General features: G+C 72.6%; 48 protein-coding genes and 1 pseudogene (1 of these 49 running past the window's edge). 18 read left to right on the forward strand and 31 right to left on the reverse strand.

The window, feature by feature from the left end:
- The 13 genes from metH to ABZ721_RS04155 all read right to left on the reverse strand — a co-directional run.
- Positions 1–3,188: methionine synthase (gene metH, locus ABZ721_RS04095; protein ID WP_358786999.1), on the reverse strand; the 3,188-nt coding region annotated here is incomplete at its 3' end.
- Complete coding sequence (locus ABZ721_RS04100; RefSeq protein ID WP_358787000.1) at positions 3,185–4,159, reverse strand: carbohydrate kinase family protein; 975 nt, start codon at positions 4,157–4,159, stop codon at positions 3,185–3,187. The genes ABZ721_RS04100 and metH, both read right to left, overlap by 4 nt.
- 127 nt (positions 4,160–4,286) lie before the next feature.
- Positions 4,287–5,495, reverse strand: a complete 1,209-nt coding sequence (gene metK, locus ABZ721_RS04105; protein WP_358787001.1) for a methionine adenosyltransferase — start codon at positions 5,493–5,495, stop codon at positions 4,287–4,289.
- Positions 5,496–5,511: 16 nt separating this feature from the next.
- On the reverse strand, positions 5,512–6,960 hold the full coding sequence (pcaB, locus tag ABZ721_RS04110; protein WP_358787002.1) for a 3-carboxy-cis,cis-muconate cycloisomerase: 1,449 nt from the start codon (positions 6,958–6,960) through the stop codon (positions 5,512–5,514).
- A complete protein-coding gene (locus tag ABZ721_RS04115; RefSeq protein WP_358787003.1) occupies positions 6,957–8,933 on the reverse strand; it encodes an FAD/NAD(P)-binding protein in 1,977 nt (658 codons plus the stop codon). Before ABZ721_RS04115 ends, pcaB begins: the two co-directional genes overlap by 4 nt.
- Positions 8,930–10,624 carry an FAD-dependent monooxygenase gene (locus tag ABZ721_RS04120; RefSeq protein WP_358787004.1) on the reverse strand — a complete coding sequence of 565 codons (1,695 nt, stop codon included), beginning with the start codon at positions 10,622–10,624 and terminating at the stop codon, positions 8,930–8,932. The genes ABZ721_RS04115 and ABZ721_RS04120 overlap by 4 nt, the downstream gene beginning before the upstream one ends.
- Complete coding sequence (locus tag ABZ721_RS04125; RefSeq protein WP_358787005.1) at positions 10,625–12,466, reverse strand: FAD-dependent monooxygenase; 1,842 nt, start codon at positions 12,464–12,466, stop codon at positions 10,625–10,627. It abuts the gene before it with no gap.
- Positions 12,467–12,512: 46 nt separating this feature from the next.
- On the reverse strand, positions 12,513–13,514 hold the full coding sequence (locus ABZ721_RS04130; RefSeq protein ID WP_358787006.1) for a methyltransferase: 1,002 nt from the start codon (positions 13,512–13,514) through the stop codon (positions 12,513–12,515).
- Between the two features lie 84 nt (positions 13,515–13,598).
- Positions 13,599–15,329: a class I adenylate-forming enzyme family protein gene (locus tag ABZ721_RS04135; RefSeq protein ID WP_358787007.1), complete on the reverse strand. Its 1,731-nt coding sequence runs from the start codon at positions 15,327–15,329 to the stop codon at positions 13,599–13,601.
- Positions 15,330–15,368: 39 nt separating this feature from the next.
- Positions 15,369–16,331, reverse strand: a complete 963-nt coding sequence (locus tag ABZ721_RS04140) for an Ada metal-binding domain-containing protein (protein WP_358787008.1) — start codon at positions 16,329–16,331, stop codon at positions 15,369–15,371.
- 3 nt (positions 16,332–16,334) lie between these two features.
- A complete protein-coding gene (locus tag ABZ721_RS04145) occupies positions 16,335–17,438 on the reverse strand; it encodes a 3-dehydroquinate synthase II family protein (RefSeq protein ID WP_358787009.1) in 1,104 nt (367 codons plus the stop codon).
- Positions 17,435–18,244, reverse strand: a complete 810-nt coding sequence (locus tag ABZ721_RS04150; protein ID WP_358787254.1) for a 2-amino-3,7-dideoxy-D-threo-hept-6-ulosonate synthase — start codon at positions 18,242–18,244, stop codon at positions 17,435–17,437. Before ABZ721_RS04150 ends, ABZ721_RS04145 begins: the two co-directional genes overlap by 4 nt.
- A gap of 422 nt (positions 18,245–18,666) precedes the next feature.
- Complete coding sequence (locus ABZ721_RS04155) at positions 18,667–20,121, reverse strand: MFS transporter (RefSeq protein ID WP_358787010.1); 1,455 nt, start codon at positions 20,119–20,121, stop codon at positions 18,667–18,669.
- A 341-nt stretch (positions 20,122–20,462) separates the two neighbouring features.
- On the opposite strand from ABZ721_RS04155, the gene ABZ721_RS04160 reads away from it, so the two are divergent.
- Positions 20,463–22,121: an FAD-dependent monooxygenase gene (locus ABZ721_RS04160; RefSeq protein ID WP_358787011.1), complete on the forward strand. Its 1,659-nt coding sequence runs from the start codon at positions 20,463–20,465 to the stop codon at positions 22,119–22,121.
- A gap of 30 nt (positions 22,122–22,151) precedes the next feature.
- On the opposite strand, the gene ABZ721_RS04165 is transcribed toward ABZ721_RS04160, so the two are convergent.
- Positions 22,152–22,601 (reverse strand): heme-binding protein, encoded by a 450-nt coding sequence (locus ABZ721_RS04165; RefSeq protein ID WP_358787012.1) that lies wholly within the window; start codon positions 22,599–22,601, stop codon positions 22,152–22,154.
- A gap of 207 nt (positions 22,602–22,808) precedes the next feature.
- Between ABZ721_RS04165 and ABZ721_RS04170 the strand changes: the two genes are divergently transcribed.
- Complete coding sequence (locus ABZ721_RS04170) at positions 22,809–24,266, forward strand: MFS transporter (RefSeq protein ID WP_358787013.1); 1,458 nt, start codon at positions 22,809–22,811, stop codon at positions 24,264–24,266.
- A 70-nt stretch (positions 24,267–24,336) separates the two neighbouring features.
- Here the strand turns inward: ABZ721_RS04170 and ABZ721_RS04175 are convergent, their stop codons facing one another.
- Together ABZ721_RS04175 and ABZ721_RS04180 are read right to left on the reverse strand one after the other, a co-directional pair.
- Positions 24,337–24,996, reverse strand: coding sequence for a cupin domain-containing protein (locus ABZ721_RS04175; RefSeq protein ID WP_358787014.1), 660 nt, complete (start codon positions 24,994–24,996; stop codon positions 24,337–24,339).
- Positions 24,997–25,117: 121 nt separating this feature from the next.
- Positions 25,118–26,203, reverse strand: coding sequence for a methyltransferase (locus ABZ721_RS04180; RefSeq protein WP_358787015.1), 1,086 nt, complete (start codon positions 26,201–26,203; stop codon positions 25,118–25,120).
- 244 nt (positions 26,204–26,447) lie between these two features.
- On the opposite strand from ABZ721_RS04180, the gene ABZ721_RS04185 reads away from it, so the two are divergent.
- The 4 genes from ABZ721_RS04185 to ABZ721_RS04200 all read left to right on the forward strand — a co-directional run bounded on the left by ABZ721_RS04185 (position 26,448) and on the right by ABZ721_RS04200 (position 30,084).
- Positions 26,448–27,035: an RNA polymerase sigma factor gene (locus ABZ721_RS04185; protein ID WP_358787016.1), complete on the forward strand. Its 588-nt coding sequence runs from the start codon at positions 26,448–26,450 to the stop codon at positions 27,033–27,035.
- Entirely contained in the window at positions 27,032–27,856 is an 825-nt protein-coding gene (locus ABZ721_RS04190; RefSeq protein ID WP_358787017.1) for an MGMT family protein, read from the forward strand. Before ABZ721_RS04185 ends, ABZ721_RS04190 begins: the two co-directional genes overlap by 4 nt.
- 143 nt (positions 27,857–27,999) lie before the next feature.
- Entirely contained in the window at positions 28,000–29,232 is a 1,233-nt protein-coding gene (locus tag ABZ721_RS04195; RefSeq protein ID WP_358787018.1) for an AMP-binding protein, read from the forward strand.
- Between the two features lie 123 nt (positions 29,233–29,355).
- Positions 29,356–30,084 carry an SDR family oxidoreductase gene (locus ABZ721_RS04200; protein ID WP_358787019.1) on the forward strand — a complete coding sequence of 243 codons (729 nt, stop codon included), beginning with the start codon at positions 29,356–29,358 and terminating at the stop codon, positions 30,082–30,084.
- A 55-nt stretch (positions 30,085–30,139) separates the two neighbouring features.
- Here ABZ721_RS04200 and ABZ721_RS04205 read toward each other — a convergent pair whose 3' ends face one another.
- Positions 30,140–30,847, reverse strand: a complete 708-nt coding sequence (locus ABZ721_RS04205) for an AfsR/SARP family transcriptional regulator (protein WP_358787020.1) — start codon at positions 30,845–30,847, stop codon at positions 30,140–30,142.
- Between the two features lie 681 nt (positions 30,848–31,528).
- On the opposite strand from ABZ721_RS04205, the gene ABZ721_RS04210 reads away from it, so the two are divergent.
- Complete coding sequence (locus tag ABZ721_RS04210) at positions 31,529–32,419, forward strand: aminoglycoside phosphotransferase family protein (RefSeq protein ID WP_358787021.1); 891 nt, start codon at positions 31,529–31,531, stop codon at positions 32,417–32,419.
- Between the two features lie 9 nt (positions 32,420–32,428).
- On the opposite strand, the gene ABZ721_RS04215 is transcribed toward ABZ721_RS04210, so the two are convergent.
- Positions 32,429–32,845, reverse strand: coding sequence for a DUF3224 domain-containing protein (locus ABZ721_RS04215; RefSeq protein WP_358787022.1), 417 nt, complete (start codon positions 32,843–32,845; stop codon positions 32,429–32,431).
- Positions 32,842–33,246: a helix-turn-helix domain-containing protein gene (locus ABZ721_RS04220; protein WP_358787023.1), complete on the reverse strand. Its 405-nt coding sequence runs from the start codon at positions 33,244–33,246 to the stop codon at positions 32,842–32,844. Before ABZ721_RS04220 ends, ABZ721_RS04215 begins: the two co-directional genes overlap by 4 nt.
- Positions 33,247–33,315: 69 nt before the next feature.
- Here ABZ721_RS04220 and ABZ721_RS04225 point away from each other — a divergent pair, with 69 nt between their 5' ends.
- Positions 33,316–33,993: a nitroreductase family protein gene (locus ABZ721_RS04225; protein WP_358787024.1), complete on the forward strand. Its 678-nt coding sequence runs from the start codon at positions 33,316–33,318 to the stop codon at positions 33,991–33,993.
- Here the strand turns inward: ABZ721_RS04225 and ABZ721_RS04230 are convergent.
- Positions 33,977–35,038 carry a hypothetical protein gene (locus ABZ721_RS04230; protein ID WP_358787025.1) on the reverse strand — a complete coding sequence of 354 codons (1,062 nt, stop codon included), beginning with the start codon at positions 35,036–35,038 and terminating at the stop codon, positions 33,977–33,979. The two genes, ABZ721_RS04225 and ABZ721_RS04230, sit on opposite strands and share 17 nt — an antisense overlap.
- Before the next feature lie 177 nt (positions 35,039–35,215).
- Between ABZ721_RS04230 and ABZ721_RS04235 the strand changes: the two genes are divergently transcribed.
- The 3 genes and pseudogenes from ABZ721_RS04235 to ABZ721_RS04245 all read left to right on the forward strand — a co-directional run bounded on the left by ABZ721_RS04235 (position 35,216) and on the right by ABZ721_RS04245 (position 37,264).
- Entirely contained in the window at positions 35,216–35,794 is a 579-nt protein-coding gene (locus ABZ721_RS04235) for a DUF2243 domain-containing protein (protein ID WP_358787026.1), read from the forward strand.
- Positions 35,794–36,633 (forward strand): cytochrome c oxidase assembly protein, encoded by an 840-nt coding sequence (locus ABZ721_RS04240; protein WP_358787027.1) that lies wholly within the window; start codon positions 35,794–35,796, stop codon positions 36,631–36,633. The genes ABZ721_RS04235 and ABZ721_RS04240 overlap by 1 nt, the downstream gene beginning before the upstream one ends.
- A gap of 71 nt (positions 36,634–36,704) precedes the next feature.
- A pseudogene (locus ABZ721_RS04245) lies at positions 36,705–37,264 on the forward strand (GNAT family N-acetyltransferase).
- A gap of 9 nt (positions 37,265–37,273) precedes the next feature.
- Here the strand turns inward: ABZ721_RS04245 and ABZ721_RS04250 are convergent.
- The gene (locus ABZ721_RS04250) at positions 37,274–37,666 is read right to left on the reverse strand and encodes a LacI family DNA-binding transcriptional regulator (protein ID WP_358787028.1); all 393 of its coding nucleotides are present in this window, start codon (positions 37,664–37,666) and stop codon (positions 37,274–37,276) included.
- A 233-nt stretch (positions 37,667–37,899) separates the two neighbouring features.
- Here ABZ721_RS04250 and ABZ721_RS04255 point away from each other — a divergent pair, with 233 nt between their 5' ends.
- Complete coding sequence (locus ABZ721_RS04255; protein WP_358787029.1) at positions 37,900–39,900, forward strand: pentapeptide repeat-containing protein; 2,001 nt, start codon at positions 37,900–37,902, stop codon at positions 39,898–39,900.
- Between the two features lie 199 nt (positions 39,901–40,099).
- On the opposite strand, the gene ABZ721_RS04260 is transcribed toward ABZ721_RS04255, so the two are convergent.
- Genes ABZ721_RS04260 through ABZ721_RS04275 form a run of 4 tightly spaced genes read right to left on the reverse strand, consistent with a single transcriptional unit; the run spans position 40,100 to position 42,812 of the window.
- Complete coding sequence (locus ABZ721_RS04260; RefSeq protein WP_358787030.1) at positions 40,100–40,564, reverse strand: hypothetical protein; 465 nt, start codon at positions 40,562–40,564, stop codon at positions 40,100–40,102.
- A gap of 14 nt (positions 40,565–40,578) precedes the next feature.
- Positions 40,579–41,382 carry an ABC transporter permease subunit gene (locus ABZ721_RS04265; RefSeq protein ID WP_358787031.1) on the reverse strand — a complete coding sequence of 268 codons (804 nt, stop codon included), beginning with the start codon at positions 41,380–41,382 and terminating at the stop codon, positions 40,579–40,581.
- Positions 41,379–42,326 (reverse strand): ABC transporter ATP-binding protein, encoded by a 948-nt coding sequence (locus ABZ721_RS04270; protein WP_358787032.1) that lies wholly within the window; start codon positions 42,324–42,326, stop codon positions 41,379–41,381. The genes ABZ721_RS04265 and ABZ721_RS04270 overlap by 4 nt, the downstream gene beginning before the upstream one ends.
- Before the next feature lie 24 nt (positions 42,327–42,350).
- Positions 42,351–42,812 (reverse strand): hypothetical protein, encoded by a 462-nt coding sequence (locus ABZ721_RS04275; protein ID WP_358787033.1) that lies wholly within the window; start codon positions 42,810–42,812, stop codon positions 42,351–42,353.
- Positions 42,813–42,964: 152 nt separating this feature from the next.
- Between ABZ721_RS04275 and ABZ721_RS04280 the strand changes: the two genes are divergently transcribed.
- Positions 42,965–43,936 (forward strand): ATP-binding cassette domain-containing protein, encoded by a 972-nt coding sequence (locus ABZ721_RS04280; protein WP_358787034.1) that lies wholly within the window; start codon positions 42,965–42,967, stop codon positions 43,934–43,936.
- The gene (locus ABZ721_RS04285; RefSeq protein WP_358787035.1) at positions 43,933–44,718 is read left to right on the forward strand and encodes an ABC transporter permease; all 786 of its coding nucleotides are present in this window, start codon (positions 43,933–43,935) and stop codon (positions 44,716–44,718) included. The genes ABZ721_RS04280 and ABZ721_RS04285 overlap by 4 nt, the downstream gene beginning before the upstream one ends.
- Here the strand turns inward: ABZ721_RS04285 and ABZ721_RS04290 are convergent.
- Both ABZ721_RS04290 and ABZ721_RS04295 read right to left on the reverse strand, forming a co-directional pair.
- A complete protein-coding gene (locus ABZ721_RS04290) occupies positions 44,699–47,833 on the reverse strand; it encodes a BTAD domain-containing putative transcriptional regulator (RefSeq protein ID WP_358787036.1) in 3,135 nt (1,044 codons plus the stop codon). The genes ABZ721_RS04285 and ABZ721_RS04290 overlap by 20 nt on opposite strands.
- Positions 47,834–48,375: 542 nt before the next feature.
- The gene (locus ABZ721_RS04295) at positions 48,376–48,648 is read right to left on the reverse strand and encodes a hypothetical protein (RefSeq protein ID WP_358787037.1); all 273 of its coding nucleotides are present in this window, start codon (positions 48,646–48,648) and stop codon (positions 48,376–48,378) included.
- Positions 48,649–48,807: 159 nt separating this feature from the next.
- On the opposite strand from ABZ721_RS04295, the gene ABZ721_RS04300 reads away from it, so the two are divergent.
- The 4 genes from ABZ721_RS04300 (at position 48,808) to ABZ721_RS04315 (ending at position 55,669) form a co-directional block, all read left to right on the forward strand.
- Positions 48,808–50,079 carry an MFS transporter gene (locus ABZ721_RS04300; protein WP_358787038.1) on the forward strand — a complete coding sequence of 424 codons (1,272 nt, stop codon included), beginning with the start codon at positions 48,808–48,810 and terminating at the stop codon, positions 50,077–50,079.
- Positions 50,076–51,338 (forward strand): aminotransferase class V-fold PLP-dependent enzyme, encoded by a 1,263-nt coding sequence (locus ABZ721_RS04305; RefSeq protein ID WP_358787039.1) that lies wholly within the window; start codon positions 50,076–50,078, stop codon positions 51,336–51,338. The genes ABZ721_RS04300 and ABZ721_RS04305 overlap by 4 nt, the downstream gene beginning before the upstream one ends.
- Positions 51,339–51,632: 294 nt before the next feature.
- Positions 51,633–54,215: a hypothetical protein gene (locus ABZ721_RS04310; RefSeq protein WP_358787040.1), complete on the forward strand. Its 2,583-nt coding sequence runs from the start codon at positions 51,633–51,635 to the stop codon at positions 54,213–54,215.
- On the forward strand, positions 54,212–55,669 hold the full coding sequence (locus ABZ721_RS04315; protein ID WP_358787041.1) for a leucyl aminopeptidase: 1,458 nt from the start codon (positions 54,212–54,214) through the stop codon (positions 55,667–55,669). The genes ABZ721_RS04310 and ABZ721_RS04315 overlap by 4 nt, the downstream gene beginning before the upstream one ends.
- A 39-nt stretch (positions 55,670–55,708) precedes the next feature.
- Here the strand turns inward: ABZ721_RS04315 and ABZ721_RS04320 are convergent, their stop codons facing one another.
- The 4 genes from ABZ721_RS04320 to ABZ721_RS04335 form a co-directional block, all read right to left on the reverse strand.
- Positions 55,709–56,077 carry a S26 family signal peptidase gene (locus ABZ721_RS04320; protein ID WP_358787042.1) on the reverse strand — a complete coding sequence of 123 codons (369 nt, stop codon included), beginning with the start codon at positions 56,075–56,077 and terminating at the stop codon, positions 55,709–55,711.
- An 88-nt stretch (positions 56,078–56,165) separates the two neighbouring features.
- Positions 56,166–56,669 (reverse strand): hypothetical protein, encoded by a 504-nt coding sequence (locus ABZ721_RS04325; protein WP_358787043.1) that lies wholly within the window; start codon positions 56,667–56,669, stop codon positions 56,166–56,168.
- A 55-nt stretch (positions 56,670–56,724) separates the two neighbouring features.
- Positions 56,725–57,165, reverse strand: a complete 441-nt coding sequence (locus ABZ721_RS04330; RefSeq protein ID WP_358787044.1) for a VOC family protein — start codon at positions 57,163–57,165, stop codon at positions 56,725–56,727.
- Positions 57,162–57,167, reverse strand: the final stretch of a protein-coding gene (locus ABZ721_RS04335) for a HEAT repeat domain-containing protein (RefSeq protein ID WP_358787045.1). The gene runs 1,041 nt beyond the window's last position; 6 of the gene's 1,047 nt are visible here — the last part of the coding sequence; its start codon lies beyond the right edge, outside the window; it ends in the stop codon at positions 57,162–57,164. The genes ABZ721_RS04330 and ABZ721_RS04335 overlap by 4 nt, the downstream gene beginning before the upstream one ends.

A 57,167-nucleotide genomic window follows, 5' to 3' on the forward strand; every position in this document is an offset into this window, starting at 1 on the left:
AACTGCACCGACAGACCGTGCAGCTCCATGTAGTCGCGGTAGGCGTTCGCGGCGAAGATCTCGTTCGCCGCCACCGAGACCCGGTTGCCGACCGTGACCACCTGCATCTCGATCACGTCGACCTCACCGGAGTCCTCCGGACGGAAGAAGTCCGCCAGGCACAACCGCCGCCCACGCCGCTGGCGCGGGAAAGTGAACCGGGTCCGCTCCCCACCGTCCTCACCCAGGATGATCAGGTCATCGCCCTTGGACACGCACGGGAAGTAGCCGTAGACGATCGCCGCCTCCAGCATGTTCTCCGTGTGCAACCGGTCCAGCCACATCCGCAACCGCGGCCGGCCCTCGCTCTCCACCAACTCCTCGTACGAGGGGCCGTCACCACGCGTGGACTTCAACCCCCACTGGCCCTTGAAGAGCGCGGCCTCGTCGATCCAGGCCGCGTAGTCCTTGAGCGGGGTGCCCTTGATGATGCGGGTGCCCCAGAACGGCGGCGTGGGGACCGGGTTGTCGACGACCACGTTCGAGCGGACCGAACCGCGTTCCTCGTCCGGCTCCTCGACAACGAGCGCGGGACGGGCGGCGACCCGCCGCTGCTTCAGCTCGGGCAGCACCGCCCCGGGCACGCCGCGCTTGACGGCGATCAGCGCGTCCATCAGCCGCAGGCCCTCGAAGGCGTCACGGGCGTAGCGGACCTCGCCCTCGTAGATCTCGTGCAGATCCTGCTCGACGTAGGCGCGGGTGAGCGCGGCGCCGCCGAGGATGACGGGGTAGTCGGCGGCCATCTTGCGGGCGTTGAGCTCCTGGAGGTTCTCCTTCATGATCACGGTGGATTTCACGAGGAGCCCGGACATGCCGATCACGTCGGCCCTGTGCTCGGTCGCCGCCTCCAGGATGGCCGCCACCGGCTGCTTGATACCGAGGTTCACGACGTTGTAGCCGTTGTTGGACAGGATGATGTCGACCAGGTTCTTGCCGATGTCATGCACGTCCCCGCGCACGGTCGCGAGCACGATCGTGCCCTTGCCCTCCGCGTCGGACTTCTCCATATGCGGTTCGAGATAGGCGACAGCGGTCTTCATGACCTCAGCCGACTGGAGTACGAACGGCAGCTGCATCTGGCCGGAGCCGAACAGCTCGCCGACGACCTTCATGCCCTCCAGCAGGGTGTCGTTGACGATCTGCAGAGCCGACTGCCCGGTCAGCGCCTCATCGAGATCGCCCTCCAGGCCGTTCTTCTCCCCGTCGATGATTCGCCGCTGCAACCGCTCGTCCAGCGGCAGCGCCGCCAACTCCTCCGCCCGCCCGGCCTTCACGGACTTCATGTCGACGCCCTCGAACGCCTCCAAGAAGGCCTGGAGCGGGTCGTAGCCCTCCCGCCGCCGGTCGTAGACCAGATCCAGCGCGATCTCCCGCTGCTCCTCCGGGATCCGCGCAATCGGCACGATCTTCGCCGCGTGCACGATCGCGGAATCCAGGCCGGCCTCGACGCACTCATTGAGGAAGACCGAGTTCAGGACGACGCGGGCGGCCGGGTTCAGGCCGAAGGAGATGTTCGACAGGCCCAGCGTCGTCTGCACCAGCGGATGCCGGCGCTTCAGCTCACGAATCGCCTCGATCGTGGCGATCCCGTCCTTGCGGGACTCCTCCTGACCCGTCGCGATCGTGAACGTCAGGCAGTCCACGAGGATGTCGCACTCGTTGATCCCCCAATTGGTCGTGAGATCGTTGATAAGGCGTTCGGCGACGGCAACCTTGTGCTCGCTGGTGCGGGCCTGGCCTTCCTCATCGATGGTCAGCGCGATCAGCGCGGCACCGTGCTCGGAGGCCAGCGCGGTCACCTGCGCGAAACGTGAGTCAGGTCCGTCGCCGTCCTCGTAGTTGACCGAGTTGATGACGGCCCGCCCGCCCAGCTTCTCCAACCCCGCCCGCAACACCGGCACCTCGGTGGAGTCCAGCACGATCGGCAGGGTGGAAGCGGTGGCGAAACGCCCCGCCACCTCGGCCATATCCGCAGCCCCGTCGCGGCCGACGTAGTCCACGCACAGGTCGAGCAGGTGCGCACCCTCGCGGATCTGGTCGCGGGCCATCTCCACGCAGTCGTCCCAGCGGCCCTCCAACATCGCCTCACGGAACTTCTTCGACCCGTTGGCGTTCGTCCGCTCACCGATCGCGAGATACGACGCGTCCTGCCGGAAGGACACCGACTGGTACAGCGACGCGGCACCCGGCTCGAATGCCGGGTTGCGCGGTATGACCTCCAGCCCCCTGACCCGCTCGACGACCTGCCGCAGGTGCTCCGGCGTCGTGCCGCAGCAACCCCCCACCAGCGACAACCCGTACTCGCGCACGAACGTCTCGTGCGCGTCGGCCAACTCCTCCGGCGACAGCGGGTAGTGCGCCCCGTCCTTGCCCAACACCGGCAGGCCGGCGTTCGGCATGCACGAGACGGCGATCCGCGCGTGCTGCGCCAGATACCGCAGGTGCTCGCCCATCTCGGCCGGGCCCGTCGCGCAGTTCAGGCCGATCATGTCGATGCCCAGCGGCTCCAGCGCGGTGAGCGCCGCACCGATCTCCGACCCGAGCAGCATCGTGCCCGTCGTCTCGACGGTCACATGCGTGATGATCGGCAGTACGGTCCCCAACTTCCGCATCGCGCGGTGCGCTCCCAGGACCGCGGCCTTGGTCTGGAGCAGATCCTGACTGGTCTCCACCAGGATCGCGTCCGCGCCGCCTTCCACCAGTCCGGCCACGTTGGCCTCGTAACCGTCCCGGAGCACTGCGTACGGCGCGTGGCCGAGGGTTGGCAGCTTCGTGCCGGGGCCGACGGAGCCGAGCACCCAGCGCGGGCGGTCCGGCGTCGCGAAGTCGTCCGCCACCTCACGCGCCAATCGCGCGCCGGCAACCGACAGCTCGTGAATGCGGCCCGGGATGTCGTACTCCCCCAGCGCCGCCAGGTTCGCCCCGAACGTGTTCGTCTCGACGCAGTCCACACCCGCCGCGAAGTACTCCTCGTGCACCGACCGCACGATGTCCGGACGGGTCACGTTCAGAACCTCGTTGCACCCCTCCAGATTCTCGAAGTCGTCCAGCGACGGATCCTGCGCCTGCAACATCGTGCCCATAGCGCCGTCGCCCACGACCACCCTGGTCGCGAACGCCCGGCGCAGGTCGCGTCCCCGGCCGGTCATGACAGCCCCGCAAGGGCGGGCTCGATCTCGACCGCGGCGGCCACGCCGTACGTGCGCTCCAGCCGGTGCAGCAGTTCGACGGCGCCGAGCTTGTACTCCTGGGGGCCGACGGATTCGAGGACCGCGGTGGCGAGGACGCAACCGAGCTGTGCCGCCGGTTCGAGGGACAGTCCGGCACCGGTGCCGGCCAGGAACCCCGCCCGGAAGCCGTCACCCACGCCGGTGGGGTCGCCGGGGGTCAGGGTCAGTACCGCGGGGACGTTCAGCGGGGGCTGGTCCTGGCGCGTGATGACGACCCCGCCGGGGCCCAGGGTGGTGATCCAGGTGCCGACCTGCTGGAGCACCTGCTCCGCGGTCCACCCGGTGCGCTCTTGGAGCAGCGCCGCTTCGTACTCGTTGGTGAACAGGTAGGTGGCGCCCTTCACCAGGCGTCGGGCCTGCTCGCCGTCGAGGCGGGCCAGCTGCTGGGAGGGGTCGGCGGCGAACGGCAGGCCGAGGCGTCGGCACTCGTCGGTGTGGCGCAGCATGGCGTCGATGTCGTCGGGTGCGATCACGGCCAGTTCGGCGGTTCCGGCGACCGGGGCGAGGTCGATGTGCTTCGCCTCGGACATGGCGCCGGCGTAGAACGTGGCGATCTGGTTCTGGTCGGCGTCGGTGGTGCACACGAACCGGGCGGTGTGGAGGGTTTCGCTGACGCGGACGGATCCGGTGTCCACCCCGGTCTCGCGCAGCCATGCGTCGTAGTCGGCGAAGTCCTTGCCCGCCGCGCCGACGAGCACGGGCCGCAGGCCCAGTCGGGCCAGGCCGACGGCGATGTTGGCGGCCACTCCCCCGCGCCGCACCTCCAGGGTGTCGGCGAGGAAGGACAGGGAGACCCGGTCGAGGTGGTCGGGCATCAGTTGGTCGGCGAAACGTCCGGGGAAGACCATCAAGTGGTCGGTGGCGATCGATCCGGTGACGGCGATACGCACGACGTCATCTCCTCTTCCTGTGGATGGGGGTCGTCCGGTGTGGGGGTACCTGTCCTTCGGGTAGTGGGACGGCCGGAGGGGCGGTGTGGGGGCCGGTTTCCCGGCGCCGGGGGTCGGGAGCCCGCGGTCAGAGGCCTGCGGCCTCGCGCAGGGCTGCGGCGCGGTCGGTGCGCTCCCAGGTGAAGTCGGGGTGCTCCCGGCCGAAGTGGCCGTACGTGGCCGTCTGGGCGTAGATCGGACGCAGCAGGTCCAGGTCGCGGATGATGGCAGCCGGACGGAGGTCGAAGACGGTGGCGATGGCGTGCTCGATGCGGTCGACGGCGACCTTGGCGGTGCCGAAGGTCTCGACGAACAGGCCCACGGGTTCGGCCTTGCCGATCGCGTAGGCGACCTGGACCTCGCAGCGCTCCGCGAGCCCGGAGGCGACGACGTTCTTGGCCACCCAGCGCATCGCGTACGCGGCCGACCGGTCCACCTTCGACGGGTCCTTGCCGGAGAAGGCACCCCCGCCGTGCCGGGCCATCCCGCCGTACGTGTCGATGATGATCTTCCGGCCGGTCAGTCCCGCGTCGCCCATCGGACCGCCGATCTCGAAGCGTCCGGTGGGGTTGACGAGCAGCCGGTGGCCCTCCGTGTCGAGCTTGATGCCCTCGTTGGCGAGTTCGGCCAGGACGTGGTCGACGACGTACTCGCGGATGTCCGGGGTCAGCAGGCCGTCGAGGCTGATGTCGGCGGCGTGTTGCGAGGACACGACGACGGTGTCGAGCCGTACCGGCCGGCTGCCCCGGTACTCGATGGTGACCTGCGTCTTGCCGTCCGGTCGCAGGTAGGGGATCGAGCCGTCCCTGCGGGCCTGGGAGAGGCGGCGGGAGAGCCGGTGGGCCAGTTCGATGGGCAGCGGCATCAGGTTGGGGGTCTCGTCCGTGGCGTAGCCGAACATCAGGCCCTGGTCGCCCGCACCCTGCTGGTCGAGTTCGCCGTCCTTGTCGCCGGTGCGGTGTTCGTAGGCGTGGTCGACGCCCTGGGCGATGTCGGGTGACTGGCTGCCGAGGGAGACCGAGACGCCGCACGACGCGCCGTCGAAGCCCTTCAGCGAGGAGTCGTAGCCGATCTCCAGGATCTTGGCGCGCACGAGTTGGTCGATGGGCACGTAGGCGGACGTGGTCACCTCGCCCGCGATGTGCACTTGACCGGTGGCGATCAGGGTTTCGACGGCGACCCGGGCGGTGGGGTCCTGCTCCAGCAGGGCGTCCAGGATGGTGTCGCTGATCTGGTCGGCGATCTTGTCAGGGTGGCCTTCGGTCACGGACTCGGAGGTGAACAGGCGTGTCGACATCAGTAAGGTCCTTCGGTCAGCGGGTGGTCGGTTCGGTGCCGGGCGTGGTCGGTGCGGTGGCGAACGGGGACGGTGCGGCCAGGGCCCGGGTGACGAGCGCTTCGGCGGCGCCGGTGTAGGCGGTGGGGTCGAGCAGGTTCTCCAGGGCCTTGTCGTCGAGGCAGCGGGCGACGTCCGGGTCCGCGCGCAGGAGGTCGGACAGCGGCCGACCGTCCTGGACGGCCGTCCGGGAGGCGGCGCTGAGCAGGGCCTTGGCGCGGGCCCGGCCCAGGTGCGGGGCCAGGACCGCCGCCAGGCGTTCGGTCACCACCTGGCTGCCGGTCAGCGCCAGGTTCTCGCGCATCCGGCCGGGGCTGACGACAAGTCCGGCGGCGAGCTCGGCGGCCGTGTGGGCGGCGCCGCCCGTCAGCCGCAGGCTCTCGCGCAGCAGCAGCCATTCGGCGTGCCAGGGGCCGGCCGAGCGCTCGTCCTCGGAGATCAGGCACTGGGTCAGTCCGGTGGCCAGCAGGGGGACCTGCAGGGCCGCGCTGCGGATGAGGGTCGCCAGCACGGGGTTGCGTTTGTGGGGCATCGCCGAGGAGCTGCCGCGCCCGGCGACGGCGGGCTCGGTGACCTCGCCGATCTCGGTCCGGGTCAGCACCTGCACATCGGCGGCGATCTTCCCCAGCGCCCCGGCGGTGAAGGCCAGAGCCGCCGCCACGTCCGCGACGGGGGTGCGCAGCGCGTGCCAGGGCAGGACCGGGCGGGCCAGGGAGGTCTCGGCGGCGAACCGGTCGACGAGCAGGTCGACATAGCGATCCGGGTCGTCCGGCGGACCGTCGGGCGTCGCGTACTCCAGGTAGCCGGCCAGGGTGCCCGCCGCGCCGCCGAGCGAGACCGGCAGCGTCCGCTCCACGGCGCGCAGCCGGAATCCGGCGTCCAGGACCAGGGCCCGCCAGCCCGCGGCCTTGAGTCCGAACGTGGTCGGGACCGCGTGCAGGGCCAGGGTGCGGCCCGCCATGACGCTGCCGCGGTGCTGTTCGGCGAGCAGGGCCAGGTCCGCGGCGGTCCGCTCCAGGTCGGCGCCGATCAGCCGCAGCGCGTCGCGGCACACCAGCATGACGCCGGTGTCCAGGACGTCCTGGCTGGTCGATCCCCGGTGCACGTACTCGGCCGCGGCGGGGTCGGTGGCCGCGACCGCCGCGGTGAGGGCCTGGACCAGGCCCACGACGGGGTTGGCGGTCTCCCGGCAGGCCCGGGCCAGCGCGCGCAGGTCCATCCGCTCGGCGCGGGCGGCGCGGGTGATCGCCTCGGCGGCCGGTGCGGGCATCGTGCCCAGCGCCGCCTGGGCGCGGGCCAGCGCCGCCTCCGCGTCGAGCATCGCCTGGAGCCACGCGCGGTCGCAGACCGCCTCCTCGACCAGAACGCCGACGCGTACCGGGGACAGCAGCCCGCTGTCGGTTCCGCCGTCGAAGTCCTCGCTCATGACGCCACCTCCGCCAGGCCGTCGTGGTAGTGCCCGGCACCGCGGCCGGCCCGGGCGGGGACCAGGGCCAGCACCGCGTGGGCGATGGCGTCGGAGTCGCCGAGTGTCACGGAGTTGACGCCGGGCCGGATCCCGGCCGCCGTCACCCAGTGCACGGATTCGGTGGGGACGCCGTAGGCGAAGCGCCGGGGGTGGGCGCGGCCGTGGACGTCCACCGTGCGGTAGGGGCGTTCGGTGACGGCCAGGCCTCCGGTCTCGTACTCGGTGCCGCAGCTTCCCTCCAGCCGGTACGGGACGGCCTGTCCGCTGGTGAGCAGATGGCGCAGCAGGGCGTCGCCGGTGCGCCGGAGGTCGGGTTCCGGCAGCCGGGCCTCGATCAGGACGCCGGAGCGGACGGGTTCGGTGCCGAGGGTTTTGGAGACGGCCACGAACGCGGGGTGGCGGCCGGTGTCGATCCCGATCTCCAGGTCCGGGCCGATGATGTCCACCACCCCGGCCTCGATCAGGGCCCGCAGTTCCTCGATGCGCGAGACGGGCGGGCCGATGGACAGGTAGGCGTTGAGCGGGGTGTACCAGCCCTGGAGGTCGTCGCGGTAGGAGTTGCCCTCCAGGCCGCCGTGGTCGACCGCGAGCCGGATCTCGTTGCGCAGATCCCGCAGCACGTCCAGGGCCGCTTTGACCGGTCCGCTGAGGTTGCCGGCCCGGGCGTCGCGCACGTCCTGCGCCAGGTGGTCGAGGAGCCAGTCCCGGAAGGTGTGGCGCTCGTCGAACCGGCGGTCCGCGAGCGGCCGGGACAGGGCCTTCCAGTTCCAGCGGTCGCCTTCGGCGATGCCGAAGTCGTCGAGCACGATCCGTTCGCTCTCTCCGGCTTCCGCCCCCAGGTAGCGGCGGACGAAGCTCAGGGCGGCGGTGGTCTGGCCGCGCGCGATCAGCAGCGTCTCGTAGTAGACGCTCTCGACCTCCTTGGCGATCAGCGGCCACAGGTCCGTTCCGAAGTGGACGCGCTCGGCGTCGACGGCGCGGCGGCGCAGCCGGCCGATCGTCAGCGGAGTGAGCACCCGGGGGATGTACCGCCCGTGCGCGCCCTTCTCGTTCTCGCCGCGTGCGTGGTAGGGCAGGCCGCGCCGGGAGCCGGCCCGGATGTGCGGCTCCTGTCCCGACGGGTGGTAGACGAGCGTGCCGTCCGGCCGCGGTTCGAAGGTGCCGCCGCGCCCGCGGGTGAGCAGGGCCATCTGGTCGAAGAAGTTCAGCCCCAACCCCCGCACCAGGACGGTCTGTCCGGCCTTGACGGCGCACAGGTCGAGGTCGGCGGGGTTGGCCGGGCCCTGGTACGTCAGGCCGTGGGCGGCGGCGGTGCGGGCCCACTCCTCCTCGCGGGCGGTCGGGCGGGACGGTACGTGCCCCTGGGCCAGGACGACGGCGTCCAGCCCCCGCAGCCGGGTGCCGTCGGCCAGGGTGAGGGTCTGCGCGGTGCCGGGGACACCGCCGGTGTCCTCCAGCGCCACGGCCCGGGTGCGGTGTTCGCGCACGGTGCAGTGGTCCGGCGCCCTGTCCCGCACCTGCTGGTAGACGTCCGCGAGGTAGCGGCCGTAGAAGGCGCGGGTGGGGTAGGAGTCGGGGGCGAGGTCGCGGGCCTCGGCCCGGGTGCGGTCGTCGTAGCGGTCCGTGCGGTCCGCCAGCACGGCGGACCGGGCCCATTCGTACAGGCTGGGGCCGTGTTCGACGGGCCCGTCCATCTCGACGCTGTCGTCCGTGAAGACGGTGACCTGCGAGGCGACGGTGTTCATCAGCAGCAGCGCGGACTGCGTGGTCCGCCAGACCCGCCCGGGGCCGGGCGGGAAGGGGTCGACGACGTGGATGACGACCGATCGGTGGGACGGGCGGGCGCGTTCGTTGGCGCAGAGCCGTTCCAGGACCGACAGTCCGCGCGGTCCCGCGCCCACCACGCAGATTTCCAGATCTCGTGCGGTCATATCCGCCTCCCGGTCGTGGGCCGTCCGGCCCCGGTCACTCGTGCCACCAGATCGCCCGGGTCGGTGGGCAGCTGGTTCCCGCGCCAGGCGACGTGCTGGTCCGGTCGGATGAGGACCAGGTCCCGTTCGTACAGGTCACGGGCGGGCCGGTCCTCGACGTCCAATATCTGCAAGGGCATGCCGTGCGCCTGGGCCGCGGCGAGCAGCGGTTTGCCGCTGGGGGGTTCGGGACCGAGGCGCAGCAGGGTGTAGCCGGGCGTGAAGCGGTCGAACAGGGAGCTGCCCTGCCCGTGCCAGTCGTCCAGCCACAGGTGGGGGGTGCGGCCGCCGGGCACGCTCGTCGGCAGGTACAGGCCCCAGGGGTCGCCCGGGGTCTCGGCGTCCGCGTCGGGGGCGATGATCGGTGATCCGTCGTAGCGGACGCCGAGCTGGACCCCGATGGAGTCCGTGCGTTCGCCGTGGCAGCGCAGCAGGCCGCCGACCCGGTCGCGGGCCTCCACGCCCTCGGGGGTGTCGGCGTCCAGGGCGGCCGGCCGCTCGATCCCGGCGACCGCGTGGTGCAGTTCCCGGGCGGCGGCGGTGTTGCGCAGCGCGATCGGCCGGCGTTCGCTGCCGTACGTCGCGAGCAGGTCCGGGCCGCCCCAGCCCTGCAGGACGGCGGCGAGTTTCCAGGCGAGGTTGGCGGCGTCGTCGACCCCGGTGTTCAGTGCGAACCCGCCGTCCGGGGTCGACGGGTGGGCGGCGTCGCCCGCCAGCAGGACGCGTCCTTTGACGAAGCGCTCCGCGACCAGCGACGCGCCGGGCGACCAGGAGCTGTGGCCGAGCACCTCGACGGGCAGGTCGGTGCCCGCGGCCCGGCGGACCAGGTCGGTGAGTCGGGTCGCGTCGGCGGTGTCGGGGTCCACCGAACTGGTCAGCAGCAGGAACTCGTCCTTCCCGTTGAGCGCGACGAGGTTGGCGAGGAGGTCGGCGTTCATCGCCCAGTAGCTTCCGGCGGGCCGCCCGGCGAGCACCTCGTGGTGGAAGGTGGGCAGGCGCAGGTGCGCCGCGGTCCCCCGGGGTGCGGTGTCCGGCCGGCCGGGCGGCCCGGCGGGACGGCCCTCGTAGTGGATGCCCAGCTCCTGCTGGACGAAGTCGGGCCCTTCGTCGCTGACGACGGCGTACGACGCGACCCACTCCTCGTCGGGGTGGCCCGGGTGCCCGGCGCGGACGCGGACCTGCTCGGCGTCCTGATCGAGCCCGGTGATCTGCCGGCCGCCGCACAGGCTGATGTTGGGGCGGGTCCTGGCGTGCTCGGCGAGGAAGTCCTCGACGGACGTCTGGTCGGCGCGGTGGACCGGCTCGGGGAGCTGGTCGGTGCGCGGGGCCGCCGCGACCTGCCGCAGCCGCTGGGTCAAGGTGGGCTGCGGCAGCCGGGACATCTCGGGGGTGTTGTACCGGGTGAAGTAGGCGATGTCGGTGGGGTGGCCGCCGGGCAGGCCGAGCCGCCGGATCGGGCCGGACAGACCCAGCCGCCGGTAGTGCTCCATCGTCCGCGCGTCGTGGGTGGCGCCGCGCGGCTCGTCGCGCCGGGGCCGGCCGGTGCCGAAGACCGTGCTGGGGATGCCGTGGTGGTCGAGGAAGAGGGCGAGCATCAGTCCGACCGGTCCGCCGCCGGCGATCGCGACGGGAGTCCGCAGCCGTTCACTCATCTAGTCACGCCCTCCCGGTCGGACCGCCGCGCGCGCACCGCGTGCCAGCGCGAGGTCGAGGGCCGCGCCCAGGGCGGCGGCGGGCCGGACCTGCCCCGCCAGCCAGCGCATCGCGACATGGCCGTCCGGGCGGACCAGGACCGCTCCCTCGTCGCCGTGACCGCGCAGCTCCGTCCAGGCGCCGTCGTCGTCCCAGGGCCCGTCGCCGGTTCCGACGGCGTACGCGGTCACCGGGACCCCGCAGGTGTCCGCCAGCTTCTCGGCGGCCGCGAGCCAGGGGGCGCCGGCCGAGCCGGCGAGCAGCAGGAACGAGCCGCCGGTGAGCAGGTGGTGGGTGGAGATCCGCTGCCCGGCGTGGCGCAGCCAGGCGTGCGGCAGCCGGGCCCCGGGGCGGGCGCCCTGGACGTACTCCAGGCCGAGCGGGTCCTGTACGGGGCGCTCGGTGCCGTCGTCGCCGACGAAGCCGGCGTCCGCGTAGTCGTAGCCCATCTCCAGGCCCAGGTGCTCGGTGGTGATGCGGTTGGTGGCGAAGTACTCGCGCTGCACGGCCCGCCGGGTCGCGCCGTCGGGAGTGTCGGAGAACAGCGCCGTCATCTGGGCGCGGTTCCACTCCGGGCGGGCTCCTTGCACCACCCCGGTGCCCGAGGTGAACGCGATCTGGTTGAACAGCGAGTACAGCGCCCGCTCCACGACCCGTTCGGCCACCGGGCGGCGCTCGGCCTCGTAGCTGTCGAGCAGCGCGGGCTCGGCCCGCCCGTCGAGGACGTGGGCGAGCTTCCAGGCGAGGTTGTGGGCGTCCTGGACGCCGGTGTTCAGACCCAGCGCGCCGGACGGCGGATGGCGGTGGGCGGCGTCACCGACGAGCAGGACCCGGCCGGAGCGGAAGCGCTCGGCGACGGTGCCCTCCACCGGCCAGCGGCTGATGCTGCGGACGTCCATGGGGTGGTCGTCGGGGAGTTTCAGGGTGCGGCGCACCATCTTGACGATCGTCTCGTCGTCGAGGGCGGCCGCGCCCTCGGCGCCGGGCGGCCGGGAGAACATCAGCGTCCACTCCTCGGAGTGCCGCCCCCAGCGGCGCGGTCCCATCGGCACCACGCCGCAGTGCTCCAGCGTCCCGTCGTCCGACAGGCTCGACACGCGGTTGACGACGGCGTCGTCGTACGGGATGAACTGCGAGAAGTCCGCCCGCACATGCAGGTTGATCCACTCCAGGAACGTCGGGGTGCCCGTCATGCGGATGCCGCGCAGCCGGCTGACGGTCTTGCCGCCGTCGGCGGCGATCACGTACCCGGCCCGGATCCGGAACGTCCGGTCGGCGGTGCGGTCCCGCACGGTGGCGGTGACCCCGTCCGCGTCCTCGTCGAGTCCGACCAGCTCGTGGTGGAAGAGCAGCTGCCCGGGGCCCCGTTCCTCCGCGTGCCGGCGCAGCAGCGGCTCCAGCCACCGCTGGCCGAGGTTGGCGTGCGGGTAGGCGGAGGCGCGGGCGTAGCGTTCGGCCAGTTCCCCGCCGCCGTAGGCGCTGGTGCGGTGGAGCACCTTGCGGTCGTAGGGTGCGTCGCCGCCCAGGCTGGACAGCCACACCATCGCCCCGCAGTTCTGCGGCGGGGCGCCTTCGCGGTAGATGTCGTCGGCCACGCCGAGCTGCCCGAACACCTCCATGGTGCGGGCGTTGAGCAGGTGCGCCTTGGGCAGCGTCGAGGTCCCGGGGTGGCGTTCGACGAGCAGGGAGCTGACGCCGAGCCCGGACAGGGCCAGGGAGGCCGTGAGCCCCGACCCGCCTCCGCCCACGATGAGTACGGGGGTGTGCCGGTCGGCCGGATCGGGTCGACGGGATGAGTTCATCACGCTTCCTTCGGTTCGCGTTGTCGCGGGCCGGCCGGACCCCGGGCTACGCCGGTGCCGCGACCAGCAGGCTCGTTTCGAGGGCCATCGGGGTGACGGATTCCAGTCGCAGCCCGGCGCCGTCCAGGACGGCCCGGTAGCCGTCGAGGGTGCGTTCGCGGCCGCCGGCGGCCATGAGCAGGTGCAGGTCCCACAGCAGGGCCAGCAGCCCGGAGCCGTCCGTGGGGATGACCCGCTCCACGATCAGCAGCCGGCCGGCCGCGGGCATCGCCCGGCGGATGACGGAGAGCATCCGCACGCACCGCTCGTCGTCCCAGTCCTGCAGGACCCGGGAGAGCAGATACACATCCGCCCCCGGCGGGACCTCGCGAAAGACGTCCCCGGCGACCGTCTGCCAGCGGTCGGGCCCCACCGCGCCCAGCAGGTGCTCGCGTGCGACGGGGGTCATGTGCGGCAGGTCGAACAGCACACCGCGCAGCTGCGGGTGGGCGCGCAGGACGGTGGCCAGCAGCATCCCGCTGCCCCCGGCGACGTCGACGACGGTGCGGCAGGCGGTGAAGTCGTGGGCCGCCAGGACGTCGGGGAAGAACACGTTGCCGGCGTTCATCGCCTTCTGGAACTTCTCCCCCGCGCCCGGTTCCGTCTCCAGATAGCCGCGCAGCGGGGTGCCGAAGGCCACGGCGAACCCGGAGGTGCCGGTGCGCAGTGCGGGGACCACCTGTCCCCAGGCGCGGTGGAACTCCTCGCCGTAGATGACCGCCATGTCGCGCATCGAGCGGGCGTCGTCCGCGCGCAGCAGTTCGCTGACCGCGGTGAGCCGGTAGCCGTCCGCGGTGTCCTCGAAGACGCCCATGGCGGTCGCCAGCCGCAGCAGGCGCTCGATGCCGTCCTCGTCGCAGCCGGCCGCCGCGGCGATCTTCGCGGCCGTGGTGTGGCCGGCGGCGATGTGGTCGGGGAGGTTGAGTGCCGCGACCGCGTAGAGCGCTTGGGCCTGCCAAGCGCCGGTGAGGATGTCCACCACGCGGCGTGCGGGGTGCCCGTCGGCCATGTCGTCGAACCTTTCGGTGGGTGGGTCGTGGCAAGGGGGCGCCGGACGGGCCCTGGGGGCGGGCGGTGGCGTGTGCGGCCGGCCCTACGCCGTGGGCAGGTGCTGTGCGCGGCGGGCGGTGCCCTCCGCCGCGGGCCGGCTGAGCAGGTCCTGGTGCGCCGTGCGCAGCTGCCGCTTGAGGACCTTGCCGGTCGGGCCGACCGGCAGGCCGCCGCGGTCGGGGGCGACGACGAGGGCGCTCAGCGGGGCCAGTCCGCGTGCGGCCAGCGCCTGGTTGCAGTGCTCCAGCAGCTCCTCGGGGGCGTCGTGGGGGCCAGGGCCGTCGGCGTACAGGACCACGGCGGCCGGCCGCTGGGCCCCGGGGGCCTCGGGGTCGTCCACGGCGACGACCGCGGCGTCCAGCGCCTGGGTGGTGAGCAGCACCACCTCTTCCAGGGGCAGGCTGTACACCGGGCCGTCGGCGGTGCGGATCACGTCGGGGGTGCGGTCGAGGTGGTACCACTGGCCGTCGCCCTCGCGGCGGACGACGTCCCCGGTCAGGAAGTAGCCGTTGCGCACGGACTCCTTGCCCAGGTCGGGGTCGTCCCAGTAGCCGGGGGTGATGCTGGGGGTGCGGACCGCGAGCAGTCCGGCCTCGCCGTCCGGCAGCGGCCGGCCCTGCTCGTCGAGGACCGCGGCGTCCTGCACGGCCTTGATGGGACGGCCGATGAGCCGCCCGAAGCGGGCCGACTGCGGGGTGAAGACCTGCCGGAACAGCACCATGCCCATCTCGGAGGAGCCCAGCCCGTCGACGTACGCCGAGCCGGCCAGCGCCTTGTTGCCGTCGCGGCGGGTGCCCAGCGCGGTCAGCGGGCGGATGTGGCGTTCGTGGGAGGCGTCGCCCATGCCGTTCCAGGTGTGGATGTTGCGGGCCGCCTCCGGGGTGATGCGGGTGGGGTCGATCTCGGCCAGGGTCAGCGGGAAGCCCAGCACGAAGGTGGGGTGGAACCAGTTGACGGCCCGTGCGGTCGAGGCGCCGTCCGCCCCGTCCAGCAGCAGCGTCGGGATGCCCAGCATCAGGGCCATGCTGAGGTAGCTGATGCCCGCCGAGTGGCTGTGCGGCAGCGCGGTCAGCATCCGGTCGGAGCGCAGCGAGGGGAAGGTCCACAGGCGTTCGCGCTTGCCGTTGAAGAACGAGCGGTGGGTGAAGACCGGGGCCTTGGGCCGCCCGGTGGTGCCCGAGGAGTGCGAGATCATCACCAGGTCGTCGGGCTGGTGGCGGTAGGGGAACGCGGTCAGCGGCGCGGGCGGCAGCGGAGCCGTCTCGTCGAGCCGGACGATGTCCTCCGTCAGCAGCGGCCGGTCGGGCGCCGCGTCCGGCACCGACCACGACGCGGCGCAGCCGGCCAGCAGGTCCGCGTCGCCCACCAGGACCGTCGCCTTGGTGCGGCGGAAGTACTCGGCCGCGGTGTCGATGGCCATGACGGGGTTGCAGTGCACCGCGACCGCGCCGAGGCTGGTGATCGCGATGTGGTGCAGCAGTCCGAGCAGCCCGTCGCGGGTGAAGACCCCGACGTGGGCGGCCGGGCGCACCCCGTGGGTGCGGTACCAGTGGGCGTAGCGGATCGCGGTGACGCGGATGTCGTTGAGGGACACGCCGGGCATCTCGCCCTCGTCCCAGGTCGGTGACGTGGTGTCGGGGTGGAACAGGATCGGCCGGTCCCGGTCGCGGGCGGTGCGCCAGGTGTGCCAGAAGAAGTCGCCCGCACCGAGCTGGCGGTCCGTCGCCAGGCGCAGGCGCTGGGTGACGGTGCGGTGGGTCCCGAGGAGGTTCATCCGTGTGCCTTTCTTACTCGTGCCGTCGGTGGGGAGCGTTCAGCCCTCGGGGCAGAGGGACCCGGCCCGGGACGCGTTGAGCGTGATGCGCAGCCACTCGCCCAGCGCCCGGGTGCGGATGTCGCAGGGGATGCCGCCGCCGGCGGCCAGGGGGGCCGCGCCGCGCAGCGCGTGGGCCAGCCGGCGGCCGAACCCGGGGTCGGCGGCGGTCAGCCCGGATTCCGCGAACCGGCTGCGCAGCCGTTCCACCAGGGTCTGGGCGTCGGGGCCGAACTGGATCGAGCAGATGCCCGCGGACGTCGTGCCGACCAGGAGCAGGCCCAGTTCGCACTCGGCGAGCGCGTAGCCGATGCGCTCGCCGCGCCCGTGGTTCTTGAAGGTGCTGGGCGTCATGCCCAGCAGGTTCTGCGCCAGGGCGTAGAAGTTGCCGCTGGAGTTGAACCCGGCCTCGTAGATGGCCTCGGTGATGGTCTCGGTCCTGGGGATCTCCCGCCGCAGCCGGTCGGCGCGGCAGGCGGCGGCGTACGCCTTGGGGGTGACGCCCGTCAGGGCGGTGAACAGGCGGTGGAAGTGGAACCGGCTGAAGCCGGTCGCGTCGGCGAGCTCGCTGAGCGAGGGGGCCGGGCCCGGCCCTTCCATCAGCCGGCACGACCGGACGACCGCGGCGGTGTGCGGGTCGTACAGCGCCTGGTCCGGCCGGCAGCGCCGGCAGGGCCGGAAGCCCGCGCGCTCGGCGGCCTGGGGGTCGGGGAAGAACACGGTGTTGGCGCGGCGGGCGTGCCGGGACCCGCAGGAGGGCCGGCTGTAGGTGCCGGTGGTCACCACCGAGTAGCAGAACGCCGCGTCGGCGCGCCGGTCCCGGCGCAGCACCGCCCGCCAGCGGGCGTCGTCGTCGGGGAACTCCCGGGTCTGGGGCGGCCCCGCCGCCGCACCCCCCTGGGGCGGGCGCGAGCGGCCGGCCGGTCGTGTTCTGCGCGCCGCGTCGGACGCTCGCTCCCGCATCGGTCACGTCTCCAGGCAGAACTCGTTGATCGGGTAGCCGACGTGGCGGTCCGCGACGGGCAGGTAGCCCAGGACCTTGTCGCCCGGCTTGAGCTCCGTGCTGTTGAGGACGACGCCGCCGGGGCCGAGCACCCGCACGTGCCAGTCGTCCTGCAGGATCAGGTTGGCGGTGCGGCCGTCGGGGCCGGCCGCGTCGATGGAGATGAGCGGACGGCTCTCGATCTTGACGCGCCCCACGACCACCAGCCGGGTCTTGCCGTGGATGTCCACGGCCGTGACCTTGCTGCCGGCCTTCAGCTCGCTCAGGTAGTTGGTGCGCTCGTTCTGGCCGAGGGTGTAGGAGTGGATGGCCCCGGCGTTGACCCGGAAGGGGCGGGTGGGCATGTAGGGCAGCGGGTGGGTCTCGCTGACGCACAGGATCATGCCCTTGGACGACGAGCCGACGAGGATGCCCTCGTCCTTGCCGAAGTAGGCGGCGGTGTCGACGCAGGCCCGGTCGCCCATGCCGACGTGCGCGGTCGCGGTGATCTCCAGTTCGACCAGTTCCAGGTCCGGCACACCGCCCTCGCCGGCCCGCTTGAGGCCGGTGGCGTCGCCGACCGCGGCCGGCGCCATGAGCACGCCGTCGGAGCCGAGTTCGAGGACGCCGTAGATGATCTCCGCTTCCTCGACGTCGTGGGCGACGGTGATCAGGCTGCCCTCGGCCTTGGCGGCGGCCGCGATGACGATCTCCAGCGGGATCTTCGTCGGGTCGCGGAAGTCCAGCACGCTCCACTTCTCGGTGCGGCCGGAGCGGCAGGCCTGCTCCAGCGACTCGGCGTCCACGATCTCGACGTAGCGGCCGAACTCCACCTCGGGGTGGCGCAGCGCCAGCTCGGCGGGCTCGCCGTGCTTGGCCGGCTCGACGATGACGACGTCGGCGGCGCCGAAGTCCTCGGGGAGCTTCTCCCCCTGGGGGAAGAGGATCTTCTTCACGGTCGGCGGGAGGGCGGCGAAGTCCGCCGGGTCGGCGGCGAGGATCCCGTCGATCCGGGCGTGGATCGCCTCTTCGACGATGGCGTCTTTGGCCGATCCGATGGAACGGACGTCTATCCAGCTGAGCTTCACAGGGCACCTGCCATTCGGGCGGAGGGGGTGGGAAGGAGGGGGCCGGGGTGTTTGTGGACGATGCCGGCCAGTTCGAAGACGGTGGCGCGCGGCGCGGTGGCACCGAACACCCGCCGTCCGACGGCCAGTCCGCTGCACCCGACGGCCAGCGCCGAGGTGGCGAAGTCGGTCAGGCTGCCGGAGCGGGCGCCGCCCGCCACGATGATCGGCAGCGGGGAGCTGTCGATCACGTCGGCCATCCGTTCGGCCGGGGAGGCGAAGACCGTCTTGACGATGTCGACCCCGAGGTCGGCGGCGATGTTGACGACATGCGACAGCAGGACGGGGTCGGTGGGGTCGGTGACCCGCGGACCGCGCGGGTAGATCATGGCGAGCAGCGGCATGCCCCAGCGGTCGCACGCCGCGGCGACCGCGCCCAGGTCGGCGAGTTGGGCCGCCTCGGTGTCGGAGCCGATGTTCACATGCACGCTCACCGCGTCGGCGCCGAGCCGCAGGGCGTCCTCGACGTCCCCGACCAGCACCTTGGCGTCGGCGTCCGGGCTGTGGGCGGTACTGGCGCTCAGGTGGACGATCAGCGAGCAGTCCGCGAGCAGTTCGGGGTCGATGACGCGGGCCCGGCCCTTGTGCACGACGATGCCGTCGGCACCGCCGGCCACCACGTCCCGGACCAGTTCGTCGAAGCGGTCGGCGGTGGCGATCGGTCCGTCGGACACGGAGTGGTCGAGCGGCACGAACAGGTACCGGCCGTCCCCGTGTCCGGACAGTCGGGTCAAGCGCAGCAGTTTTCCCGTGGAGCTCGTTCTCATCATCGGGCACTCCCTTGTGCGACACGTGCTGGAGGTCGGCGCTCGGGCTGCGGGCGAACGGAGGTCGTGGATCGACGCGTCGATCCGTCCGCACGACGGCCGGCGGCCGGGCAGCGGTTCGATTGCGCGCGGTACGGCGCCCTGGGACGGGTCGACGACGGTTCCGGAACCGCGGTGGCGCTCCCGTGGGGGCGCCGGTTTCCCGGGTGTTCCGCTGTCGGGCTCTGCCGCTCATCGTCGACCGGAAGACTCTTTTTCAGGAGGTCTTCGTGTCATGCGAATAGCATGTCACCGGGAACACCAGGAATTGCACAGAGTTTCTACAGACAAGCGGAATGCGGAGGTCCAGGAATTTGCGGCACAAAAAAGCGGCGGCACGGACCCTGGGGTCCGTGCCGCCACTGCGTGAAATGGTCGAACCTTTATGACGTCTTTTCCCGCGTCGGCCGGAAGCCGTGGAAGGCGAACAGTCCTGCCGCCACCACCAGGGCGCCCAGCAGATACAGCGCCAGTTGGATCCCGTCGGCCAGGTCGGCCGCGTGGCCGGGGCCCGCGCCGTGCGCGCGGCTGGAGGCGATGGGCACCAGCACGGCCACCCCGACCGCGATGCCCAGCTGGAACGACGTCTGGCGCACACCGGCCGCCAGGCCCTGCTCATGGTTGGCGACGCCCGTGGTGGCAGCGAGGGTGGAGGTGATGGTGGTCGCCATGAACGCCATCCCCATCGGGAGCAGCACCACGGCGAAGAGCCCGATGTTCGGCGCGGCGGACACCTGCGAGGCGACCAGCGCGATCAGCAGACCGGACAGCACCGTCGCGGCCGTGATGGAGCCGCGCAGCCCGATACGGCCGATCAGCCGCCCGACGAAGAAACCGAACGCGATGTTCAGGATTCCGACCGGGGCGACAATGAGTCCGGCTTTCAGCGGCGAGTAATGCAGCACCTGCTGCAGATACATGGTCACCAGCAGGTACGCGGAGCCGGAACTGACCCCGGAGAATACCGAGACGACATTGGCCGCGCGCAGCGTACGGGACCGGAAAAGACCCAGCCGGACCAGCGGCTCGGGGTGCCGGGTCTCGTACCAGAGAAATACCGCGAGCAGAGCGGCACCGGCCAGGAGCGGAATGAGGAATGCGGCCGACGTCCAGCCGGACGCCACGCCCTGCGCGGGTGCCGCGACCACCAGGGAGACCCCGACCGTGATCAGGATCGCGCCCACCACGTCGATGCGGTGCGGCTGCCGGGCGGCACGGGCGATGAACTTCGGCGCGAGCGCGGCCACCAGGAACCCGACGGGCACGGTCGCGTAGAACACGCCCTTCCAGCCCCACTCGCGCACCAGGATCCCGCTCAGCACCAGGCCGCTGACGAAGCCCAGGACGGTCGCGATGCCGAACTTGCTCATCGCCTTGACCCGCTGCGGTCCTTCGGGGACGGAGGTGGTCAGCAGCGCCAGCGCCGTCGGCGCGATCAGCGCCGCCGAGAAGCCCTGCAGGGCGCGGCCGGCCACCAGCATCACCGCGCTCTGGGCCATCCCGCACATCAGGGAGGTCAGCGCGAAGCCGACCATGCCGATCGCGAAGACCCGGCGCCGGCCCAGCAGGTCGCCGATGCGCCCGCACAGGATGAGCGCGCCGCCGAAGGCGACGTTGTACGCGGTGATGACGCCCTGCACCCCCGCCTGCGAGAAGCCGAGCTCCCGCTGGATGTCCGGGATGGCGACCGTCACGATCGAGGCGTCGAGCATCACCATGAACTGCGCGCACAGCATCAGCGCGAGTCCGACTCCCGCCCACCGGGGTCCCGCCTGGCGGGTCGCTGTGTCCGCCGCGGCCGCCGGAGCGTCCGCGCGGGCCGTGGTCCGCACCTGCATGACGAGGTCCCTTCTCGTTTGACGTCCTGGCCGACGTGAGCCGGTGAAGACAGAACACCGGCCACGTCCGATCGGTTGCACGGCGCCGCACCTTTTCCTGCCGGCCGCGCGCAAAGGACGCGATCACCTCTCCACTGTGCTCCGCCGCCGCGGCCGGTGCTGGCGGGAATCGGACACGGCACTCCGCCGGATCCGGACACCCCAGCGCCCGCAGGAAACACCGTTGACCTGCGCAGACGTGGCGATGATGATTCGGCCGCAACAACCTGAGCGCGCCGGAGCGGGCAGATCCGTAGCCTGCTGCGGTCAGCGCTCGCAGACTCGCACCGAGGACGGTCGGCATGCCGGAACACGACGTCACCGCACGCACTCCCGTCGCCATCATCGGCGGCGGACCCGTCGGCCTGGCCCTCGCCCTGCTGCTGGACGCCCAGGGCGTGCCGTGCGTGGTGTTCGACGAGGGCGACGCCTCCTTCGACCACCCGCGGGGCAACACCCACAACGCCCGCACCATGGAGCACTACCGGCGGCTGGGCATCGCCGACCCGATCCGCGCCCTGGGCCTGCCGGAGCACCAGGCGACGGACGTCGTCTACTTCACCCGCTACAGCGGATACGAACTGGCCGCGCTGCCGATGCCGTCCGGCGCGGAGAAGCGGAAGGCCGTCGCCTCCGCCCCCGCCGACGACCAGGTGCCCGAGCCGCTGCACCGAGCCAACCAGATGTACGTCGAGCGGTTCCTGGTCGCCCACGCACGGACCCGGCCCCGCATCACCCTGCGCTACGGGGTGCGGATCGACGAGATCCAGCCGGACGCGGACGGGGTGAGCGTGAGGCACGCCGGCGGTAGCACCCGGGCGCGGTACGTCGTCGGCTGCGACGGCGGGCGCAGCCTCGTCCGGCGCTCGGCCGGCATCGCGTACACCGGCGAACGCACCCTGGACCAGGACATCCTGGGCCGCAAGGCCACCGCCGCGTACCTGCGGCTGCCGACCCTGCGCCGGGACCTGCTCGGCGGGCGGGACGCCTGGAGCTACTGGGCCGTCAACGCCGACGTGGTGGTCAACCTCATCGCCCTGGACGGCGCGGACGAGTTCTGCCTGCTGACCAGCTCCCTGGACCCGGACGCCTTCGACGCCGGACAGCTCGTGCGGATCGTGCGGTCCGCGGCCGGCACCGACCTGCCGGTGGAGGTGCTCGGCCACCGGGCGTGGACGCCCGGGGCGGCGCTGGTCGCCGAGAGCTTCGGCGCGGGGCGGGTCTTCCTCGCCGGCGACGCGGCCCACCTGTTCACCCCGACCGGCGGGTTCGGCATGAACACCGGGATCGACGACGCCGCGAACCTGGCGTGGAAACTGGCCGCCGCGACGCACGGCTGGGGCGGCCCCGGGCTGCTGGACTCCTACAGCGCCGAACGCCGTCCGGTCGCCCTGCGCAACACCGCGGCGGCCCGGGCCCTGAACCAGAACCTCGGCGCGATCGACCGCCCGGCCGCCCTGGATGACGACTCGCCGGCCGGAGCGCACGCCCGGGCGGCCGCCGCTGCCCTGCTCGGCACCCTCGGCGAGCAGTTCGCGTCCATCGGCGTGCAGCTCGGGGCCCGGTACGACGGCTCCCCCGTCATCCGCGCCGAGGACGGCGACACTCCGCCGCCCGACTCGCTCACCGTCTACACCCCCAGCGGCGTCCCGGGCGGCCGCGCCCCGCACCTGTGGCTGGACGCCGGGCGCGAGAGGGGCAGTTCGCTGTACGACCGGCTCGGCACCGGCTTCACGCTGCTGCGCCTGGGGGCGTCACCGCCGGACGGCGCCGCGCTGTGCGCCGCCGCGGCCGACCGCGGGGTGCCGCTGACGGTCCTGGACGTGCCCGGACCCGTCGGGCGGCAGCTGTACGGCCGCCCGCTGGCCCTCGTCCGGCCCGACCAGCACCTGGCGTGGCGCGGCGACCGTCTGCCGCGCGACGCCGGCGCCCTGCTGGACCAGGTCACCGGCGCCGGCTGAATCCGGCGGGTCCCGCACCGTCCGGCGGCCTCACTCCCCCGGGTCGAGCGCGTCCGCTCCGGCGCGGGCGATGAGCAGGTCCTTGCCGTCGCGCGACCCGCTGACACCGATCGCCCCGATCACCTCGTCGCCCGCGGTGAGCGGCAGCCCGCCGGCGATCAGCGCGATCCCGGGCTGGCTGCCCAGACTGCTGACCAGCATGGTGTTCTCCTCGATGGCCTTGCCGAACACATCGGTGGCCGTGTGCAGCGTCAGCGCGGTGTTGGCCTTGTTCAGCGCCACCGTGGTGGCGGTGTTCGCCGTCCCGTCCCGGCGGGCCATCGCCGTCACATTGCCCCCGGCGTCGATCACCACGAGCGAGACGCGGCAGTCCAGTGCCTCCGCCCGGGCCAGCGCCGCGCCGATGACGCGCTGCGCGCCGGCCAGGCTGATGCTGCGGGTGGTGAACATCGCGGTCTCGGTCTCCTTGAGGTCACTCAAGTCGATGTCTCCATTTCGTGCGTCCGACGGGCCCGGTGAACACCCGCCGGGTGTCCTTCCCGTTCGGGGGAAGAACACCGCCGACGCTCCGCCCGTTGCAACGGACCCCGCCCCGGCGGGGTTTCCCCACCAGCGGCGCTGTGCCGCGCCAGCGGCGGGAGCGCCGCTGACGGCCGACATCCACGGCAACCCATCCGGAGACTCCACATGGCAGAACAACCGCACACCCGACACTCGGGCTGGCTCCTGGTCTCGCTGCTCGGCGGGATGTTCCTCGGCAGCGTGGACATCGCGATCGTGAACATCGCGACCCCGTCGATCCGCGACCACCTCGGCGCCTCCGGCGGCCAGTTGGAGCTGATCGTCTCGGGATACACCCTCACCTACGCCATGCTGCTGATCACCAGCGCCCGCCTCGGCGACCGGCACGGATACCGCACGGTGTACCTGATCGGCCTGGTGGTGTTCACCGCCGCGTCCGCCGCCTGCGGCCTCGCCCCCACGGCGGAGGTGCTCATCGCGGCACGGATCGTGCAGGGCGCGGGAGCGGCGATGACCACCTCGCAGGTGCTGACCGGCATCCAACTGCACTTCGAGGGACGGGACCGGGCCCGCGCGCTCGGCCTGTACACGGCGGTGCTGTCCACCAGCGCCGTCCTGGGCCAGGTCCTGGGCGGGGTGCTGGTTTCGGCCGACGTGTTCGGGACGGCCTGGCGACCGGCCTTCCTCATCAACCTGCCGATCGGCGTCGCCCTGACCGCGGTCGCGTTCCGCTGCCTGCCCGCCGTCGCCCCGAAGCGCAGCAAGAAGCTGGACATCCCCGGCGCGCTGACCCTGTCGGCGGCGCTGCTGCTGCTCGTGGTGCCGATCGTGATGGGCCGGGAGGCCGGCTGGCCGCTGTGGACCTGGGCCAGCCTGGCGGCCTCCGTGGCAGCGTTCGTCCTGTTCGTGCGGGTGGAGCGGCGCCAGGCCGCTCGCGGCGGCAACCCGCTCGTCACCCTGGCGCTGCTGACCCGCCGCCCGGTCGCCCTGGCGCTGATCTCGCAGGCCGCGACGGTGGCCACCTACTTCGGGCTGCTGTTCGTCCTGGCGCTGTACCTGCAGCAGGGGCTGGGCCGCAGCGCCGGCTTCTCCGGCCTGTCGCTGGTGTCCTGGGTCGCCGCGTTCGGCATCGCCGGCCCGCTCCTGGGCCGCTCCGGGCCGCGGGCGAAGCGGCTGGCCGCTCCGGTCGGGCGCGTCGTGCTGGGCGCCGCCTTCGCCGGGATCGCCCTGGTCCTCGCCGCGGGCCAGGCCGGCAACGACCTGGCCCTGATCGCCCTGCTGGGTGCCGGCGGCCTCGGGTACGGGGCGGCCTTCAGCGGCACGCTCACCGGGCTGACCAGCACCGTCACCGACGAGTACGCCGCTGAGGTCAGCGGGCTGTTCAACACCACCATCCAGGTCGGCGGTTCGCTCGGCGTCGCCGTGTTCGGCACCGTCTACCTGGATCTGGCCCCGCACGCCGGCCGCGCCGACGCGGTCACGGCGTTCACCGTCGTCGCCGCCGCGCTGGCGGCCACCGCCCTCGTCGCCGCGGTGCTCGCCCAGTGGGCGCTGCGCCCGGCACCGCCCGCCGCCCCCGCGCCGCACCGGCAGCAGCGCTCGGACCCGGCCCTGCGCCGCTGACCGCCCGGCCCCGTACGTGCGGTGCCCCGCTACCGGATCCGGTAGCGGGGCACCGCACGTACGGGCGCGGTCAGACGCGGGGCTGCAGACCCTCGAGCTGACGTGCGATCACCTGGCGCTCCACCTCCGCGGGCAGCTCCTCCAACTCGGTGCGCTGCGCCGGCTTCCACCCCGCGACGGGCGAGCAGGCGTGGTAGCCCCTGAGGCGTGCGAACGGGGCCACCGCGCCGTACAGGGCGCGCTGCAGCGGCCAGGGGCGGCCGGTGAACCGCAGCACGTCGGAGAACTCCCGCAGGGTCAGCGAGGTCTGCAGCAGGTTCGGCTTGCCCTGTTCGTCGCTCTGCCCCTCCTCGGCCAGACCGAACAGCTCCCGCAGCAGCAGGACCTCGAAGCGGGCGGCCCGGTTGGTGAACTCGACGATCGCCAGGGTCTCCTCGTCGTCGCTCGCACTGTAGAAGCGGTGCGAGGTGCCCGGCGGGACCGCCAGCGTCTGCCCGGTCCGGTCCAGGATGACGTCCCGGTCGGCCATGCTCACCCGCAGCCGGCCGCGGACCAGCGTGAACCGCTCCTCGCTCGCGGGGTGCTGGTGGTAGTCGGCGGCGAAGCCGCCGGGGGCGACGTACAGGTCGAGCACCGACCGGGCGCCGCCGGTGTCGGCGGCGGCCGTACGGACCACGATCTTCTGACGGCACGGGGGGTTGTAGTAGACCTCACCGGCACTGACGGCCATCTTCCCTCTCCTTGCTCAGCTTCCGCGCCACGGGAACGCCGGTCCGGCGCTCCCGTGGCCTGTCGCGTGTTCTGTCCTGCCGGGTGTTCTGTCCTGTCGCGTACCCGGTTTCGTGCGAGCGTCAGGAGGCGGTCTTGGTGCCGCAGATGATCCCGTGGACGGGGATCACGTCCGGCGGCATGGTGCCGATGTCCTGCGAGATCGCCTTGGTGACCTTGAAGCCGCAGTCCTCCATCCACTGCTCGTACGTGGAGATCTTCTGCGGGCCGCCCTGGGCCATGGTGCAGCCGAGCATGTACGCCGGGAAGAAGTCCACCGCGTACGAGTCCTTCACGTCCTCGGGGTAGATGGGCACCAGCACCTGCACCTGCCCGCCGACCTCCAGCGCGTCGTGCACGCTGCGGAAGATGCGGTAGACGTTCTCCTGGTCGAACATGTCCAGGAAGTGCTTGATCATGACGGTGTCGTAGCCCTTGGGCAGGCCCTGGAACACGTCGCCGCCGGCGAACGAGCAGTGCTCCTCGACGCCGTGCTTGCGGAAGTTCGCCCGCGCCTCGGCCTCCTTCTCCGGGAAGTCGAAGCACGTCACCTGCAGGTTCTCGGAGCCCTTGGCGGTCTTGTGCCGGTAGGCCAGGATCGCGCCGAGACCGGTGTTGCCCGCCAGGTCCAGGATCTTCGTGTCCTTGCCGACGTCCAGCTGGTCGTAGAACCACGGGTCGATGAAGTCGGTGACCTGGTCCATCATCGAGCCCCAGGACGCCTGGAGTTCGGGGTACCGGGTGCTCGCCTCGTAGAAGTTGCCGTCGAAGTCGAACAGTTCCTTGAGCCCGACGACCGTACCGGTCCTGACGCTGTCGGACAGGTGGTACAGCTGGCGCAGGCAGACCTCCTTGACCATGTTCATCCACGGGATGACCCGCGCCAGGTCCTCGTCGGTCAGGTCCCGCAGACCGCCGAGCGCATACGTGGACGCGGTCGCGTCGAAGGAGACGAAGTCCTCCTTGACGAGCAGGTGCAGCAACTGCTCGGCGGCGGCGGGCGTCACGCCGGCCCGCTGGGCGATCTGAGCTGCGGTCAGCCCGCCCGTCGTGTCCTCCTTGAGCGAGTCGACGATTCCCAGTTCGAAACAGCTGAGCAGGTTCATGAACCTCAGCGGGCCCAGGGTGTATTCACGGAACTTGGTGAGTACGGCGTCCTGCGAGCTCATCACGGTCTCCTTCGTTGGCCTGTCCGGTGTCCTGGCCTGTCCGGCATCGTTCGGGGCAAGCGTCGTGTGTGACCAACGTAGGAGCCGGGCCACGGCCGGGCACTCCGGAACTTGCGCCCGAACCGGGAACCCCCGGCCGGGGCGCGGGCCGGAGCACGGGACGGGGAGGGACGAGAATGACGACACGACCTGCGGCGACGGGGACCACGCAACCCTCCCCGGCGCACCGGTGTTCTGAACGGTGATGGACGAAACGGCCGAACACCTGACGGAGCGCCTGGCAGTGGACCTCGACGACGGCTTCACGGAGCTGGTACGCCTCTACGCCAGGACGGTTCACGCGTTCCTGTTCCGGGTCACCGGGTCAGCCGTCGAAGCGGAGGACCTGGGACAGGACACCTTCCTGCGCGCCTACACGGCGCTGAAGGGCTACCCACCCGCCCGGCGGCGGGACTTACGGTGCCGGGCGTGGCTGATGACCATCGCGGCCAACGTCTGGCGCAACCAGATCCGCACCAACGTCCGCCACCCGGTGTCCCCGGCCCCGGTCGAGAACTCCGCCGAGTCCTGGGCCGACGAGAGCCCCGGACCGGAGGAACGGGCCTCCACCGCCGACGACCGGGGCCGGCTGGTCTCGGCGCTGACCGAACTCCCCGAGAAGTCCCGCGTCGCGGTGGTCCTGCGGCACGTCGTCGGCATGAGCTACGGGGAGATCGCCGAATCGCAGGGCTGCCCGGTGGGCACCGTCAAGGCGCAGGTCTCCCGGGGGGTCGATAGTCTGCGGGAGTTACTGGACACCGGCGATCCACCCCTGAGGGAGGTGCTGCAGTGAGTCAGAGCGACAACACGGGCCCCGCGCCCCAGGACCGCTCCCTGGAGGACGCCCTGGCCGGTCTCCCGGCACCCGACCCGGTCGATCTGGCGCTGCGCATCCTGCGCCATGTCGGGATCTCCCCCGAACGGTACGACGCCTACGTGCCGCTCGAGACCGACGCGGGCATCCTGTACGCGGCCTACAGCCCGACCGCGGTCACCGGCTCGGTCCTGGAGTCGATGGTGGTCAGCCCCGAGATGTTCGAGGAGACGCACTGGCAGCGCACCGGGCGCACCGCCATCCGCTCCAGCCTGCCCTTCCCCGGGCTGCGCCCCGCTCTGCGGACCGGACGCGCCAAGGCGCTGCCCGTCGACCTCACCGGCTTCGACGCGCAGGAGCGCGCCGTGCTGGAGGCCGTCCGCACCATACCCAAGGGCCAGCTGCGGCCGATCGGCTGGATCGCGCGGGGGGCGGACGTGGCAGACATGGCGGACCTGACCGGCTTCGTCGTCCGCACCCTGGCGCGCAACCCGCTGACGCTGCTGATCCCCTGCCACCGGGTCACCTACGAGGACGGCACCCCGTGCGACGCCGCGTACACCCCCGCCACCGGCCGGGCGCTGCGTTCCGCGGAGGGCATCGACATGGCGCGGCTGGCGGAGCTGTCGCGCCGCGGCGGCCTCCTGCTCGGCAGTGACACCACCTACATCTACTGCCATCCCACCTGTGCCCACGCACGCCGCATCACCCCTCCCCACCAGCGGCCCTTCCGCACCGCGGCCGAGGCCCGGGGAGCCGGCTACCGCGCCTGCCGGAGCTGCCGGCCGGTCTCCGTCTGAGAGCGGTCCGGTCCGGCGGCGCCGATCCGTCCGCGAGGACGGCGGGCGCGAGCGTGCAACCCTTCCCGGTCCGCCGGTGTTCCGTTCTGTGCGGCGATCGGTCGCCCACCGTCCGGCACGACGCACGGGAAGGGACATCCGACATGCGCGACGAACTCGACGACGAGCCCCGCTGGTGGGGCTCCGAACTACTGGCCCGCCATCCCGCCGACGCGCTGTGGGCGCGGGCCGGCTCCGAGGTGACCTACGAGCGGCTGCGCACGCAGGTCACCGCCCAGCGACGGCTCTTCGAGGCGTACGGCGTGCGGCCCGGCGCCACCGTGGTGCTCCAGGGCACGCAGAGCTTCACCCAGCTGTGGGCGATCCTCGCCCTGTGGTCGCAGGGCGCCCAGGTCCTGCTCATGGGGCCGGAGATCCGCGGCAGGGAGCTGGAACACCTGCTGGACCGCTGCCGACCGCAGTTCTACGTCGCCTTCGGCAGCAGTGGGCCCTGGTTCCGTACCTTCCACGACGAGTGCGAGCTGCTCGTCCGCAAGCTGCGTGGCGGGCAGCGGGCGGTGACCGACCACTGCCTGATCCACTTCACCTCCGGCAGCACCGGCTTCGCCAAGGCCGTCGCCCGCACCCCGCAGTCACTGCTCGCCGAACTCGACGCCTTCCGGCGGATGGACGGCATGCCGGGCGCGGGCGCGAATGTCCTGCTGCTGGGCCCCGTCGCGCACTCCTTCAACCTCGTCGGCGGGATCCTGCACAACATGGACGCCGGGGCGGTCAGTGTCTTCCCCACCCGCGCCTCCCGCCCCAACCTGCTGCGGACCGCGCTCAGGACCGGCGCCGACACCGTGCTGGGCCGGCCCGACCACTTCGCCGACCTGGTGCGGGGGGAGCGCTCCGTGCGGCTGCCCGCGCTGCGCCATGCCATCTCCGGCGGCGACCGGCTGGACGGACGGATCCACGCCCGGTTCGCCGAACGCTTCGGGGTGCGCATCGGCCAGGCGTACGGCACGACGGAGACCGGCATCGTGGCCGCCGATCCCACGGGCTGGTTCGCCCCCGGGTCGGTGGGCATGGTGGCCCCGGGGGTGCGGATCCGGATCGTGGACGATGAACTCCAGGTGCGGATGGCCGGCACCCCGTACCTGGGGTCGGAGGAGGCGCCCGCGCGGTTCCTGCCCGACGGCGACCCGGACGGGCCGGGCTGGTTCTGCACCCGCGACCGGGCGGTGTGCGACCCCTCCAGCGGCGCGCTGCGCATCATGGACCGCATCGACCCGCCCGCGGACCGCCGGCAGCTGACGCGCGGCATCGACCACGTCCTGCTCTCCGACCGGACGGCGTCCCGCTCGCTCACCCGCAGCGGGGCCCCGGCGGGCTGACCGGCGGGCGCCGCACCGGTGGCGGGCGAATGCAACCAAATGGCGTGGAAGGTGTTCTTCCAGCTAGCAGGATACGTTCACCTCTCACAAGGAGACGTCGCGTTGACCCGCACCTTGACTGGGATGACAGCGGTCGTCACCGGAGCCGGCAGCGGCATCGGCCGGGCGACCGCGCACGCCCTGGCCGACCGCGGCGCCCAGGTCCTGGCCGTCGGCCGGACCTGGGAGAAGCTGGTCGGCACGGCCCGGAACCGCTCCTCGATCGTGCCGCTGAGCGCCGACGTCACGGCGAAGACCGCGCCCACCACCATCGTCGACACCGCGCTGGAGACGTTCGGCGGCCTCGACGTGCTGGTGCACGGCGCGGGCAGTCTGCGGCGCACCCCGCTGGGCACCGTCTCGGCGGACGACTTCGACCGCTTCATGGCCGTCAACCTGCGCGCCCCGCTGCTGATCACTCAGGCCGCGATGGCGCCGCTGACCCGCGCGGGCGGCACCGTCGTCAACGTCAGCGCGTCCTTCGGGCAGCGCGGCTGGCCGGAGTTGTCGCTCTACGGCGCGGCCAAGGCCGGCCTGGACTTCTTCACCCGCACCTGGGCGGGTGAACTCGCCGACCGCGGCATCCGGGTGGTGTCCGTGGCACCAGGACCCGTCGAGACACCCATCCTGGAGAACAACGCGCTGGACGACCGGGCCGTGACCACCATCCACCGGCTGCACGAACTCCTGCCGCTGGCCCGGGTGGGCAGCGCCGAGGAGATCGCCTGGTGGATCGCCAATTTCGCCGAACCGCTGGCGGCCTACACCACGGGCGCCATTCTCCCGGTCGACGGCGGATACAGCGCCGTGTGAATCGCCCGGGCGCACGGCCCGGGCGAATGCCCCTTTCCTGAGCTCCCCTTCACCGTCACCCGGAGTTGAGAATGCTGTACTGCAATTCCTGAACCGGCGTGCCCGGTTCTATCCCGAGATCCGATACGAGATTCAGGCGCAGCCTGCCGAAGACGTCGAGCGCACGGACCCGGTCCCCCGACATGCTGAGGGCCCGCATGTACTGGCAATGCAGCCCTTCGTGCAGCGGATGCTCATAAACCGGAACGGCAAGATCGGCAATGGCCTCGTGGTACATCCCCATCCGGATCTTGACCTCGGAGAGATCCTCGATCACCCCGAGCTTCGACTCCTCCAGCTCCCGCCGCTGCGCCTCCAGCGCGACCCCGGTCATGACATCGACGAACGCGGGACCGCGCCAGATGTCGAGCGCGCGGCTGAGGAGGGCGAGCCCTTCCTTGTCGTCCCCCTGCCGGATCACCCCGCGGCCGTCGATGACCAGACTCCGGTAGGTGCCGTAGTCGAGCTGCGCCGCCCGGTCGCTGAACACGTATCCGCCCGGTTTGGTCATCAGCAGTTCACGTGCCACCGTCCGCGCCGACAGGCCGGTCAGGCGCTGGAGCACCTTGCGGGACTGGAAGATGTAGGTCTGGATATTGCGCAGCGCGCTCACGGGAGGATCGTCCTCCCAGATCTCGCGCACCAGGGACGAGACGGGGACGACCCCGCCGGCGTTGGCCAGGAGGACGGCGAGCACGGTACGCGGCTTCGGCGCCAGTTCCACCTGGTGCACCGTGTCGTCGAGGGAGACATGCAGAGGACCTAACACTCCTATTTTCATCAACACTTCACGATTCCTTCAGGCCGACTTTTCCTGTAGAAACATGAGAAATAATGAGGCACGCCGGTTGGCCGCGCGTGCAGAGGTCACTCAATTACCGTACCCCGGACACGCCTTCTGTCAAGATACGGCTGAATCGATCCTTGTGGCGCCAGAAATGATCGCTGCTTTTTACCCCACTCTTTACCCCCGTCATGCAACCGTCGGGCGTTCAGCGGTGTTACGGCGTTGCGCTCGCGATGAGCGATGAACCCGCCGCCGTCCGAAATTCGACAGCCTTCGTCTGGCTGGAGTTACCTCTACCCGGGGCCGGAAAGCGCACACCAACGCGGCCGGTTCCCAACGCTCGGCGCGCACGGCCCGCGCCCCGCACGCGGGCCCTCCCGCGTCCGCCCCGGTCCCTGACGGACCGTCCGGTCCGCGCCCCGCACCCGTGCGCACCTGGCACGCGAGGACGGCGCACGGGGCGCGCGCCACCGACCGGGACGCGACGAGGCCCGCCCGCCCGCGCCGGTGGCTTCCGGCAACCGTGGCCGGATAGCACCGGACCATGCCGCAGCTCCTGCGGGGGCGCATGCGAAGATCGCCGCAGGAGCGGAGAGAGCGAGTGATCCCCTGAACACGATGCACGCGGACGAGGCGGCAACGGACGCCGGCCTGGTCCGCCGACTGCTGCGGGCCCAGTTCCCCCGATGGGCCGACCTGCCGATCACCCGGCTCGCCTCCGGAGGCACGGTCAACGCGATCTACCGGCTCGGTGAGGACCTCACCGCCCGGCTGCCGCTGCGTCCCGGCGGCGCCGACGCCATCGCCCTGGAGGCGCACCTGCTCCCCCGACTGGCGCCACTGCTGCCGCTGCCGGTCCCGCAGGTGGTGGCAACCGGCGTCCCGACCGCGGAGTACCCGATGGCCTGGGCCGTGCACCGGTGGATCGAGGGCCGCCCTCCGGTCGAAGGCGCCCTGGCCGCACCGGAGCCCGTGGCCCGCGACCTCGCGGAGTTCGCGGTCGCCTTCCGCCGGATCACCCTCCCCGGCGGCCCGCCCGCGCACCGGGGCGGACCGTTGATCACCGAGGACGCCGAGATGCGGGCGGCGATCGCGGCGCTGCGCCGCACCGACGAACCCTTCGACGCGGACGAGATCACCGCGTCCTGGGAGGAGGCACTCGACGCCCCGCCCTGGACGGGTCCGGCCTACTGGACGCACTCCGACCTCATGCCGAGCAACCTGCTGCTCACCGCAGACCGGGTCTCGGCGGTCCTCGACTTCGGCACCGTGGGCCGGGGCGAGCCGGCCACCGACCTCATCCCGGCCTGGAACCTGCTGCCCGCCCCGGCCCGGCGGGCGTACCGCGAGGCGGTGGAGGTGGACGACGCGACCTGGGCCCGCAGCCGGGGCTGGGCACTGTCCATGGCGGTGATCCAACTCCCCTACTACCGCACGACCAACCCCGTCATCTCCGCCAGCGCCCGCCACGTCATCCGGCAGATCCTCGCCTCCTCAGCCACGGACTGACCCGGCGGGCTAGTCCAGCTGGTCGAGCCGGTAGTCGAACCACATGCGGTGCGTGCCGTCCTCGTCGACCGCCATCCCGCCGGCGCCGGTGATCCCGGTCAACGCGCCGGTTCCGCTGGAGGGCACGATGGTGAAGAACTCCGCGCTGCGGTCGCTGCCGGACGTGGTCGCCGAGTGCACGAAGTTGAAGGCGCCCTCCCGCCCGTGCAGCGCGCCCTCGAAGGACTCCATGGCCACGTACGTGCCGACGCCGGTCGTCTGGTCGAACGCGGCGGTGAACAGGGTCGCCGAACGCCCCGCGGCCTCGCCCTCGAAATGCTTCTCCATCGTCGCGACCCCCACCGGCACGCCGGTGACGATGGCCGGCTCGGAGCGCAGCTCGGTCGGGACGAACGCCTTGACGGTGAAAATTGCGGTAGCTCTCATGCGCCGACCGTACCGAGCCCCTCTGACAACGACGGCCGGGCCCGGGCGCGCTCGATCTCGTTGATGTGGCTCTCCGTCCACTGCCGCAGCGCGGTGATGGGACCGGCCAGGCTCCGGCCGAGGCCCGTCAGGGCGTACTCGACGCGGGGCGGGACGGTCGGGTGGACCGTGCGGGTGACGAAACCGTCGGCTTCCAGGCGGCGCAGGGTCTGCGTCAGCATCTTCTGCGAGACGCCCTCGATGCGCCGGCTCAAGTCGGTGTAGCGCAGGGTGCCTTCGAGCAGCGCGTCGACGATCAGGATCGTCCACTTGCCGGCGATGTGGTCGAGGACCTCACGCGTCGGGCACTTCGCGGAGTAGGCGTCGGCGGGCAGTCCGGAGGATTCCACCACGGTCGTCATGGGAGGGAGAGTAGCGCACTAAAAGGTGCCCTCTTCCGATAGGAGAGCCTCTCTCCAATAGTGAGTGACATGACCGATCCCACGCTCTCCGTCGCCACCGCGATCCGCAACCGCCGCACCGTGCGCCGCTACCGGCCCGATCCGCTCCCGCCGCACACCCTCACGACCCTGCTCGAACTGGCCCTCGAAGCGCCCACCAGCTGGAATCTGCAGGACCGTTCGATCGTCGCCGTCACGAGCGACGAAGGCCGCAAGGGGCTCGCCCGGGCCACCGGCGGCCAACCGCAACCGCACGAGGCCCCGGTCACACTGGTCTTCGTCGCCGAACCGCAGGCCTGGCGCGACGACCAGAGCGACGTCCACGACCGGGCCCGCGCGGCCGGGGCGTGGAGCGACGAGTTCATCGCCGGGTTCGCCGCCGCGTCCACGGCGTTCCAGCGCGACCTCGACCGGCGCGGCCTGCTGCGCGAGTACGCCGTCAAGGACGCGATGATCGCAGCGTCGTTCGTCATGCTCGCCGCGACCGAACTGGGCCTGGCGACCTCCCCGATGAACGGCTGGGACGAGGAGAAGGTGAAGCAGGTGATCGGGATCGGGGACCGCCCCGACCTGGCCATCGCCCTGCTCGTGTCCATCGGCTACCCGGCCGAGGTCCGGCACCACCCCGGCCGCCGCCCCCTGGAGCGCAACGTCTTCCACGAGCGGCACGGGCAGCCCGGTGGCCGCGGCCTCAGGCCAGCGCGATGAGCCCGGCGATGCCGGCGGCGTACAGGCCCAGGACGAGCAGGGAGTCCACGCCCAGACGGCCGATGCGCCGCTGCGGCCGGAAGATCAGACCCACCGCGTAGACGGCGGTGAGCAGGGCCCCCAGGCCCGTGAGGTAGATGTCGGTGTGCTGCGCCTGCGGCAGCACCGCCTGGCCGGACAGGAGGTCGGCCAGGACGAAGAGGATGGGCAGGAAGGCGTTCCCGCCGAAGATGTCGCTCATCGCCAGTTCGTAGTCGCCCAGCTTGACGCTGGTCAGGCCGGTGGACAGCTCCGGCAGCGACGTGGCCGCGGCCAGCACGGTGGCACCGAACAGGACCCCGCTCAGCCCGATGTGTCCGGCGATCTCGTCACCGCTGCGCTCCAGGACGACGCCCGCCACCAAGGTGGCCGCCGCCGCGGCGGCGAACACCGTCGCGGCCCGGGCCGTGGAGATGTTGCGCCGGGTCGCGGCGGTCTCCCTCTGCTGCTTCGCGTGACCACGCGGCGCCTCCTGGCCGTCGGGGGCGCGGCCGGAGTCCTTCCACGGCAGGCTCCGGCCGGCCCGCCCGACCAGCCACACGCCCGTCAGCCACAGGAGGGCGATGAGCACCGAAGCCGGCGTCAGCCGCAGCGCGTACACGTGGGCCGGCAGTTGGGAGCCCATGACGGTCACGGTCAGCACAGCGATCACCAGCAGGGCTTCCAGGACCAGGACCAGGCTGGCCGCCTGGAAGGTCAGGGGCCTGCGCGCCCGGACACCGAACGCGTCCAGCGCGACCAGCACCACCGTCTGGATGGCGATACCGCCCAGGATGTTGCCGACCGCCACCCCGACGTTGCCGCTGAGAGCGGCCGAACAGGTGATGGCGATCTCCGGCAGGTTGGTCGCGATGGCCAGCAGCACCGTGCCGCCCAGGGCCGCGCCGAGGTGGAGCCGCTGATCGAGGACGTCCACCGTGTCGGACAGTTGCACGCCCGCGACCCAGATCACCCCCGCGGCCGCCACGAACACGCCCACCAGGGCCCACAACGGCCAGCCGCCCACACCACCACATCCTTCTTGATCGTCTGCTGCGGTGGCGGGTACCCGGCGCACCGGCGACTACGCAGTCGCCGGTGGCCGAAACGGTGCAAGCGCCGCACGAGCGGGTGTTCGAGACGGAACGGACGGGAAAGGGGGATGCGGAAGGTCCACATCCACCGACCGGACGGAGAACCGGAGATGGTCAGCACGGCGGGCACGGCCCGAACGGCCACGACGGCACCGAACAGCTTGCAACTACCCGGGATCATCCTCGGCGTGGGCCTGGGCGGCTTCCTCGACGGCATCCTGTTGCACCAGCTCCTGCAGTGGCACCACATGCTCACCAGCACCAACCACGACCGCATCGGCGTGAAGTACTACAACCCCGACACGGTCTCCGGGCTGGAGATGAACACCGTGTGGGACGGCATCTTTCACGCCGTTTGCTGGATCGCCGTCCTGCTGGGCCTGGCCGTTCTGTACGCGCGTGTCACCCACCACCGGCGGGCCGTGTGGACCTCGGCCGCCCTGTGGGGCTGGATCCTGGCCGGCTGGGGCCTGTTCAATCTGGTCGAAGGCGTCCTGGACCACCAGATCCTGGGCATCCACCACGTCCACGGCGGCCCCCACCAAAGCTGGTGGGACGCCGGCTTCCTCGCCCTGGGCGCCCTGCTCCTGATCGGCGGCTACCTGCTGCAGCGCGGCGCCCGGCCCTTCGACCCCGAGGCCGGTCGCCCGGCCGCCCGCACCGCCGAGCGCACCGAAGGCCGCGCCTGATGGACGGCAAGGAGCCCATGCACCACCCCGGCTCCGGCAGCGGCCCACTGGGAGCGGCCCTGACCGTACTGCTCCTGCTCGCCGTGGCGGGCGCCTACCTGCTCGCGGTGCGCCGGGCCCGGCGCCGCAACCCCGCCCAGGGCTGGAGCGGCCGACGAACCGCGTCGTTCCTCACCGGAACGGCCCTGCTCGCCGTCGCGCTGCTGCCCCCGCTGGGGCCGGCCGCGCACACCGACTTCCGCGCGCACATGGCCCAGCACCTGCTCATCGGCATGTACGCGCCGCTGGCCCTGGTGCTGGCCGCGCCGGTCACCCTGCTGCTGCGCACCCTGCCGCCCCGCGGCGGCCGGCGGGTCACCGCCGTGCTGCGCAGCCTGCCCGCCCGGGTGCTGGCCGACCCCGCCGTCGCCCTGCTGCTCAGCACCGGCACCCTCGGGCTGCTGTACTTCACCCCGCTGTACAACACCGCCATGGACCACCCCGCAGGACACTGGCTGCTGCACGTGCACTTCCTCGCGTCCGGATGCCTGTTCGCCTACGCCATCGCCGGCCCCGACCCCGCGCCCGCCCGCCCTGGGGTGCGCACCCGCCTGGTATACCTGGGCATCGCGATCGCCGTGCACGCACTCGTCGCACAAGCCATGTACGGCGGGTTCTTCGTCGACATCCACGCCCCCGTCGGCGAGGTCCAACAGGGCGCGGAGATCATGTACTACGGCGGGGACCTCGCCGAGCTCCTGCTGGCGGGTGCCTTGGTGGCCACGTGGCGGCCGGAGCGCCGCACCCGGGCGGCCGGGCGGCTCGGCCACCCGGAGTTCGGCGCCGCCACACCGCGCTGAGCGCACGCGGGCGCGGCTGCGGCTGCGGATATTCGATGGCGGGCCCGGCCGCCGCTGGCGAGGATCGCGGCATGGACATCCTGCTGGAGACCGACCGGCTGGTGCTTCGGGCCTTCACCGAAGCCGATACCGGCCATCTGCTCGCCCTGCACAACGACGCCGAGGTCATGCGCTTCATCAACGGCGGCCGGCCCACCAGCCACGACGAGCTCCGGACGCAGATCCTGCCCAAGCTCCTGCACGAGCACCCGTGCACCCGCACCCGCGGCTACTGGGCGGCGGAGAGCAAGGAGACCGGAGCCTTCCTGGGCTGGTTCTCCCTGCGCCCGCTGGACGAACACGACCCCGCCGTGGCGGAACTGGGCTACCGCCTGACCAAGGTGGCCTGGGGCCACGGCTACGCCTCCGAGGGAGCCCACGCCCTGCTCCGCAAGGGCTTCACCGATCTCGGGATCGAGCGCGTGACCGCCAACACCATGACCGTAACACGGCCTCGCGGCGCGTGATGGAGAAGGTCGGGCTGACCTTCCTCCGCGACTTCACCGGCGACTGGCCGGACACGATCGAAGGCTCCGAACACGGCGACGTGGAGTACGAACTCACCCGCAGCCAGTGGGAGCAGCAACCGTAGGCAGCGCGGCTACCCCCGCACGGACGCGGCCGCGGTGCTGCCCCGCTCGACCAGCGACATCTCCGCCACCTGCAGATCCGCGACCGCGTCACCCGCGACCACCTCGCCCGGCAGCCGCGCCGCGCACGCACCGAAGCCGGCGATGTCGCGCCGCAACGCCGTCAATCCCGGCCGGAACAGCCCCAGCTCGGCGGCGACCGCAGCCAGCCCAAAGGCGCCCGCCCGGCCGTCGGACAGCGCCCGCTCCGCGCGGTTCGGCTGTCGGCCCAGCTCTTCGGCGATGGCGAGAATGCGCTTGCGCGCGTGCTCGGAGACACCGCGCTTGCCGTTGACGGCGAACGACACCGCCCCCTTCGTCACCCCCGCGCGGCGCGCGATGTCCGTCACCGTCGGACGCTTCACGTGTGCTGTCTCCCTGCTCGGGGCGCTCCGCCGGACCGGATCGGCGGAGCGGCGACCACCCTGTGATCGACTCCGCCGGCCCCCGGGGCACCCGCGGAGCCGCCCGTCACCGGATGTACCGGCCCATGGCGTACCGCCGGCACGGCGCGCGGTGGCCGGGCCGTTCGCGCAGGTGCGCCGCATCGGCCCGGGTGGGTAGGGTCCTGGAGATCGAGCAGGGGGAGCCGCCGTCCATGACCGTACCGCCCATACTCCCGGCACCGGGCTGGCCGCACTGCGGTCACGGTGCCCTCTCCCCCGCGGACCCGGTCGGCTGCCGCGGCATCCGCCTCCCCGGCCACCACGCCTGCCTCGCCCACCTCGCCGATACCGACCGCGCCTCCTACCTCGCCGGGCTGGCCCCCGGCAGCGATGTCGACCTGCGCGGGACCCCGTTCACCCGGCCCCTGCTCCTCCAGGTCCTCGACGCCGTACGCGACCCCGCCACGGGCGACCCGCACTTCGGCTCCGCCTACTTCACCGAGGCAAGGTTCCAGGACAACGTCCGCTTCAGCGGCGCGCAGTTCGCCGGACCCGCGTGGTTCCACGACGCGACCTTCGCCGGGGAGGCCAGGTTCCGCGAGGCCGGTTTCCACGACGACGCATGGTTCAGCGGAGCACGGTTCACCAAGGACGCGGGCTTCACCCTGGCCCGATTCGCCAAGGACGCCTGGTTCGACGGAACACAGTTCACCGGGAACACCACCTTCGACACCGCGCTGTTCACCGGCGCGGCCCACTTCGACAGCGCCCGGTTCCGTGGACCTGCCGGCTTCCGCGAGGCCCGGTTCACCGCGCCCGCCTCGTTCAGCCGGGCGGTATTCGCCGCGCGGGTCTCGTTCAGCAGCGCGCGCTTCACCGAGGACGTACGGTTCGTCACCGCGCAGTACGCCGACGAAGCGGACTTCCGGAGTGTGCGGTTCGGCGGAGACGCCTGGTTCCAGAATGCGCTGTTCGGCGGCGACGCCCGGTTCTTCGCCGCCCACTTCGACGGCGAGACCTGGTTCGACGGGGCACAGTTCAGCGGGAACGCCCAGTTCCTCGACGCACGCTTCACAGCCGCGTCCCTCTTCGGCCCGATGGTCTGCGCCCGAACGGTCATCCTGAACGGCGCGGTGTTCACGATGCCGGTGACCTTGGAGATCGCGGCAGCCCAGGTCGACTGCGTGCGCACCCGGTGGGACGCGACGATGACGCTGCGGCTGCGGTACGCGGAGGTGGACCTCAGCCACGCGGTCCTCTCCGCCCCGGCCGCGGTCACCGCCCACCCTGCTCCCTTCGCGTACCTCCCACCGGCGGGCGAAGCCCTGCTGACCGGGGCAGCACCCCAGGTCCGGGTCGCGTCCGTGCAGGGGGTGGACGCCGCGCACCTGGTGCTGACCGACACCGATCTCACCGACTGCCTGTTCTCCGGAGCCTTCCACCTCGACCAACTCCGCCTGGACGGCCGCTGCACGCTGGCCTCGACCCCCGCCGGCTGGCACCTGCGCGGCGTGTGGCCGTACCGGTGGACCCGCCGCCGGACCCTGGCCGAGGAACACCACTGGCGCGCCCAGAGCGGCCACGGAGCCACTACTACGGCGGGCCACCCGCCGTCACCCCGCGCCTGGAGCGCGGGCCCGCACCACCCCGACCCCGCGCTCACCCCCGACCCCGAAGACGTCGCCGCGCTGTACCGCCAGCTCCGCAAAGCGTTCGAGGACGGCAAGAACGAACCCGGCGCCGCCGACTTCTACTACGGCGAGATGGAGATGCGCCGACACGACCGGACCTCCACCCCCCGCGGCGAACGCGGACTGCTCTGGGGCTACTGGCTGCTGTCCGGCTACGGCCTGCGCTCGTCGCGCGCCCTGGCCTGGCTGCTGGCCGCCATGTCCCTGACCATCTTGCTGCTCACCGGCTTCGGTCTGCCCGACCACGACCCCGACCCTGCCACGACCGGAACCCTGCGCAACGGCACCATCGCCCTCGCCACGAGCACGCCGGAACCGTCGCTGCGCGGCGGTCTCAGCCGACGCCTGAGTGCGGTGCGCGTTGAGAAGGCCACTCGCGTCGCCGTCAACTCCGTGGTCTTCCGGTCCTCCGGGCAGAACCTGACCACTGCCGGCACCTACATCGAAATGGCGTCCCGACTGCTGGAGCCTGTCCTCCTCGCCCTGGCCGCCCTCGCCGTACGCGGCCGCATCAAACGCTGAACCCGAGGCCCTATCGGAGCTGGTCGCGGCGAAGCGTCAGGTAGGCGAGCGCGCCGGCGCCGGCCGCCGGTTCGATGGCCCGGCCGTACGCCGCGCGGGCCTGCCGGCCGTGGCCCGGCCTGCGCTTGGGGAGTGCCCCTCGCGGACGACCCCTCGTCCGTACAGCGAAGGCCTCCGCCCCGATCCGACACCACCGCGCTCAGTTCTCCCACGAGGTTCCTCCCCCGGCGTCCTCGACCCGGTCCACCGGGTCCCGGGGAAGCGGGACCGCCTCCCTGAGCGCGCTCGGGACCTCCGGCTCCTGGAGGGGGTGCCAGGTGTTGCCGGCCTGGGCGGTGAGGACGATCAGCGCCGCCACGAAGACGAGGGAGGCCAGTACGAAGGATCCCTCCGTGAGGTCGGGATCGGCGGGGGCGGAGCGGCGCAGCAGGAGGAAGGCGTGCACGGCCGGAGCCGCCGCCCCGAGGGCGTAGGACCACAGGGCCACGGTATTGGTCGCGGTGTCCAGGTGGCGGCGGGTGGCCGGCGCGTGGCGGAAGAGGTCCTTCAGGTGCGCGCCGACGGCGTCCTGGAAGGCGTGGTCGCCGCCGATGTCGCCGAGACGCGGCTGGATGCCGACCGCCTGGTACCGGCCGATGGCACGGACGCGGTGGCCGACCGGCAAGGCGCGGGGAGGTGTCAGCTGCCCAGGGACACGTCGCGGCGGTCGAAGCCTCGGATTCCGATGGCGGCGCAGCAGAGGCTGAGCGCGACGAGCAGTGCGCAGTGGGTCCACTGGAGTCCGTTCTGCAGCGGATCGCCTCCCAGGTACCAGTGGAAGGGCGAGTAGGACTGGATCCAGTGCAGGCCCTTGATCTGCGGGAGGAACGAGTCGGCCAGGTAGGACACCACCGTCGCGTACGCGCCGCCGACGATCGCGTACGTCCGGCGGCCGGTGCAGGCGCCGATGCCGAACGCGATCGAGGCGAAGCAGCAGCCGAACAGGACCAGTTGCACCGTCATGGCGGCCAGGTTCGCCATGCTGATCGCAGCGAACTTCGCCGGTACGCGGAGGGCGAGTTCCACGACGAGCAGCACCGCGCCGACCAGGACGATCGCGGCCAGTACGGCGAGCCAGCGGGAGGTCGCCAGCCGCACGCGCCGGACGGGGTGCGCCAGCGCCAGGTCCAGCAGGCCGGCTTCCTCGTCGCCGGCGATCGCTTTCGTGCCGGCGCCGACGGCGAAGACGACGAGCAGGATCGGGACGAGCAGGCCGAAGACCGTGGAGCCGAAGTAGCCGGCTGCCGTGCCGTAGTCCTGGAGGTGGAACGCGTCGCGCATGGCGGTGGGGAAGGAGTCGATCGCGGTGGCCAGGCTGGAGTTCCGCCCCATGACCGGCCACATCGAGGAGTACATGGCCGCGATGGCGGTGATGGCCAGCGCCCATCCCACGAAGCCGCGGCGGTTGTCCGACAGGTGCTTGCGGAAGACGGTGAGGTTCATGCGGCGGCGCCTTTTGATCCGTTGCGCCGGGGCGCGTCCTGGTAGAAGGTGAAGAAGATCTCCTCCAGCTCGGGCTCCTCGGCCAGCAGACCGGTCGTCTCGTACCGGGCGGCGGCCTTCACCAGTGTGTCCGGGCTGCCGGTCAGGATCGCGCGCAGCACGCTGCCGCCGTCCGGCGTCGCGGTGACGGCGGCGTTCTGCAGCCCTGGCAGCGCCTCGAGGTATTCGGCGTCCACCGGTCCGGCGAAGGTGATCTCGACCTTGCGGTGTGCCGACTGGCGCAGCTTGTCGACGTCCGCCACGGTGACCAGTTCGCCCTCGCGGATGACGCCGACGCGGCGGCAGGTCTGCTGCACCTCGCTCATCACGTGCGAGGACATGAGGACGGTCTGCCCGCCGGCGCCGGCCTCCTGCACCATCTCGACGAACCGCTGTTGCAGGAACGGGTCGAGTCCGCTGGTCGGCTCATCGAGGATGAGCAGTTCGGGGGTGTGCATGAACGCCTGGACGACGCCGACCTTCTGCCGGTTGCCCTTCGACAGGGTGCTGATCCGGCGGGTCAGGTCGAGGTCGAGGCGCTCGGCGAGTTCGGCGATGCGCCCGGCGGGGACCCCGCCCCGCAGGTCGCCGAGGTAGGTCAGCGCCTCCCGTGCGGTCTGCCGGCCGTCGATCCGGAAGTCCCCGGCGAGGTACCCGATGCGGCCGCGCAGCGCCGCGTTGTCGCGCGGATCGGCGTCCAGGACGCGGACGGTGCCGGATGTCGGCCGGATGAGGTCGAGCAGGAGGCGGATGAAGGTGGTCTTCCCGGCACCGTTGGGTCCGAGGAAGCCGAACACCTCCCCGCGTTCCACGGTCAGGTCGAGCCCTGCCAGGGCGGTCTTGCCCGTGCGGGCGTTCCCGTACCGCTTGACCAGGGCCACTGCTTGGACAGCGCTGTCGGTCATCGCCGCATCATCCCTCCTGCTTTCCTACAGGCCGTTGTCCCGTTTGAACTCCTCGACGAGGTCGGGCACGCGCTCGGCGATGAAGGTGAAGAAGTCCCGCGCGATGCGCACCCGCCCGGCCTCCGGTGCGTCCTCGTCGCCGATCAGCTGGACGCCCTTGGCCATCAGCACGCCGAGCGCGGACCAGACGGTCCGGCCGTTGAGGGTCGCGGTGATGAGGGCGTCCGGCAGCACTTCGTAGGCGTGCCCGCGCTGCCCCGGACGGGCCACCCTCCGCGCGAGCTTGGCGCCCTCCAGCATGCGCATGCCGGTGGACACCGAGCCCTTGGACAACTGGAGCGCCTCGGCCAGCTCGGCGCTGGTCTGGTGCGGCGGATCGCAGATCATCAGCCAGCCCAGGAGCTTCCCGTACGCGGGGGGCATGCCCAGGGTGGAGTAGAGCAGGCCGAACTCCTCGGCGTACTCCCGCTTGGCTGCCGGGTCCACCACCCCTCCTTGCTTTTGAACGTTCAGAACTTACTGAATATTCAATACCTGCGGCGAGCGGTTGCGCAAGGCCCCCGGGCCCCGCCCCGGTTCCAGCGGGCTGAAACCGGGGTGAAACCGCGGTGAAGGCGCTGTGCCGCAGTCTCTGCGGCATGACGACAACGACAACGCCCGCTCTCGCCATCGCGGCCCAGGGGCTGCGCAAGGCCTACGGGGACAAGACGGTCCTCGACGGTATCGACCTGGCCGTGCCCGCCGGCACCGTGTTCTCGCTGCTCGGGCCGAACGGGGCCGGGAAGACCACCGCGGTGAAGATCCTCTCGACCCTCATCGGCGCGGACGCCGGCGAGCTGCGCGTGGGCGGCCACGACCTGGGCAGCGACCCGCAGGCCGTGCGGGCCGCGATCGGGGTCACCGGGCAGTTCTCCGCCGTGGACGGTCTGATCACCGGCGAGGAGAACATGCTCCTGATGGCCGACCTGCACCACCTGGCCCGCGGTGAGGGGCGCCGCACCACCGCTGAGCTGCTCGAGCGGTTCGACCTCGCCGACGCGGCGAGGAAGCCCGCGTCCACCTACTCCGGCGGCATGAAGCGCCGGCTCGACCTGGCCATGACCCTGGTCGGCGACCCGCGGATCATCTTCCTCGACGAGCCGACCACCGGCCTGGACCCGCGCAGCCGGCACAACATGTGGCAGATCATCCGCGAGCTGGTCGCCGGCGGGACCACCGTCTTCCTGACCACGCAGTACCTCGACGAGGCCGACGAGCTCGCCGACCGCATCGCCGTGCTCCACGACGGGAAGATCGCCGCCGAGGGCACCGCCGAGGAACTCAAGCGGCTCGTCCCCGGCGGCCACGTCCGGCTGCGCTTCACCGACCCGGGCGCCTACCGGTCCGCCGCCGTCGCGCTGCGCGAGGTCACCCCGGACGACGAGGCGCTGGCCCTGACCATCCCCAGCGGCGGCAGCCAGCGCGAGCTGCGCTCCATCCTCGACTGGCTGGACGCCACCGGCATCGAGGCCGACGAGCTGACCGTGCACACCCCCGACCTCGACGACGTGTTCTTCGCCCTGACCGGCGGCACCACCGTCCCCACCCCGTCCAAGGAGACGACCCGATGAGCGCCCTTGCCCTCGCCGTCCGCGACACGAACACCATGCTGCGCCGCAACCTGCTGCACGCCCGGCGCTACCCCTCCCTCACCCTGAACCTGCTGCTCACCCCGATCATGCTGCTCCTGCTGTTCGTCTACATCTTCGGCGACGTGATGAGCGCGGGCATCGGCGGCACCGACCGTTCCGACTACGTCGCCTACCTCGTCCCGGGCATCTTGATGATGACCGTCGGCGGCACCGTGATCGGGACCGCGGTCTCGGTCTCCACCGACATGAACGAGGGCATCATCGCCCGCTTCCGCACGATGGCGATCCACCGGGGGTCGGTCCTCATCGGGCATGTGGTGGGCAGCCTGCTGCAGTGCGTCGCCAGTGTGGTGCTCGTCGGCGCCGTCGGGATCGCCATCGGTTTCCGGTCCACCGACGCCACGGCGCTGGAGTGGCTGGCGGCCTTCGGACTGCTCGTGCTGTTCTCGCTGGCGCTGACCTGGATCGCGGTCGGGATGGGGATGGCCAGCCCGAACGCCGAGGCGGCCGCCAACAGCGCCCAGCCGCTGATCCTGCTGCCGCTGATCTCCAGCGCCTTCATCCCGGCCGACACGATGCCCGGCTGGTTCCAGCCGATCGCGCAGTACCAGCCGTTCACCCCCGCCATCGAAACCCTGCGCGGCCTGCTGCTCGGCACCGAGATCGGCAACAACGGGTGGATCGCGGTCGCCTGGTGCGTCGGCCTGGCCGCACTCGGCTACCGCTGGTCGACGGCGTCGTTCAACCGCGACCCGCGGTAGCGGCCATGGCCGCGCGGGCCGCCTCCCGCAGCTCGTCGCGCCCCAGGGCGGCGTACTCCGACACCGCGTCGGCGTACGCCGCCCCGTCGGCGTTCTCGGCCGCCGCGCGGGCGCGCTCCGCCGACATCGTCGGCTGGAACTCGCGCATCACGCCCAGCCGCGCCGCCAGCGCGACCACCCGGACGGCGCCGCGGTCGCCGGAGGCGAGCCCTGCCATGCCCAGCGCGTGCAGCACCGTCCCGAACAGCGGCAGTTCGGACGGCGGGCCGGCCGGGCCGGCGAGCAGCGCCCACAGGTGCTGCCGCAGCCGGTCGACGGCGTCGGCGACCGGGGCGAGCCGGCCGGCGTGCGCGTGGGCCGTCACCGCCACGGACTGGATCAGGTACGCCCACGGGTCGAGCCGGGACTCGTCGCCGTGCGTCGGGACGGCCGCGAGCATGCGCTCCACGGTGCCGCGCCACAGGCCGAGGCCGACCTCCGTCAGCCCGCGGGCGAGCGCGACCTCGGCGCGCCCGCCGAGGGCGGGGCGGTAGAAGTCGTCCCGCTGCGGGGTGGTGTCGCTCTCGACCTGCCGCAGCCACTGCTCCGCCTCGTCGATGGCGCCGCGCTGCAGGCAGGCCAGGACGAGCAGCGAGCGGATCCCGATGTAGTCGTGCCCGTCGCCGAGCCGCGGCAGCACCGCGAGGGCCGCCGTCAGGTGCTCGTACGCCTCCTGTCCGCGCCCGGTGCGCAGGCACAGCTCGCTCAGCCGGGAGTGCGCCATCAGCCGCACGGACGGATTGTCGACCGGCGCCAGTGCGGCGACCGTGCGGCGGGCCGAGACGAGCGCGCGGTCGATGTCGTGCTCGAACTCCCAGACGTAGCAGGCCAGGCACTCGGCGATGCCGGACAGCAGCGGCTGCTCGCTGGCACACAGCGCGCGCAGCACGGCGTAGTCGGGGGGCCGGATGTCGGGGACCGCGCTCAGCACGACCGCGGTGGCGCGCATCAGGGTGTCAGGCGGGGCCACCGGCAGCCGTCGCAGCGTCACGAGCTGGCGCACGGCGCGCGGCCCGGGGCCCATGAACACCGTCACCGTGCCCAGGACCGCCGCGGTGCGGGCGACGTCGACGTAGGCGGGCTCGGGGCGGTAGTGCGACAGCGGCGGGCCGGTGTCCGCGGCGAGGGCGGCGAGGCGGGGGAAGTTGGTGCCGGTGGACCACAGGCCGGCGAGGACGGCGGCGGTGGCGGCGGTGGCGGGGTCGTCGCCCCGGGCCAGAGCGTGGCGCAGGGCGAGGACGAGGTTGTCCTGCTCGGCCTTGATCCGCTCCCAGGCGGCCGACGACTCCGGGCCGAACAGCGCGTCGTGGTGCGCGACCCCGAAGTCCCGCGCCCAGGTGAGGAACCGGCGGACGGCCGCCTCGTCCTCACCCGCCTCCGCCCGCCGGGCCGCGCTGAACTCCCGTACGGTCTCCAGCATCCGGAACCGCACCCCGGCCGGTGTGTCGGTGACCGTGATGAGCGACTGGCCGGCCAGCTGCTCGAGCAGGAGCAGCGCGTCCGCGCCGAGGACCTGCTCGGCCGCCTGCTCCGTGCAGCCGCCGGGGAAGACCGACAGGGTGCACAGCGCCGCGCGGGCGTCGTCCGCGAGCAGGTTCCAGCTCCACTCCACGACCGCCTGCAAGGTGCGGTGGCGTTCGGGCGCGTCGCGGGCCCCGCCGCGCAGCAGCGCGAAGCGGTCGCCGAGGCGGCGGGCGATCTCCGGCACGGACAGCACCCGCACCCGGGCCGCGGCCAGTTCCACCGCGAGCGGCAGCCCGTCGAGGTGGCGGCACAGCTCGGCCACCGCGTCCGGGGGCAGCAGCACGTCGCGGCGAGCGGCGCGGGCCCGTTGGGTGAACAGCTCGACGGAGGTGTCCAGGCCGAGTTCGGGCAGCGCGTACACCGCCTCCGAGGTCAGGTCCAGCGGGGCGCGGCTGGTGGCGAGCACCCGCAGTTCGCCCGAGGACGAGACCAGGGCCTGGACGAGGGCGGCGGCGCCCCGGACGACCTGCTCGCAGTTGTCGAGGACCAGCAGCGCGGGCCCGGTGCCGAGCATGCCGCGGATGCCGGCCACCGGATCGGCGGCGCCGGGCCCGGCCCCGCCGGGCCGTCCCTCCCCCGCGCCGAGCGCGGAGGCCACCTCCGCGGCCACGTCCTCGTCCGCGGTGACGCCGGCGAGCGGCACGAAGAACACCACGCGCTGCTCGGCCCGGCGGCTGACCGCGTGCGCGAGCCGGGTCTTGCCAAGGCCGCCGGGGCCGACGACGGTCACCGCGCGGGAGGCGCGCAGCAGCCGCTCCACCGCCGTGATGTCCTCGTCCCGGCCCAGGAGCGGGTTCGCCTCGTGCGGCACGCCGTGCCGGACCACCGGCGCCTCCCCGCGCAGCAGCTCCTGCTGGACGGCCCGGAGCGCGGCGCCCGGATCCGTGCCGAGATCGTCGCGCAGCGCACGGCGGTACGCCTCGTAGCGCATCAGGGCGGCGGACGGCCCCGCCGTCGCCGCTTCGCCGCGCAGCAGCTCGGCGAGCACTTCCTCGTCGCGCGGGCTCTGCGCGGCGGCCGCGGCCAGGGGTTGCGCCGCCTGCGCGTGGCGTCCGAGGCGGGCGAGCGCGAGCGCCCGCGCGCGGACGAGCGCGGCCCGGACGGGGGCACGCGCGGTGCGCAGCGCGGCCACGGGGTCGTCCCGGTCGCCGTCGTCGTCCGGGGTGCCCTCCCACAGCGCGAGCCCGGCCTCGGCCGCGGCCAGCGATCCCGCGTGGTCCCCCGCCCTGGCCCGCTCCGCGCAGGCGGCGGCGTGCAGGAGCAACGCGGAGCTGTCGACCTGCTCCTCGGCGAGGGCGAGCCGGTATCCGGTGGGGGTGCTGACGACGACGTCGGCGCCCAGTTGCGCCCGGGCCCGGGAGACGAGGACCTGCAGCGCCTTCCCCGGCCGCTCCGGCAGCGCGTCCGGCCACAGTCCCGCCACCAGCCGCTCGCTGCTGCAGCCCGTCCGCAGGTCGGTCGCGAGCAGCGCGAGGAGCGCACGCAGCCGGGGCGCGGTGACCTCCTGTCCGCGGTGGGCGACGCGAGGAAGCAAGGTCAGGTCGGTGGTCACCCGTGCAGAGTAGTCGGACGCCGGGGGCCGGACGCCGGCTCGTCGAGGTCCCCTGCCGCGCCGGATCACCGGCCGCCGGGCGGAAGATCCATGTCCGCCCTCGTGCGGCTCGCGGAATACATCGCACACGAACCGACCGCTTGCCCGATGCCGCAGCCAGGTCCGATGCGTAACCGCCAGTACCTCGGCCCCCGCGTCCAGCCGGACACGCCCCGAGCCGACCGCGTCGAACGCGAACTCGGGCAAGCGCCGTCGCAGCTCCGCGACGCACGCCACGGGCACCGCGACCTCCAGGTCGCCGTATGGCCGCGACTGCTCACCGCAGAACAGGTCCAGCACCCAACCGGCCGCGACGTACCCGGGCGTGCCGGTCCGCCGAGCCGTTTCGCCACCTGGTCCGGCCGCCAGGCGTCCGCCCGGCGGACCTTCAGTTCGTCCGCGCCGAGCGGGACGCCGCCGGGCGCCACAGGTGCGGTCACCGGCCCAACGTACGCCGCACGCCGGGCTCCCGGCCCCACCGCGGCCGCCGGCGTCCCGGGCCGTCAGCGCACGATGAGCCAGATCGCGCACGGGAGGGCTACCGTCCCGGCCACCGCGAACACCACTCCGCCCAGGCGCAGGGTCCACATCGGCGGAGGGATGGTGGGCGGGAAGTGGCGCTCGTGGGATCGCTTGACGAGGCGCTGGTGAAACCAGCCGGAACCCGCGGGAGTGGTGAGGGCGATCCCGGCGGGCAGGGCGAGGAACGACCAGACGAGGAGGAACCAACCGGACGACGGGGGGTTAGCACCGTGTTCTGCCGCGAGGGTGATCATGCGGGGCGTGTACCCCACGGACGCGGAATGAGATCCCTCCACTTGGCGACACCAGGGGCCGGCACCGGGGGCTTTCCACGATCGGGCTGCGACCGCGGGCCCGATCGGCCAGGATGTCCACGGGTTCGACGGCGCCGAATCACCGGGGGGTGGGGGGACATGGCCGCTGCGCGACCGGGCCTGGTGGTCTTCCTCGCCGCCAAGGCGGCATCGGACATCGGGTACGCGCTGGACTTCGTCTGCCTGTCGGTGTTCGTCTGGGAGCGCACCGGCTCCGCCCTGGCCACCGGGCTGGTCAGCGTCGCGCTCTACGCCGGGGCGATCCTCGGCGGCCAGGCGGGCAGCCGCTACGGGCGCGCCTGGAACCGGCGCGGGGTGATGATCGGCGCGGACGCCGTCCGGATGGCGGTCCTGGTGGTGCTCGCGGTGCTGCCGGCCGGGGCGCAACTGGCCTGGCTGTACCCGGTGGTGTTCTTCCTGGGGGTCGGCCGGTCGGTCTTCGAAGCCACCTTGTCGGCGGCGACGCCGGTGCTCGCCGGTCCGCGCGTGCAGACCGTCAACAGCGTGCTGGCCGGGCTCAAGGGGATCGCGTTCGTGGTGGGGATGGGCGCGGCCACGGTCGTCGTGCCGGTCCTCGGCTACCGGGGGGTGTTCGGGCTCGACGCGGGCACGTACGCGCTGTCCGGCCTGGTGCTGTGTGCGCTGCGGCTGCCGCTGCGCGAAGCGGCGCCCGGGCCGGTGCCCGCGGACGCGGCGGCAGGTGCGGGCCTGCCGGCGGCGAACCCCGGGCCGGTGGTACGGGGATCCGGTCGGCCGACGTGGCCGCTGCTGGTCCTGACCGCGGTGGCACCGCTGGTGGTGCTGCGCGGGTTCGACGCGTTCGGCAGCGCATCGCAGCAGGTGGGCCTGCCCATCCTGGGCAGCCGGCTGCGGCCGGACGCGCCCGAGCTGTTCGCCGGCACCATGTGGAGCGTCTGGGCGGTCGGACTGTTCCTGGCCGGGTTCGTGCTGCGGCCACTGGCCACCCAGCTCGTGGCGCGGGCGCCCGCGCAGGTGTTCTGCCTGTCGACCATCGTCATGTCGCTGGGATTCATCGGGGTGTTCTGGCTGCCGGGCTGGTGGCCGCGGCTGCTGGCGGCGCTGGTCGCGGGGGTGGGCGACGCGTTCAGCGAGATCACCTTCAAGCAGGCCCTGCAGCAGCTGCCGGACGAGGAGCGCGGGCAGGCGTTCGGCTTCTGCCAGATCGTCGTCAACGGCGGTCTGATGGCCGGGTTGGCGGTGACGAGCGTGGTGCTGACCCCGGACCTGGCGGCCCGCTGGGTCCTGCTGCTGCACGGCCTGCCGATCCTGCTGGCCGGGTGGCTGGTGCTCACCGCCCAACGGCCCCGCCGGGTACGGGAGCAACCGCAGGAACAGGAGCAGCCCACATGACCGGCGACGACCGTCCCGCGCCGGCCCCGACCGGCCGCGACGCGGCCACCGGCGGCACCGCTGACGGCATCCCCGCAGACACCGCTGAGGGCCTCCCCGCAGGCCCCGGTGCGGACGCCGGCGCGCCGCGCGCCTACCTCGACCACGCGGGCCTCGGCCTCCTGCGCGCCCCCGCCCTCGCCGCGATGCGCCGCGCCCTGGACGAGGTGTATCCGCACGGCAGCGCCCGCATGGGGCGGATCTTCCCGGCCCGGACCGCGGCCCGGGCGAGCGCCGCCCGCCTGCTGGAGTGCTCCCCCGACGAAGTGGCGCTGGTCCCCAACACCTCCACCGGCCTGCACCTGGTGGCCGACGGCCTGCACTGGGTGCCCGGCGACGAGGTGGTCGTCTTCGACCGGGACTTCCCGGCCAACGTGCACCCCTGGCGGGCCCTGGTGGCGCGGGCGGGCGTGCGGTTGCGATGGGTGCCGATGCGCCGCGGCGGCTACGAGACGGACGACATCGCCGCCGCGATCACGCCGTCGACCCGGCTGATCGCGGCCAGCCACGTCAACTTCGCGACCGGCTTCCGGCTCGACCTGGACCAACTGTGCGCGCTGGCCGCCCCGGTGGGCGCCCTGGTCTGCGTGGACGCCGTGCAGGGCTTGGGCGCGCTGCCGCTGTCGACGGCCCGCACCCCGGTGGACTTCGTCGCCGCCGGGGCGCACAAGTGGCTGGGCGGCCCGCCGGGCACCGGCCTGTTCTACTGCCGCGCCGAACGGCTGCCGCTGCTGCGCTCGGTGCCCGCGGGCTGGTTCGGCTTCGACGGGGCCAACGACATGCTCAGCAAGGGGCCGGGGCACTTCCGCTACGACCTGCCCCTGCGCTCGGGCACCGGTCGGGTGGAGGGCGGCATGTACGACGTGCTGGGCATGGTGGGGCTGGCGGCCGCCCTGGACGAGCTGGCCGGCGTGGGCGTCGAGGCGGTGGTGCAGCGCCTCGGGATCCTGACCGGGCGGCTGCGGGAGGGGCTGGCCTCGCTGGGCTACCAGGTCGTGTCCCCGGCGCGCGACGGTGCGCGGTCGGGCATCGTCAGCTGCACCGATCCGCGCCGGGACGGCGGGCAGTGGGTGCAGGAGCTGATCGCGCGCGGCATCCACGTGTCGTACCCGGACGGCATGATCCGCATCTCGCCGCACTACTGGACGACCGACGCCGAGGTCGAGTTGTTGCTCGACGCGCTGGCCGTTCCCTCCGCCGGACCGAGAATTCGCCGCTGAGCAAGGGCTTGGCAGCAACTGCCCAACATCTTGCGGCCGTTGACCGGTCATGCGAGAAAGGATCCGTACTCGTACCGACAGGTGCGGGACTTCCTGCAACGGAGGGGATTCCTGATGGAGAAGGAATACGAGAGCTGGGAGCAGCTCGAGGACGAGGTCGAGGTCACGACTGGCGCGGCCGACTGCTGGACCTGTCTGATCGACGCCGGCGCCTGACCGTCGTCCCGCACACCACGCTCCCCGCGGCCGCGCCTGTGCGACCGCGGGGAGAACTTCTCTCACCCGGGGGCTGCAGTGGAACGGTGGCGGTTCAGCCACGGCGTGGTCGGCGTCAACGCTCCCAGCTGGTTGACGTTCGAAGTGCACCGGCCGTACCTCGACGGCGGCGACTCGCCGCTGACCGAGATCCAGGCCCGCGCCCCGCTGCTGGCCGCCCGGCGCTTCGAACAGCGCGCCGCGACCGCCCTGCGGTTCGGGATGAACATGCCCGTCAGCTACCGCCGGCTGCTGGTCGAGGAGTCACGGCTGCACGCGTACCGGGCCGTCGTCCCCACCGACCTGCCCCCGCACCTGGCGTCGCCGTCCTGGACCCGGCTGACCACGGCCTACACGCGCCGCGACGAGCTCGACCCGGTCGACCGGGCCACGCTGGCCCAGTGGCTGGTGGCGGTGTGCCTGCCCGAAGCGGTCCTGCGGGTGGTCCCGGACGATCTCGACCCGGTGCGCTGCCACGACGAGGTCGAGGCCACCGCCCAGGCCGCGCGGGCCGCCGCACTGTTCCAGGCCGAGGGGCTGTCCGCACGCACCGCCGCGGCCTTCCGGGTGCTGACCGATCACCCGCGGGAGACGCTGTGCCACGCCCAGGCCGCCGGCTCCTGGGGCTACCTGCTGGCCCGGCACGCCGGTGACGACGCCGCGGCCCCCGACCTGGCCCGCCAGGCCCGGGAACTGCTGGCGCGGGCGGCCGCCGACCGCACCGCGTTCGAGTACGCCCTCGCGGCGGTCCGGCTGGACCTGCGCGAGGTCATGCGCGCCGAACGCGAGCAGGACTTCGACGGCGCCGCGGCGCAACTGGCCGCGGCGGACGCCTCGCTGGCGCCGCTCGCCCCGGACGGCCCGGAGGACGAACTGCTCCTGCTGGAGGCGCGGCGACGGCTGATCGACCGCCGGCTGGAGATCGCGGTACGCCGCGAGGACACCGCGGGCGAACAGCGGGCACTGGCCGAGGGCACCGCCCTGGACCCCTACTCGGTCAAGATCCGCATGCAGGCCGCGCAGGCACAGCAGCGGCAGGGCCGACCCGACCTGGCGCTCGCCGGCTACCTGCACGCCGCCCGGCTGGGACCGCTGGGCACCGGCTTCGCACTGCTGGCCGCCGCCGAGTGCGCCCAGCAGGCCGGCCACCCGGAATTCGCGCTGCTGCTCGCGGAACGGGCCTTCCGCGCCGCGCCGCGCTCGGCCCGCACCGCCCAACTGCTCACCGACCGCTACGCCGAGGCCGGCGAGGAACGGCTGGCCGAGGTGGTGCGCCGCGCCGTGCGGCGCCCGGACCGCCCCGCCTACGAGAACAACTGGCACTACCAGATGTACGCGTCGTACTTCAATCTCGGCGAGTCCCTCTCCCCGAACCTGTACGCCGCCCTGCCCACCCTGGCCTACCAGCACGCCGCGGCGGGCAGCGCCCCGGACATCACCTACCAGCGTCTGATGCCGCCGGCGTTCCGCGGCAACCTGGTGGGCGAGTCCGGGCTCGCGGAGTTCGCCGTCACCCACCCGGCGGACCTGCCGCAGCACCTGCGCACCCCGGCGTGGGAGCAGCTGTGCGCGTGGGTCGACACCTTCAAGAGCGCCGACCCGGACCGTCAACTGCTCACCTCCGCGCTGCTCTTCCGGCTCGGCTTCGGCCGGCTGGTGCTCGACCTCGTCCCACAGCGCCCCGCCGCCGACCTGACCGGGGCGGCCGAGCTGCGCCTGCACCACTGGCGCGACCTGGTGCGCTACGTGGGCTCGATCGGCGGCTCCCGGCAGCAGGTGGCCGCGCCCACCACCTCCTTCGCCGTCGCCAGGCACCCCGACTGCCCGCTGCGGCTGCGGTTCGTGATCGCGGTCTTCGCCGTGGTCTTCCACGCACGGGAGACGAAGTCGCTGGACGAGGCGCTGGCGTGGCGGGCCACCGCCGAGCAGGCGCTGGCCGAACTGCTCGCGGATCCCGCGTGCACGCCGCTGGATCGGCTGATGCTGGAGAGCCGGTTCTACCGCAGCGTCACCTACGTGCCGTTCCTGCAGCGGGACGAGGCCCGGTTGATCGCCGAGATGGACCGGGCCGAGGAACTGGCCCGGGCGATCGCGTCGACCACACCGTACGAGGAGTTCCTGCGCCGGGAGAACCTGCGCGCGTGCCTGGAGAGCCGCTCCAAGGAGGCCCTGGCCTTCGGGCGGGACGACCTCGCGCACCAGCGGATCACCGAGGTGATCGCCCTCGACCCGTACGAGCCCAAGAGCCACATCGAACGCGCCGAATCCCTCGTACGCCGAGGCCGCCACCGCGAGGCCGCCGACGCCTACCTGCGCGCCGCCCGCCTCGGCCCCACCTCGACCGCCATGAGCTACGGCCTGGCCGGAGAGTGTCTGGCCAAGGCGGGGCTGCCGGAGCTGGCCGAGGACTGCTTCATCCAGTCGCTGCGCATCGACCCGTACGCCGTGTCGTCCGCCCGCGGCTGGGCCGCCACCGGCTCCGACGACACCATGGGGGCCCTGGGCCGGGAGTACCTCGACGGCCTGGAGGCGTGGGCCGCGGGGCGGCGCGCGGCCAGGACGGCGCAGGGTGCGGGGGCGGTCGCGGCGACAGCGGACACGGTCCGGGAGGACGGGTCGTGACGCGCTGGTCACTGGCGGGGCAGGTTCAGCCCGGCTCCGACGCGGTGGTCGTGCCCGCCTTCACCGACCATCCGAAACAGCTGCCGTCCGCCGACTTCGCAGCCGCCTGCGGGTTCACCGGCCGCCCCGGCGAGGTGCTCCGGCTGCCCGGCGCGGCCGGCGGTCCCGCGCAGGTGCTCCTCGGCTTCGGCGCCGGCGCCGCCCTGCACGACGACGTGGTCCGCTCCGCGACCGCCCAACTGGCCCGTGCGGTCCGCGGGTTCGGGCGGCTGGGCCTGCGGCTGCCCGCACCCGACGAGCGGGCGCCCGGACCGTCGGCGATCCGCGCGGCCGTCGAAGGCTTCCTCCTCGGCGGCTACCGCTTCACCCGCCACAAGTCCGTCCTGGGCGGCCTGAGCGGGCCCGAACACGTCGACCTGCTCCTGCCCGAAGGCGGCGGCGCGGCCGATCACACCGCACTGGACGAGGGCCGGCGGCTGGCGGCCGCCACCTTGCTGGCCCGGGACCTGGTCAACGAGCCCGGCCAGGACCTGACGCCCGCCCTGTTCGCCGACCGGGCGGCGGCGGTGGCGGCCGACAGCGGGCTGCGGTGCGAGGTCTGGGACGAGGAGCGCATCGCCGCCGAACACCTCGGCGGCCTGCTCGCGGTCGGCCGCAGCTCACCGCGCCCGCCCCGCCTGGTGAAACTGACGTACCACCCGGACCGCCCGGCGGGCCACTACGCGCTGATCGGCAAGGGCGTCACCTTCGACGCGGGCGGGCTGTCCCTCAAGCCCAGCGCCGAAATGCTCACCATGAAGGCCGACATGGCCGGAGCGGCGGCTGTCCTCGGCGCGATGTCGGTCCTCGCGGCACTGCACTGCCCCACGCGGGTCGACGCCTGGCTGCCGCTGACGGAGAACATGCCCAACGGCGACCCGGTGCGCATCGGCGACGTACTGCGGATGCGCGGCGGCCGCACGGTCGAGATCCGCAACGCCGACGCCGAGGGCCGGCTGATCCTGGCCGATGCCCTGACTCTGGCCGGCGAGTGCGCGCCGGACGCGATGATCGACGTGGCCACGTTGACGGACGCCGCGCCCATCGCCCTGGGACGGAAGATCGCCGCCGTGATGGGCACCGACGACACCCTGGTGGACCGGCTGCGGCAGGCCGCGGACCGGGCCGGCGAGCCGGTCTGGCCGCTGCCGCTGTCCGACCGCTACCGCTGGCAGCTGGAGTCCCCGATCGCCGACCTCGTCAACTACACCATCGGCAACCGCCATGGCACCGCGCTGCTGGCCGGCCTGTTCCTGCGCGAGTTCGTCCCGCCGGGCATCCCCTGGGCGCACCTGGACATCCAGGGCACCGCGCTGTGCGACTCCGACGACGGCGAATGGGTCCAAGGCGCCACCGGCTTCGCCGTCCGCACCCTGACCACCCTGGTCCGCGAACCCTTCCACTCCCCCGTCTGATCCGGCGGAACGCTCCGCGCCCCCTGCGCGCGTTCCGCACTACTCGGGGACGGCCGCGGACCCGCCGGCGAGGATCTTGTCCGCGGCACCTGACCGGGCCGCCCCATCGACCGACACGCAGATGCCGAAGACGCGTGCGTGGCCGGTCCAGCCGTTGACGCGGCCGCGGTTGTTGCTGATCTGCACCCGCTGCCTGGCCGGATCCACGGCGGTCACCAGATGCAGGTACACCGTCCCGGCGACCCGGGCGAGGACGATGTCCCCGACCCCCACCTTCGACGGATCGACCGGAGCGACGACCACCCGCTGACGGCTGCGGATCAGCGGAACCATCGAGGAGCCGCTCGGCTGAAACGCCACGGTCGCCCCGCCGGCCACCCTGCCTGCCACTGCATCCAGTACACCCATGGGGGGATCGTGGCAGTCCCGGCCGATCCGCCCCACCGAATTACGCCGTCGCCGACGGGTCCGACGGCGCAAGCACGCACCGTCCCGGTCACCACACGTCGATGGACCAGATGTCGCCCACCCGATGGCCGTCCGGATCGGGGTCGCCCGACCCGTCCGGATCGTCGTCAGCGATGACGTGGATGCGGGCGCCCGACCCGGATACGCGGTAGCGGTGCATGTCGCGTGCTTTGTCGTCGAGCTCGACCGTGTGACCCAGAGCGACGGCGGCGGCCCGCAGTTCCTCGAAGGGGACCCGGTGCGTGAACGGTCCGTACTTCCGCGTGAGAGGGGACGGCACCGTGCTCGGCGACTGGTCGTACAGCAGTCGTTGGATCTTGACGCCGAAGCCGAAGCAGGACAGCTGTCCCTGCTGATCCGCGGAGAAGTTGATTTCCACGAGCCCGTGGTCCCGTCGGAGGGTGCCCCGGCCGGGAACGTCGAGGAATCGCGCACCCAGCGCGGCTTCCCAGCTGTCCGGGTGCGCGCCGACTCCCGCCCCGAGCACGTCGCAGCGGATGGCGACCTGGGCGTAGAAGTCCAGAGCGGACACGTGCTGACCTCCTCGGTTCTGCTGGCACATGGGTCGATCCTTGGTGCGGTGGCCCTCAGGTGAGCTGCTCTGCGAGTCCGACGACGAGGTCCTCGGGGCCGCGGACGTAGGCCAGTCGGTAGCTGGTCTCGAACCGGGCCACCTCGCCGACGAGTTCCGCGCCGTGGGTGCGCAGGCGGGCGAGGACGTCGTCGAGGCCGTCGACGGCGAACATGATGCGGCGGATGCCCAGCGTGTTCGTCGGCGCGGGCTTCGGTTCGGGGGTGATCGCCTTCGGCTCGTGGAACATCGCCAGCTCGATGCGGCTGTGGCCGTCCGGGGTCCGGAGCATGGCGACCTCCTGGCGGGAGCCGTCGATGCCGATGACCCGATCCACCCACCGGCCCTCGATCGGCATCCGGCCCTCCAGCTCCAGGCCGAGCTCGACGAAGAACGCGACAACGGCGTCGAGGTCCTCGACCACGATGAGGACGTTGTCCATCCGCTGGATCGTCATGC

The sequence above is a fragment of the Streptomyces sp. NPDC006733 genome, from assembly GCF_040636125.1.
In the GTDB taxonomy this organism is placed as follows: Bacteria; Actinomycetota; Actinomycetes; order Streptomycetales; family Streptomycetaceae; genus Actinacidiphila.

Excerpts from the sequence above, each read along its gene's own strand:
- metK (WP_358787001.1), bottom strand. The coding sequence starts at position 5,495 with ATGTCGACACGCCTGTTCACCTCCGAGTCCGTGACCGAAGGCCACCCT.
- pcaB (WP_358787002.1), bottom strand. The coding sequence starts at position 6,960 with ATGAGCGAGGACTTCGACGGCGGAACCGACAGCGGGCTGCTGTCCCCG.
- ABZ721_RS04115 (WP_358787003.1), bottom strand. The coding sequence starts at position 8,933 with ATGACCGCACGAGATCTGGAAATCTGCGTGGTGGGCGCGGGACCGCGC.
- ABZ721_RS04120 (WP_358787004.1), bottom strand. The coding sequence starts at position 10,624 with ATGAGTGAACGGCTGCGGACTCCCGTCGCGATCGCCGGCGGCGGACCG.
- ABZ721_RS04125 (WP_358787005.1), bottom strand. The coding sequence starts at position 12,466 with ATGAACTCATCCCGTCGACCCGATCCGGCCGACCGGCACACCCCCGTA.
- ABZ721_RS04130 (WP_358787006.1), bottom strand. The coding sequence starts at position 13,514 with ATGGCCGACGGGCACCCCGCACGCCGCGTGGTGGACATCCTCACCGGC.
- ABZ721_RS04135 (WP_358787007.1), bottom strand. The coding sequence starts at position 15,329 with ATGAACCTCCTCGGGACCCACCGCACCGTCACCCAGCGCCTGCGCCTG.
- ABZ721_RS04140 (WP_358787008.1), bottom strand. The coding sequence starts at position 16,331 with ATGCGGGAGCGAGCGTCCGACGCGGCGCGCAGAACACGACCGGCCGGC.
- ABZ721_RS04150 (WP_358787254.1), bottom strand. The coding sequence starts at position 18,244 with ATGAGAACGAGCTCCACGGGAAAACTGCTGCGCTTGACCCGACTGTCC.
- ABZ721_RS04155 (WP_358787010.1), bottom strand. The coding sequence starts at position 20,121 with ATGCAGGTGCGGACCACGGCCCGCGCGGACGCTCCGGCGGCCGCGGCG.
- ABZ721_RS04160 (WP_358787011.1), top strand. The coding sequence starts at position 20,463 with ATGCCGGAACACGACGTCACCGCACGCACTCCCGTCGCCATCATCGGC.
- ABZ721_RS04170 (WP_358787013.1), top strand. The coding sequence starts at position 22,809 with ATGGCAGAACAACCGCACACCCGACACTCGGGCTGGCTCCTGGTCTCG.
- ABZ721_RS04175 (WP_358787014.1), bottom strand. The coding sequence starts at position 24,996 with ATGGCCGTCAGTGCCGGTGAGGTCTACTACAACCCCCCGTGCCGTCAG.
- ABZ721_RS04180 (WP_358787015.1), bottom strand. The coding sequence starts at position 26,203 with ATGAGCTCGCAGGACGCCGTACTCACCAAGTTCCGTGAATACACCCTG.
- ABZ721_RS04185 (WP_358787016.1), top strand. The coding sequence starts at position 26,448 with ATGGACGAAACGGCCGAACACCTGACGGAGCGCCTGGCAGTGGACCTC.
- ABZ721_RS04195 (WP_358787018.1), top strand. The coding sequence starts at position 28,000 with ATGCGCGACGAACTCGACGACGAGCCCCGCTGGTGGGGCTCCGAACTA.
- ABZ721_RS04200 (WP_358787019.1), top strand. The coding sequence starts at position 29,356 with ATGACAGCGGTCGTCACCGGAGCCGGCAGCGGCATCGGCCGGGCGACC.
- ABZ721_RS04210 (WP_358787021.1), top strand. The coding sequence starts at position 31,529 with ATGCACGCGGACGAGGCGGCAACGGACGCCGGCCTGGTCCGCCGACTG.
- ABZ721_RS04215 (WP_358787022.1), bottom strand. The coding sequence starts at position 32,845 with ATGAGAGCTACCGCAATTTTCACCGTCAAGGCGTTCGTCCCGACCGAG.
- ABZ721_RS04220 (WP_358787023.1), bottom strand. The coding sequence starts at position 33,246 with ATGACGACCGTGGTGGAATCCTCCGGACTGCCCGCCGACGCCTACTCC.
- ABZ721_RS04225 (WP_358787024.1), top strand. The coding sequence starts at position 33,316 with ATGACCGATCCCACGCTCTCCGTCGCCACCGCGATCCGCAACCGCCGC.
- ABZ721_RS04235 (WP_358787026.1), top strand. The coding sequence starts at position 35,216 with ATGGTCAGCACGGCGGGCACGGCCCGAACGGCCACGACGGCACCGAAC.
- ABZ721_RS04240 (WP_358787027.1), top strand. The coding sequence starts at position 35,794 with ATGGACGGCAAGGAGCCCATGCACCACCCCGGCTCCGGCAGCGGCCCA.
- ABZ721_RS04255 (WP_358787029.1), top strand. The coding sequence starts at position 37,900 with ATGACCGTACCGCCCATACTCCCGGCACCGGGCTGGCCGCACTGCGGT.
- ABZ721_RS04265 (WP_358787031.1), bottom strand. The coding sequence starts at position 41,382 with ATGAACCTCACCGTCTTCCGCAAGCACCTGTCGGACAACCGCCGCGGC.
- ABZ721_RS04270 (WP_358787032.1), bottom strand. The coding sequence starts at position 42,326 with ATGACCGACAGCGCTGTCCAAGCAGTGGCCCTGGTCAAGCGGTACGGG.
- ABZ721_RS04280 (WP_358787034.1), top strand. The coding sequence starts at position 42,965 with ATGACGACAACGACAACGCCCGCTCTCGCCATCGCGGCCCAGGGGCTG.
- ABZ721_RS04285 (WP_358787035.1), top strand. The coding sequence starts at position 43,933 with ATGAGCGCCCTTGCCCTCGCCGTCCGCGACACGAACACCATGCTGCGC.
- ABZ721_RS04295 (WP_358787037.1), bottom strand. The coding sequence starts at position 48,648 with ATGATCACCCTCGCGGCAGAACACGGTGCTAACCCCCCGTCGTCCGGT.
- ABZ721_RS04300 (WP_358787038.1), top strand. The coding sequence starts at position 48,808 with ATGGCCGCTGCGCGACCGGGCCTGGTGGTCTTCCTCGCCGCCAAGGCG.
- ABZ721_RS04305 (WP_358787039.1), top strand. The coding sequence starts at position 50,076 with ATGACCGGCGACGACCGTCCCGCGCCGGCCCCGACCGGCCGCGACGCG.
- ABZ721_RS04320 (WP_358787042.1), bottom strand. The coding sequence starts at position 56,077 with ATGGGTGTACTGGATGCAGTGGCAGGCAGGGTGGCCGGCGGGGCGACC.
- ABZ721_RS04330 (WP_358787044.1), bottom strand. The coding sequence starts at position 57,165 with ATGACGATCCAGCGGATGGACAACGTCCTCATCGTGGTCGAGGACCTC.